Annotated in this window: 51 protein-coding genes and 2 pseudogenes; 30 read left to right on the top strand and 23 right to left on the bottom strand. The window is 66.7% G+C overall.

Annotated elements, in window-relative coordinates; all coding sequences use genetic code 11:
* The first annotated feature begins 408 nt into the window (after positions 1–408).
* The gene (locus BST44_RS30080; RefSeq protein WP_083177142.1) at positions 409–837 is read left to right on the top strand and encodes a hypothetical protein; all 429 of its coding nucleotides are present in this window, start codon (positions 409–411) and stop codon (positions 835–837) included.
* Positions 838–1,058: 221 nt separating this feature from the next.
* Positions 1,059–2,294 (top strand): osmoprotectant NAGGN system M42 family peptidase, encoded by a 1,236-nt coding sequence (locus BST44_RS10985; protein ID WP_142274451.1) that lies wholly within the window; start codon positions 1,059–1,061, stop codon positions 2,292–2,294.
* A 30-nt stretch (positions 2,295–2,324) separates the two neighbouring features.
* On the opposite strand, the gene BST44_RS10980 is transcribed toward BST44_RS10985, so the two are convergent.
* Together BST44_RS10980 and BST44_RS10975 are read right to left on the bottom strand one after the other, a co-directional pair.
* On the bottom strand, positions 2,325–3,089 hold the full coding sequence (locus BST44_RS10980; protein WP_083177141.1) for a class I SAM-dependent methyltransferase: 765 nt from the start codon (positions 3,087–3,089) through the stop codon (positions 2,325–2,327).
* Between the two features lie 52 nt (positions 3,090–3,141).
* On the bottom strand, positions 3,142–3,825 hold the full coding sequence (locus BST44_RS10975) for a GAP family protein (protein WP_083177140.1): 684 nt from the start codon (positions 3,823–3,825) through the stop codon (positions 3,142–3,144).
* Positions 3,826–4,067: 242 nt separating this feature from the next.
* Here BST44_RS10975 and BST44_RS10970 point away from each other — a divergent pair, with 242 nt between their 5' ends.
* Positions 4,068–5,501, top strand: coding sequence for an FAD-dependent oxidoreductase (locus tag BST44_RS10970; protein ID WP_083177139.1), 1,434 nt, complete (start codon positions 4,068–4,070; stop codon positions 5,499–5,501).
* 7 nt (positions 5,502–5,508) lie between these two features.
* Here the strand turns inward: BST44_RS10970 and BST44_RS10965 are convergent, their stop codons facing one another.
* Positions 5,509–6,156 (bottom strand): biliverdin-producing heme oxygenase, encoded by a 648-nt coding sequence (locus BST44_RS10965; RefSeq protein ID WP_083177138.1) that lies wholly within the window; start codon positions 6,154–6,156, stop codon positions 5,509–5,511.
* A gap of 284 nt (positions 6,157–6,440) precedes the next feature.
* On the opposite strand from BST44_RS10965, the gene BST44_RS10960 reads away from it, so the two are divergent.
* A complete protein-coding gene (locus tag BST44_RS10960; RefSeq protein WP_083177137.1) occupies positions 6,441–8,723 on the top strand; it encodes a SpoIIE family protein phosphatase in 2,283 nt (760 codons plus the stop codon).
* Between the two features lie 119 nt (positions 8,724–8,842).
* Here the strand turns inward: BST44_RS10960 and BST44_RS10955 are convergent, their stop codons facing one another.
* Together BST44_RS10955 and BST44_RS10950 are read right to left on the bottom strand one after the other, a co-directional pair.
* Positions 8,843–9,403, bottom strand: coding sequence for an FKBP-type peptidyl-prolyl cis-trans isomerase (locus tag BST44_RS10955; RefSeq protein ID WP_083177136.1), 561 nt, complete (start codon positions 9,401–9,403; stop codon positions 8,843–8,845).
* Positions 9,404–9,475: 72 nt separating this feature from the next.
* On the bottom strand, positions 9,476–9,799 hold the full coding sequence (locus BST44_RS10950; protein WP_244184781.1) for a hypothetical protein: 324 nt from the start codon (positions 9,797–9,799) through the stop codon (positions 9,476–9,478).
* Positions 9,800–9,874: 75 nt separating this feature from the next.
* Between BST44_RS10950 and BST44_RS10945 the strand changes: the two genes are divergently transcribed.
* Entirely contained in the window at positions 9,875–10,228 is a 354-nt protein-coding gene (locus tag BST44_RS10945; protein ID WP_083177218.1) for a DUF732 domain-containing protein, read from the top strand.
* 52 nt (positions 10,229–10,280) lie between these two features.
* Here BST44_RS10945 and BST44_RS10940 read toward each other — a convergent pair whose 3' ends face one another.
* Positions 10,281–10,712 (bottom strand): hypothetical protein, encoded by a 432-nt coding sequence (locus BST44_RS10940; RefSeq protein ID WP_142274450.1) that lies wholly within the window; start codon positions 10,710–10,712, stop codon positions 10,281–10,283.
* A 513-nt stretch (positions 10,713–11,225) separates the two neighbouring features.
* On the opposite strand from BST44_RS10940, the gene BST44_RS10935 reads away from it, so the two are divergent.
* Complete coding sequence (locus BST44_RS10935) at positions 11,226–13,232, top strand: putative bifunctional diguanylate cyclase/phosphodiesterase (RefSeq protein ID WP_158086649.1); 2,007 nt, start codon at positions 11,226–11,228, stop codon at positions 13,230–13,232.
* A gap of 9 nt (positions 13,233–13,241) precedes the next feature.
* Here the strand turns inward: BST44_RS10935 and BST44_RS10930 are convergent, their stop codons facing one another.
* Positions 13,242–13,943, bottom strand: a complete 702-nt coding sequence (locus tag BST44_RS10930; protein ID WP_083177217.1) for a DUF899 domain-containing protein — start codon at positions 13,941–13,943, stop codon at positions 13,242–13,244.
* Positions 13,944–14,112: 169 nt separating this feature from the next.
* Here BST44_RS10930 and BST44_RS10925 point away from each other — a divergent pair, with 169 nt between their 5' ends.
* The 3 genes from BST44_RS10925 to BST44_RS10915 all read left to right on the top strand — a co-directional run bounded on the left by BST44_RS10925 (position 14,113) and on the right by BST44_RS10915 (position 16,694).
* Entirely contained in the window at positions 14,113–14,433 is a 321-nt protein-coding gene (locus tag BST44_RS10925) for a hypothetical protein (RefSeq protein ID WP_083177132.1), read from the top strand.
* Positions 14,434–14,582: 149 nt separating this feature from the next.
* A complete protein-coding gene (locus tag BST44_RS10920) occupies positions 14,583–14,816 on the top strand; it encodes a DUF167 domain-containing protein (RefSeq protein ID WP_083177131.1) in 234 nt (77 codons plus the stop codon).
* A gap of 288 nt (positions 14,817–15,104) precedes the next feature.
* Positions 15,105–16,694, top strand: a complete 1,590-nt coding sequence (locus BST44_RS10915) for a PPE family protein (protein ID WP_083177130.1) — start codon at positions 15,105–15,107, stop codon at positions 16,692–16,694.
* A 19-nt stretch (positions 16,695–16,713) separates the two neighbouring features.
* Here the strand turns inward: BST44_RS10915 and BST44_RS10910 are convergent, their stop codons facing one another.
* Positions 16,714–17,013 carry a hypothetical protein gene (locus tag BST44_RS10910; RefSeq protein WP_065446867.1) on the bottom strand — a complete coding sequence of 100 codons (300 nt, stop codon included), beginning with the start codon at positions 17,011–17,013 and terminating at the stop codon, positions 16,714–16,716.
* A gap of 513 nt (positions 17,014–17,526) precedes the next feature.
* Between BST44_RS10910 and BST44_RS10905 the strand changes: the two genes are divergently transcribed.
* Entirely contained in the window at positions 17,527–18,612 is a 1,086-nt protein-coding gene (locus tag BST44_RS10905) for a methyltransferase (protein ID WP_083177129.1), read from the top strand.
* 140 nt (positions 18,613–18,752) lie between these two features.
* Positions 18,753–19,688 (top strand): SAM-dependent methyltransferase, encoded by a 936-nt coding sequence (locus BST44_RS10900; protein ID WP_083177128.1) that lies wholly within the window; start codon positions 18,753–18,755, stop codon positions 19,686–19,688.
* 22 nt (positions 19,689–19,710) lie between these two features.
* Here BST44_RS10900 and BST44_RS10895 read toward each other — a convergent pair whose 3' ends face one another.
* Together BST44_RS10895 and BST44_RS10890 are read right to left on the bottom strand one after the other, a co-directional pair.
* The gene (locus BST44_RS10895) at positions 19,711–20,163 is read right to left on the bottom strand and encodes a hypothetical protein (RefSeq protein WP_083177216.1); all 453 of its coding nucleotides are present in this window, start codon (positions 20,161–20,163) and stop codon (positions 19,711–19,713) included.
* Between the two features lie 51 nt (positions 20,164–20,214).
* A pseudogene (locus BST44_RS10890) lies at positions 20,215–20,520 on the bottom strand (alpha/beta fold hydrolase); the annotation flags it as partial.
* Positions 20,521–20,621: 101 nt separating this feature from the next.
* Here BST44_RS10890 and BST44_RS10885 point away from each other — a divergent pair.
* Positions 20,622–21,923, top strand: a complete 1,302-nt coding sequence (locus tag BST44_RS10885; protein ID WP_083177127.1) for a sensor domain-containing phosphodiesterase — start codon at positions 20,622–20,624, stop codon at positions 21,921–21,923.
* Positions 21,924–22,085: 162 nt separating this feature from the next.
* Here BST44_RS10885 and BST44_RS10880 read toward each other — a convergent pair whose 3' ends face one another.
* The 3 genes from BST44_RS10880 to BST44_RS10870 all read right to left on the bottom strand — a co-directional run bounded on the left by BST44_RS10880 (position 22,086) and on the right by BST44_RS10870 (position 24,645).
* On the bottom strand, positions 22,086–23,090 hold the full coding sequence (locus tag BST44_RS10880; RefSeq protein ID WP_083177215.1) for a GGDEF domain-containing protein: 1,005 nt from the start codon (positions 23,088–23,090) through the stop codon (positions 22,086–22,088).
* Positions 23,091–23,654: 564 nt separating this feature from the next.
* A complete protein-coding gene (locus BST44_RS10875) occupies positions 23,655–24,233 on the bottom strand; it encodes an ATPase (RefSeq protein WP_083177214.1) in 579 nt (192 codons plus the stop codon).
* A 22-nt stretch (positions 24,234–24,255) separates the two neighbouring features.
* A complete protein-coding gene (locus BST44_RS10870) occupies positions 24,256–24,645 on the bottom strand; it encodes a TA system antitoxin ParD family protein (RefSeq protein WP_083177126.1) in 390 nt (129 codons plus the stop codon).
* 223 nt (positions 24,646–24,868) lie between these two features.
* Here BST44_RS10870 and BST44_RS10865 point away from each other — a divergent pair, with 223 nt between their 5' ends.
* Complete coding sequence (locus tag BST44_RS10865) at positions 24,869–25,480, top strand: LGFP repeat-containing protein (protein ID WP_083177125.1); 612 nt, start codon at positions 24,869–24,871, stop codon at positions 25,478–25,480.
* Between the two features lie 245 nt (positions 25,481–25,725).
* Here the strand turns inward: BST44_RS10865 and BST44_RS10860 are convergent.
* The 4 genes and pseudogenes from BST44_RS10860 to BST44_RS10840 form a co-directional block, all read right to left on the bottom strand.
* Positions 25,726–27,120: pseudogene (locus tag BST44_RS10860) on the bottom strand (GMC family oxidoreductase); the annotation flags it as partial.
* 585 nt (positions 27,121–27,705) lie between these two features.
* On the bottom strand, positions 27,706–27,936 hold the full coding sequence (locus tag BST44_RS10850) for a DUF6400 family protein (RefSeq protein ID WP_244184778.1): 231 nt from the start codon (positions 27,934–27,936) through the stop codon (positions 27,706–27,708).
* Between the two features lie 275 nt (positions 27,937–28,211).
* Positions 28,212–29,048: an acyl-CoA thioesterase gene (locus tag BST44_RS10845; protein ID WP_083177123.1), complete on the bottom strand. Its 837-nt coding sequence runs from the start codon at positions 29,046–29,048 to the stop codon at positions 28,212–28,214.
* A 26-nt stretch (positions 29,049–29,074) separates the two neighbouring features.
* Complete coding sequence (locus BST44_RS10840) at positions 29,075–30,088, bottom strand: CobW family GTP-binding protein (protein ID WP_083177122.1); 1,014 nt, start codon at positions 30,086–30,088, stop codon at positions 29,075–29,077.
* Between the two features lie 264 nt (positions 30,089–30,352).
* Between BST44_RS10840 and BST44_RS10835 the strand changes: the two genes are divergently transcribed.
* A complete protein-coding gene (locus BST44_RS10835) occupies positions 30,353–31,942 on the top strand; it encodes a PPE family protein (protein ID WP_083177212.1) in 1,590 nt (529 codons plus the stop codon).
* A gap of 29 nt (positions 31,943–31,971) precedes the next feature.
* Here the strand turns inward: BST44_RS10835 and BST44_RS10830 are convergent, their stop codons facing one another.
* Positions 31,972–33,339, bottom strand: a complete 1,368-nt coding sequence (locus BST44_RS10830; protein WP_439330709.1) for an aldehyde dehydrogenase family protein — start codon at positions 33,337–33,339, stop codon at positions 31,972–31,974.
* 138 nt (positions 33,340–33,477) lie between these two features.
* Here BST44_RS10830 and BST44_RS10825 point away from each other — a divergent pair, with 138 nt between their 5' ends.
* From BST44_RS10825 to BST44_RS10810, 4 genes are all read left to right on the top strand, one after another.
* The gene (locus tag BST44_RS10825) at positions 33,478–34,407 is read left to right on the top strand and encodes an alpha/beta hydrolase (protein ID WP_083177210.1); all 930 of its coding nucleotides are present in this window, start codon (positions 33,478–33,480) and stop codon (positions 34,405–34,407) included.
* Positions 34,408–34,613: 206 nt separating this feature from the next.
* Positions 34,614–35,222 carry a TetR/AcrR family transcriptional regulator gene (locus BST44_RS10820; protein WP_083177121.1) on the top strand — a complete coding sequence of 203 codons (609 nt, stop codon included), beginning with the start codon at positions 34,614–34,616 and terminating at the stop codon, positions 35,220–35,222.
* 267 nt (positions 35,223–35,489) lie between these two features.
* Positions 35,490–35,924 (top strand): MmpS family transport accessory protein, encoded by a 435-nt coding sequence (locus BST44_RS10815; RefSeq protein ID WP_208619773.1) that lies wholly within the window; start codon positions 35,490–35,492, stop codon positions 35,922–35,924.
* Positions 35,921–38,836, top strand: coding sequence for an MMPL/RND family transporter (locus tag BST44_RS10810; protein ID WP_083177120.1), 2,916 nt, complete (start codon positions 35,921–35,923; stop codon positions 38,834–38,836). The genes BST44_RS10815 and BST44_RS10810 overlap by 4 nt, the downstream gene beginning before the upstream one ends.
* On the opposite strand, the gene BST44_RS10805 is transcribed toward BST44_RS10810, so the two are convergent.
* From BST44_RS10805 to BST44_RS10795, 3 genes are all read right to left on the bottom strand, one after another.
* Entirely contained in the window at positions 38,829–39,611 is a 783-nt protein-coding gene (locus BST44_RS10805) for an SDR family oxidoreductase (RefSeq protein ID WP_083177208.1), read from the bottom strand. The genes BST44_RS10810 and BST44_RS10805 overlap by 8 nt on opposite strands.
* A gap of 62 nt (positions 39,612–39,673) precedes the next feature.
* Entirely contained in the window at positions 39,674–40,540 is an 867-nt protein-coding gene (locus BST44_RS10800) for a hypothetical protein (protein ID WP_083177119.1), read from the bottom strand.
* Between the two features lie 12 nt (positions 40,541–40,552).
* Positions 40,553–41,782, bottom strand: coding sequence for an acyl-CoA dehydrogenase family protein (locus BST44_RS10795; protein ID WP_083177118.1), 1,230 nt, complete (start codon positions 41,780–41,782; stop codon positions 40,553–40,555).
* A gap of 120 nt (positions 41,783–41,902) precedes the next feature.
* Between BST44_RS10795 and BST44_RS10790 the strand changes: the two genes are divergently transcribed.
* The 3 genes from BST44_RS10790 (at position 41,903) to BST44_RS10780 (ending at position 44,402) form a co-directional block, all read left to right on the top strand.
* On the top strand, positions 41,903–42,709 hold the full coding sequence (locus BST44_RS10790; protein ID WP_083177117.1) for an acyl-CoA thioesterase: 807 nt from the start codon (positions 41,903–41,905) through the stop codon (positions 42,707–42,709).
* Positions 42,710–42,771: 62 nt separating this feature from the next.
* Positions 42,772–43,302, top strand: a complete 531-nt coding sequence (locus BST44_RS10785) for a nuclear transport factor 2 family protein (protein ID WP_083177116.1) — start codon at positions 42,772–42,774, stop codon at positions 43,300–43,302.
* Entirely contained in the window at positions 43,299–44,402 is a 1,104-nt protein-coding gene (locus tag BST44_RS10780; RefSeq protein WP_083177115.1) for an NAD-dependent epimerase/dehydratase family protein, read from the top strand. Before BST44_RS10785 ends, BST44_RS10780 begins: the two co-directional genes overlap by 4 nt.
* A 67-nt stretch (positions 44,403–44,469) precedes the next feature.
* Here the strand turns inward: BST44_RS10780 and BST44_RS10775 are convergent, their stop codons facing one another.
* Positions 44,470–45,441 (bottom strand): aldo/keto reductase, encoded by a 972-nt coding sequence (locus BST44_RS10775; protein WP_083177114.1) that lies wholly within the window; start codon positions 45,439–45,441, stop codon positions 44,470–44,472.
* 83 nt (positions 45,442–45,524) lie between these two features.
* Between BST44_RS10775 and BST44_RS10770 the strand changes: the two genes are divergently transcribed.
* Positions 45,525–46,859: an acyltransferase family protein gene (locus tag BST44_RS10770; protein ID WP_083177113.1), complete on the top strand. Its 1,335-nt coding sequence runs from the start codon at positions 45,525–45,527 to the stop codon at positions 46,857–46,859.
* On the opposite strand, the gene BST44_RS10765 is transcribed toward BST44_RS10770, so the two are convergent.
* Positions 46,856–48,517 carry a purine-cytosine permease family protein gene (locus BST44_RS10765; RefSeq protein WP_083177112.1) on the bottom strand — a complete coding sequence of 554 codons (1,662 nt, stop codon included), beginning with the start codon at positions 48,515–48,517 and terminating at the stop codon, positions 46,856–46,858. The two genes, BST44_RS10770 and BST44_RS10765, sit on opposite strands and share 4 nt — an antisense overlap.
* A 277-nt stretch (positions 48,518–48,794) precedes the next feature.
* On the opposite strand from BST44_RS10765, the gene BST44_RS10760 reads away from it, so the two are divergent.
* The 8 genes from BST44_RS10760 to BST44_RS10725 all read left to right on the top strand — a co-directional run.
* Positions 48,795–49,100 (top strand): hypothetical protein, encoded by a 306-nt coding sequence (locus tag BST44_RS10760; RefSeq protein ID WP_083177111.1) that lies wholly within the window; start codon positions 48,795–48,797, stop codon positions 49,098–49,100.
* 233 nt (positions 49,101–49,333) lie between these two features.
* Positions 49,334–50,005, top strand: a complete 672-nt coding sequence (locus BST44_RS10755; RefSeq protein WP_083177110.1) for a TetR/AcrR family transcriptional regulator — start codon at positions 49,334–49,336, stop codon at positions 50,003–50,005.
* A 761-nt stretch (positions 50,006–50,766) separates the two neighbouring features.
* Positions 50,767–51,480: an MlaE family ABC transporter permease gene (locus BST44_RS10750; protein ID WP_369804363.1), complete on the top strand. Its 714-nt coding sequence runs from the start codon at positions 50,767–50,769 to the stop codon at positions 51,478–51,480.
* 1 nt (position 51,481) lies between these two features.
* Complete coding sequence (locus BST44_RS10745) at positions 51,482–52,351, top strand: ABC transporter permease (protein ID WP_007170276.1); 870 nt, start codon at positions 51,482–51,484, stop codon at positions 52,349–52,351.
* A 5-nt stretch (positions 52,352–52,356) separates the two neighbouring features.
* Positions 52,357–53,673, top strand: coding sequence for an MCE family protein (locus tag BST44_RS10740; RefSeq protein ID WP_083177108.1), 1,317 nt, complete (start codon positions 52,357–52,359; stop codon positions 53,671–53,673).
* Positions 53,674–53,686: 13 nt separating this feature from the next.
* Positions 53,687–54,727, top strand: a complete 1,041-nt coding sequence (locus BST44_RS10735; RefSeq protein ID WP_083177107.1) for a virulence factor Mce family protein — start codon at positions 53,687–53,689, stop codon at positions 54,725–54,727.
* Positions 54,724–56,283, top strand: a complete 1,560-nt coding sequence (locus BST44_RS10730) for a virulence factor Mce family protein (protein ID WP_083177106.1) — start codon at positions 54,724–54,726, stop codon at positions 56,281–56,283. The genes BST44_RS10735 and BST44_RS10730 overlap by 4 nt, the downstream gene beginning before the upstream one ends.
* A partial coding sequence (locus BST44_RS10725) for a virulence factor Mce family protein (protein WP_279628972.1) occupies positions 56,280–57,671 on the top strand: 1,392 nt, incomplete at its 3' end. The genes BST44_RS10730 and BST44_RS10725, both read left to right, overlap by 4 nt.

Here is a 57,671-nt window from a genome sequence, read left to right as displayed (position 1 = left end):
GAGCTGCTCACCCTTCGTGGTTCCACCGAGCCGTCGAGCCTCCGCGCGACCGGCGCATCCGCTGCCCGAAGCTCAGCGGTGGACGGAAGCATAACGGCTTCGGCAGCAAATTGCGCCATCCGGTCGGAAAGTGTTCATTGATTCAACCTCGCGACGCGTCATTCCGCGTTGAGCCCGTTCGTACGCGGGGAGGTTTCACACCGGAATCAAGCACCCAGGGCGCGCGTAAAACGAAAGCATTCGCAGATCAAGGGTTTCCTAGGGCAACAAAAGGGCGGTTTATGGCCTGCCCCTTGTCGCACGATGTGTCGATGAGGTGAATAAGGCCCACAAACCTCGTCGATCCGATATGCGCGACCGGTAGGGTGCATACAGCAAACACATCTTCGGGGGACGGAGGAGTGTCCGATGCGGCGAGTCCGAACCACATGCGCAGGACTGGTCGCCATCGCGATCGCCGCAGCCGGATGCTCGAACGACTCGTCGTCCTCGGCCTCCTCGTCCAGTCAATCCCCGACCTCGACCTCGCGGGCGCCCGCCGCGTCGCCGTCGCCGACGACGCCGGCGTCGTCTTCCGCGCAAGCTCAGTCGTTCGACCAATCCACCTGCCTGGATATCTCCTTCGCCAAAGACAATCTGATGGTCGCCAACAACCCGGAGAAAGCGCGCAGGTACGCCGACACGCTGGAAAAGTACGGCCCACCCGACACCGTGAAGGCCGCAATCGAGCACTTCGTCACCACCGGCGGCGCGCAGCCCGACGATGCCGATCTGAACAGCAACAGGGACCTCATCACCAACTGGGTCAAGCAGGCCTGTCCCAACGTGAACCCTTGACGCCGATCGTGCGGATCTACCGGTTGACCAGCTAAGCCCGGTGTCGTCGCGCGGCCGAATCCATTTGCGCCAGCGGGCGCGCGGATCCGGAGTGCTCTACCTTGAGGGCACCGGGCAACGCGCTGCCCACCAGGGTGCGGGTCACGCAGCCCGGGCCGGTGAGTCAACGGTGACCACGCGGTAGGTTGAACGCGGTTCCGGACGACTCGAGAGGAGACGCCGTGCGTCACACCGCGGCCATGGCCGAGGCCGATCGCAGGTGGATGGTCGACACGCTGCTCGCGCTGCTGCAGACGCCCAGTCCGGCGGGCCGGACTGACGCGGTGATGCAGCTCATCGGCGACATCTTCGATGACTTCGGCGTGCCGTTCTCGTTGACCCGGCGTGGGGCGCTGACCGCCGAACTCCCGGGCGAGTCGGCGACCACCGATCGTGCCCTGGTGGTCCACGCCGACACCATCGGCTGTATGGTCCGTCGGCTCAAGGACAACGGTCGTCTCGAGATCATCCCCGTCGGCACCTTCTCGGCCCGGTTCGCCGCGGGCGCGCGCGTACGGATCTTTTGCGACGACCCCGATGAGTTCATCACCGGCACGGTCCTGCCTCTCAAGGCCAGTGGGCACGCCTTCGGTGACGAGATCGACCTGCAGCCCACGGATTGGGAACACGTCGAGGTCCGCGTCGACCGCAAGGTGTCCTCGCGCGAGGACCTGGTCCGGCTCGGCCTGCAGATCGGCGATTTCGTCGCGCTGATCGCCAGCCCGGAACTGACCGCCGATGGCTACATCGTTTCCCGCCACCTCGACGGCAAGGCGGGCGTCGCGATCGCGCTCGCGCTGGCCAAGAATTTCGCCGAGAACAAGGTTGTGCTGCCGCACCGCACGATGGTCATGATCACCATCACCGAGGAGGTCGGCCACGGGGCGAGCCACGGCTTGCCCGCCGACGTCGCGGAGCTGGTTTCGGTGGACAACGCGGTGTGCGCACCCGGCCAGCACTCCATCGAGGACGGCGTGACGATCCCGATGGCCGATCTGCACGGCCCGTTCGACTATCACCTCACCCGGAGGCTGTGCCGGCTCGCCGAGGAGCAGAACATCGCCTGCGCGCGGGATGTCTTCCGCTTCTACCGCTCCGACGCCGCCGCCGCGATCGAGGCCGGCGCGGGCACCCGCGCGGCGCTCGTCGGCTTCGGGCTCGACGGGAGCCACGGTTGGGAACGCACCCATCTGGATTCGCTGCAGGCGGTGTACTGCCTGCTGCACACCTGGCTGCAGACGCCACTGACGTTCGCCAAGTGGGACGCCAAACCGTCGGGCAAGCTGCGCGACTTCCCGTCGTCCAAGCAGCCCGCCCCGAGCGAGCGGTGGGTACCGCTGGCCCGAGGCGAGCACGATTCCCCCGGCGAGGCGTCGCCGGGATCGCACTGGCCGCCGTCGGAAGGTCCGCAGGCCTGAGGCGCTCGGAGCCGATGGTCAGCCCGGTGGTCAGCCGCGGTGGATCCGGTCGGCCCGCCAGCACCGGGACTGCATGGGGACGTCGATCGCCTCGACCCCGGGGAAACGCTCGTTCAGCGCTCTGCGCGCATTGGTGAGCCGCTCTGCGCGCTCGTCGACGGAGGCGACGATCAGCCTGCTGTAAGTGCCCACCATTGCGACGATTTCGTCGATCGTCATCGTCCGCGCGAATGTGAATGTCTCGCGGGCGATGTTGTGGAAGATCTGTGGTCCCGGCAGCACGACGTTCTCGTGGCGGCGGCGGAAGCGGTCGGGTGATTCCGCCTCGGGGGTGTCCTCACCGGGCAGCAGGTCGAGGTCGCGGACCCAATCCACGTCGCGATCCCGGCTGGTCCAAATCAAGCCGAATCGCCCGCCGTCCCGCAGCACCCGCCCGATCTCCGGAACGGCCCGTTGGGGATCCATCCAGTGCCACGCCGAGGAGACGAACACCGCGGCCGCGGCCGCGTCGGGAAGGGGAATCGACTCACCGGTCCCCTCCACGGCGCGCACGGCGGGAGAACGCTCGGTGAGGACCGCCCGCATCCGCGTATCCGGCTCCACCGCGACTACCTCCGCGGCTCTGCCGACCAGAGCGCGGGTGAACAGCCCCGTGCCCGCCCCCAGGTCGACGGCCACCCCGCACCGGCGCGGCATCAGCCAGTCCACCGCTGCCCGCGGGGGTTGCGGACGCAAGCCGTCGTAGTCCCCGGCGATCGACCCGAAGGACGTCGCTCGTTGGTGGCGATCGGTCATATCCGCCAACGTAATCCGGCTCCCTGTGCGAGACGTGAGAAAGAGATCGTGATCACCACAACGCACTGTGGTTGACGAGCGCGTCGGCCACCAGTCCGATTCCGAAGACGAGGAACAACGCTCGCACCGATATCGGGCCGTAGCGGGTGAGGACACGGACCAGGCGACGCTGAATGCGCTTGGCCCGGACGGTTCGCCTCATCGACAGCGCCAGGATGAGCAGCGGGGGAGAGAGCGCAACCGCCCAGTACGCGATGATGATCAGCGGCCACAGTGGGGGCCGGGGATGCAGGGCGGCGAGCATGGCCAGGCCGGTGAGATACGGGATGGCGGTTGGAGCTTGGCCGCTACCCACCGCCAACCCGAGAAAGCCGAGCAGCCAGGGGCGCTGGCGCATTGCCGCCAACGCCCAGCCGGGGGCCGATGACTGGGCGGTCAACGGGAAGTAGGCCAGGCCGGTCAGCACCAGGCCGAGCAGCAGCTCGCCGCGGAAACGGATGGCCGGTGTCACGTGGAACCCGACGGCATGGGTCAGAAAGCTCAGACCCAGAACGGTGCACAGCCCGAACGTGGTCGTCACGGCGAACACGCCCGCGATGAAGCTGAGGGCACCGGGAATCGGGGACCGGCGACTCAACCGGCTGTCGAAAATGACCGCCGAGACCACCCCCACGTTCAGGACGTTCAGCGAATCGAGCAACGCCAGGCCGCCAAGCGCCAGCACAAGAGCACCCACGCGCCTGAACTCCGCCTACCGGGTGGGCTCGCCGGGGGCGAGCGTCGAAGCGGCGATCATGGTGCAGAGGATACGAGTCACCGGGCGGCGTGTCCGTCCGAGGCGGTCCCGGCCGCGCGCGGTGGCACGTCACCGGGGCGGCTCGTATGGGTTTCGATCCGGTCACACGGCATGGGGCACCGCGGCTTTCGTGGTCGGCCGTTCGACAATGCGGAACATGAGGCAGACGCGGGAGCCCGACGGTGGCGCGTGAAATCTCACGCCAGACGTTTCTGCGGGGAGCCGCCGGAGCGCTGGCCGCGAGCACGGTGTTCGGCTCGGCGCGGGCCACCGCCGCTCCCAACCCCACCGGTTGGGAGGGTCTGTCGACAGCCATCGGTGGGCAGGTGTTGCTGCCGGGCAGCGGCGGCTTCGGGGCGGCCAAGCAGGTGTTCAACACCAATTACAACGGCCTGACGCCAGCCGCGATCGTCACCCCGGCATCGCCGGCGGACGTGCAGAAGGCGATGGCCTTCGCCGCGGCCCACAACCTGAAGGTGGCCCCGCGCAGCGGCGGCCATTCCTACATCGGTGCGTCCACGGCAAACGGGGTCATGGTGCTGGACCTGCGTCAGCTGCCCGGGGGCGTCAACTACGACGCCGGCACCGGGCACGTCACGGTGACGCCGGCGACGAGCTTGTATGCGATGCACCAGACGTTGGCCGGCGCCGGCCGCGGCATCCCGACCGGCACCTGCCCGTCGGTCGGGGCCTCCGGGCACGCGCTGGGTGGGGGGCTGGGCGCCAATTCCCGCCACGCCGGCCTGCTTTGTGACCAGCTGGTGTCGGCGTCGGTGGTCCTGCCCGGCGGCCAGGCGGTGACCGCATCGAACGCGAGCAATCCCGACCTGTTCTGGGCGCTGCGCGGTGGTGGCGGCGGCAACTTCGGCGTCACCACCTCGCTGACTTTCGCGACGTTCCCCACAACGGACCTTGACGTGGTCAACCTCAACTTCCCGCCGGAGGCGTTCGCGCAGGTTCTGGTCGGTTGGCAGAACTGGCTGCGCACCGCCGATCGGAACAGCTGGGCGCTGGCGGATGCCACCGTGGATTCGATGGGGACGCACTGCCGCATCATGGCGACGTGTCCGGTGGGGTCGGGAAGCAGCGTCGGGTCGGCCCTCACCAAAGCCGTTGGGGTCCAACCGACCGGGACCGAGAACCACACCTTCAACTATCTGGACCTGGTGAACTACCTTGCCGTCGGCAACCTCAACCCGTCACCGCTGGGATATGTCGGCGGATCCGATGTGCTGCCGGTGGTCAACGCGGCCACTGCTCAGGGGATCGCCAAGGCGGTCGATGCATTCCCCCGCGGCGCGGGCCGCATGTTGGCGATCATGCACGCACTCGACGGTGCTCTCGCCGACGTTGCGCCCGGCGCGACGGCCTTTCCGTGGCGACGCCAGTACGCGCTGGTGCAGTGGTACGTCGAAACCGGTGACGTGGCGGCCGCAACCAACTGGCTCAACACCGCACACCAAGCGGTGCAACCGTACTCGGTCGGCGGCTACGTCAACTACATCGAAGCCAACCAACCCGCGTCGCGGTACTTCAGCTCGAACCTGTCGAGGCTCACCGCCGTGCGCCAGAAGTACGACCCCAGCCGGATCATGTTCTCGGGACTCAACGTCTAGGAGAGCGTCAACGCCGGCGCGGGATGTGCTCGGCCAGTTCGTCGAGCAAGGCGTGATTCAACCCGAAGGCCAATCTGACTTCGTCGACGATGCGGTCGACGTCGCGCGCACTCGGGCGGAGCGCATCAAGGCGGGCACGATAGGCGTCTTTGTACGGCTTGGGCCGCACGGGAAATTCGTAGAACGCGAGCCCGACGCCGCGAAGATCAAATGTGCGTTCGAGGGCCTTGAAAATGACCCGGCCTCCGGAGAGGTCTCCGAGATAGCGCGTGTAATGGTGGGCCACCAGCGAGCCGCCCCACGTCAGCGTGGCGAGCCGCTCGCCGTATGCCGTCGCGGCGGGGGATTCGACGTCGCGCGTGCCGTCGGTGCGCCAGTGGCGCAGATCGGCGTCGATGGCCGCGAGGCGCTCCAACGCCGGGTCGTACACGGCGGCGACCATCGGCTCCTTGCGGCGCGCCCGCATGGCGTCCTCGAGGGCGGCGTACACCACCCGCAACCGCAGCAGGTATTCGGAATAACCGCGACCTGTGACCCGACCGGCAACCAATTCGGAAACGAACGCGCTCTGTTCAGCGGCGACGTGTTCCGCCCCTGAACCCTCCTTCATCGCGACCGACAAACGGCGGCGTGTTGGAAGGTCGATCTGGCGCATGTCCTGCTCAGATTACATTGGTGATTGCTGCGGACGAGGTGACGGCGGAAGACCGCAACACATAGGCTCGAGTAATTGACATGAACGCAACCAGGGGGTCGCAGGGTCGGTGGGGCGGCCAAACCGGCATGGTGACCGGCGGGAAGCCGCCGCCGGTGCACATGCCCCACCCGTCGCGAGCGGATGCGGCAAGAGGGGAAACAGCTTGGGCGAGTTAGGGATTCGGTTTTGATACGTCACGACCCAAGACTGTTACCCGTCAGCGAACCGACAGAGCCGACTGCGTGACCGACCAGGCACAAGTCCCGCCGCCGCCAACGCAGAGTCAACCGCTCGACGACCTCGTCCCTGTCGGCACGCCCATCGACCTCGACAACTGCGCGCGCGAGCCGATCCACATTCCGGGAAGCATCCAGCCGCGCGGTGTGCTCGCGGTGGTGCGCGAGGACGACTTCGAGGTCCGCCAGGTCAGCGCCAATGTCGCCCAACTGCTCGGCCGGCCCGCCGACGCCGTCGTCGGCCGGCACCTGTCGGCGCTCGTCGGACCGGAACAGGCCACCCGCCTCGAGCGGACGGCGCGGGCCTCCCGCGATCTGCGCCGACGCAACCCGATCGAGTGCGCGATCGACGTTGCGGGCGAGCCGCGGGCCTTCGACGCCATCATGCACCGCGACCCCGGCGGTGTGCTCCTGGTGGAACTCGAAATCGCCTACGGGGAAAGACCGTTCTCGTTCCCGAACACCTACCAGGCGGTGCGAGGCGCGGTGGAGGAGCTGAACCGGGCCTCCACGCTGCCCGAGCTGTACGACACCGCGGCGCGTGCGGTCCGCGAACTGACCGGCTTCGACCGCGTGATGGTGTACCGCTACGACGAGGAGTACAACGGCGAGGTCGTCGCCGAAGCCAAGCGCGACGACCTCAACTCGTTCCTCGGCCTGCACTACCCGTCCACCGACATCCCCGCGCAGGCGCGCGCGCTGTACGAGAAGAACTGGATCCGCCTGATCTCCGACGTCGACTACACGCCGGCACCGGTGGTGCCGGCCGCCGACCCGGCGAGCGGTACGCCGCTGGACCTCACCTTCGCCACACTGCGCAGCGTCTCACCGATCCACATCGAGTACCTGCGGAACATGGGCGTGCACGCCTCGATGTCGATCTCGCTGCTGCGGCGGGGCCGGTTGTGGGGGCTCATCGCCTGCCACCACTACGCCGGTCCGCACCTGCCGCCGTTCGGCACCCGCGCGGCGGCCGAGTTCCTCGGCTCGACCCTGTCGCTACGGCTCGTCGACCGCTTCGAGGATGAGCAGCTGCACAAGCGGTTGGCCGCGCAGGCGGTGCTGGGCAAACTCACCGCCGCCACGCTCAACGACAGCGAGCCCCTGACAGGGGCGCTGCTCGGGGCGCCCGACCTGCTCGATCTCGTGCCCGCCGACGGCGTCGTCGTCGACATCCAAGGGGACCGGCGGGTGCGCGGGTCGGTTCCGCCGCCAGAGGTCGTCGCCGCCGTCATGGACTGGGCGCGCGACGCCGACGACGAAATCGCCATCACCGAATCCTTGTCGCGCGAGCTGCCCGCGCTCGGCCTCGACCCCCAACTGGCCGCCGGCGCGGTCGCGATCAACCTGCCCGACGGGCAGTACGCAGTCTGGTTCCGGCGGGAGGTGCTGCGCTCGGTGGACTGGGGAGGGGATCCGCACAACAAGTCGATCGCGATCAGCGAGGGTGACACGGTCCGGCTCAGCCCACGCAAGTCGTTCGACCGATGGCGCGAGATCGTTCGCCGGCGCAGCGAGCCGTGGACGCTGAGCGACACGGAGTCCGTCGGGGCGTTGCGCCGCCACCTGGTGGAGTCGCTGTACCGGCGCACGCGCGGCGCGCTGCGGGTCGCCGAGACGCTCCAGCGCAGCCTGCTGCCCGACGTGATCCCGGCACTGGACAACTGGCAGCTGTCGGCGCACTACGAGCCGGCCGCGGGCGATAACGTCGGCGGCGACTGGTATGACGCGTTCGAACTGCGCGACGGGCGGCTGATCGTGCTGATCGGCGACGTCGCCGGGCACGGCATCGCCGCCGCGGGCATCATGGCGGCGTTGCGCAACGCCCTGCGCGCTCAGTTGTTCGCCGGGGCCGCGCCCGCCGAGGCGCTGGGCCAGCTCAACGACTTCTGCCTGCACATGCTGCCCGGCGCCTTCGCCACCGTGATCGCCGCGCGGGTCGACCTGGCGTCGGGACACGTGGAGGCCGCCTCCGCCGGCCACCTGATGCCGTTCCTCACCGACACGGTCCGCACAGCCGTCCCCGCACCGATACGGCTTTCACCGCCCGTCGGGATCAAAGGCGTGAGCTACGCGCCCAGCACATTCACCGTCGAGCCCGGCCAGGGGATGGTCCTGTACTCCGACGGCCTGGTCGAGCGGCGCGGCGAGGCGATCGACGATGGCCTCGACCGGTTGGCGGAAACCCTTGGGCGCGCGGGCGAGACGCCGGCGTCTCGAATCTGGACGGCGATGGCGTCGGGCCATATCGAAGACGACGTCACCATCATCACCCTGCGTCGTCCCTGATTTCTCTCGGCCGCCCGGTATCTCGCGCGAAATTCGCACGATGATGCCCGAGGCCGGCTACGATTCCACGACAAGCGCGGTTCGGGAGTAGTTGCGCGACAGGGTGTTTGGCTGCGGGGCTAGCCGGAGGCGCTCAGGATTTTGATCGCAAAGACGAGCGAGTCGCCCGGCCGGATTCCCGCGCTGGGCTGACCGTTGGGGTAGCCGTCCGCGGAGGTCATCGCGACGGCAACCGTGGACCCGACCTTTTGCCCCGCGATCGCCTTCTGGAAGCCGGGCACGACTCCGTTGAGCGGAAAGTCGACCGGGGCGCCCCGTTCGTAGCTGTTGTCGAACACCGACCCGTCGCGTCCGTCGACGCCCATGTAGCAGACGGAAACCCGGGCGTTGGGCGAGACGACCGGTCCGTCTCCGGCGTGCAGCGTGTGCACCTGCGTCTGGGTCACGCTGAACGGCGCCGTCACATCGACGCGCGGGGCCGTCGTATCCGTCGATCCGGTGACCGCGACGCTGCCGGTGGTCCCGGTCAGCGTCCAATCGGGCGTTCCGCCGCTCTGCGGTGGCGTGGTCGGGCACGAGCCGGCCGCGGCTGCGTTGTCCGACGCGGCGATCGCCAGGACGGTCGCCGCGACGCAGGCCGCGACGGAGGAGTACACCAGGGACGACTTCACGGCCGCCACGCTACAGCCGGTTAGTCAGTCGGTTGCTGGTGGCCCCGCCGTGGCTGTGCGGCGGGAACGTCGGGGGCGTCGTCAGCCGGCGAGCGCCGCCAGCCCGAGGCAAGCAAAAAGCGCCGCGCCGCCGCCGCAGGCGACCGCGCCGGCCGGCGACAAGGTGTGGCGCCGGACGCCATGGACGGCCGCGATGACGTCCAAGGTGTCGACGAGAAGGCCCAGTTGCAGCGCGCGAGCGCGCAACCGGGGTGAGGCAGTGTCCGTGATGGCCAGGGCGAGCGTGAGTTCGCGGGAGCCGAACAGTCGGGTGGTGAGCGGCTGCTGACGGTCAGAACCCAATCCGAGCAGAGCCGCAGCCCTTTTGGGAGCAAGCCATGCGCTCACACCGGTGGCAAATCGCAATGCGGCGAATGTTGTTTGGTTATTCTGCTGTGGACCCGCGAGCTGCTGGCGGCCTCGCAGAAAGGGAGCGAATCGATGCCCTCACCCCGCCGGCTGGCCGGACTAACGATTCCCGTGATGGCCGCCGCCTTCATGGGCAGCGTCGCGGTTGCGAGCGCGAACACCCCCCAAGATGACGCTTACCTCGCGCAGCTGCGCGCCGTCGGTCTCAGCTGGCCACCCAGGACGGAAGAGGCACTCATCGGGGAGGCGCACCTCATCTGCTACGACCTCACCTGGGGTTGGACGCCACAACAGATCGCCGACGACGTCCACGCCCACCTGGACGCCAGGGGGGTCACGTTATTGGACGTCGGCACCATGGTCGACGCCGCCCACTCGATCTACTGCCCCGGCAACGTGTGCGACGCCCCCACCCTTTGCACGTGACCCCACCGGAAACCATCCGACGTCAGGCGATCTGCGTGCCGCGTCGCACCAGTCAGTGAATTAGCAGCGTCAAGCTCCAAGCGACGAGCACCGCGAGCACCGCGATCTGCGGCCACGCGCGCCAGGGCGACGACTGAATCGCATACGACATCTCCTTGAGCGGCGAGGTCGGTGGCGGTGCCGCGCGCTCGGCGGGCACCGGCTCGTGAAAGCGGTGAAAATACAACTGGATCAGGGTGGCACCGATCCACAAGCCGCCGAGGAAACTTACGGCTTCGACTCCGCGCCACAGCAGCAGGGCACAGAGCAGGACGGTGAAGACCAGCAGGACCCAGTCCGAGGTCGAGGTTGCGGACGGGCGGTCGCCGTAGCTCGCGTCGAGCGCGCGACGTCGTCTGGTATAGGGCAGGGTGAAGAAGAAGAACTTCGCGATGATGTGCACGCCCAGCAGTGCGACGACGACGGTCGTCACGGTGTTGATCATGAACTCAGTGAATACCGCAGCGACCATATCCATTGCTGACATCTGAACGCGCAACGGCGCGTCGTTCAGATGAGCCCCGGCGGCTACGCGGAGTGATGTGACGTTGCGCCCGCATTCCGGGCCGTGATAACCGAGAAACAGCTAAGTAAATCTGCGACCCTACTTTTGCGGTGTGAATTATCCTTCTTGCGACCCGCACCCGGCAGAGTAAGGGAAAAGTTGTCACTGACACGAAGCCGACTAGCGGTGATCGTGTTGGCAACGGTCGCGCTACTCGTCTTCGCGGCGATGTTGGTCAGCTCGGACGGCGCCCCGGGAAGAGCGGCAGTCGCCCCGGCGGGCTCGGTCATTGCGGGCGTTTTCGCCACCATCTGTTCGGTCGGGGCCGCCCGGCGTTCCCGAGGCCGCCAACGTCTCGCGTGGACCGCCATGTCGGCCGGATTGGTGGGCTGGTCTGCCGGCGAAGCAGTGTGGTGCCACGTCGCACTCGGTGGCGGTCTTCCGGTCGCCAGTATGTCTTCGGCCAACCTGGGCTATCTGATCTTGCCGTTCTGCGCGTTGGCCGGGGCAATCGTGATCCCCAGCCGGGACGACTCCCGCTTCGGAATAGGCCTGCTGCTTGACGGCATCCTCGTCGCCGCGTCGCTCCTGGTCGTTTTCGTCATTCTGCCGCTCGGTCGCTCGGCGCAGCTAGGCCAGGCGCTCAGCGTTTCACGAATACTGTTGGCCACCGCCGCGGGGGTGTACGTGGGCCTGGTCGCCCTGGCCTTCATCGTTGTGATGAAGGCCGAAGCGGGCCGCAAACTTTCACCATCGCTGATGATGCTGGGGTGGGCTGTCATCGCGGCGGCCGGTGTGGCCAACGTCTTCAATGATCATGCCGCCCAAGCGCCCAGCGACCTCGTCATTCTTGGCGGGGCCGTCGGAATGTACTTCTTCGCCCTGTCGGGGCTCACCTCCCGGCCGGGACCGGAACCCGACCTCGGTTTTTCGCAGCCCTCGTCGAGGGCGTCGCTGTGGCTGCCGTACCTGCCGGTTTTACTGGCCATTGTGGTTGGCGCTGTTCACTTTTGGCCCACAAACCGGGGCGAGGCGTTCATTTTCGCCGTTTGCGTGGTGCTGTTCCTTACCACCCTGGCCCGCCACATCTTGCTCCTCGAACGAAAGCAACGCCTACTTGTCGCGGTGTCCGACGCCACGCTGCGGGACCCGCTGACCGGATTGGCAAATCAGCGACTCTTCGACGATCGCCTGGCGCATGCGCTGCGATTGCACGTCCAGCACAGCGTGCCGGTCAGCGTATTGACGGTCGGCGTGGACGATTTCAGGTTGGTGAACGACACGCTCGGTTATGACGTCGGCGACAAGCTGTTGCGCGGCGTCGGCGAGCGGATCCAGGCCAACGTCGACGAGAGCCACACCGTAGCGCGGATGGGAGGGGACGAATTCGCCATCCTGGTCGAAGACCGTCCCGGCGTCGCGGTGCACCTTGCCAACGGGCTGGCCCGATCTTTCGAAGAGCCCGTCGACATCGACGACCACCGCCTGGACGTCCGCGTGAGTATCGGTGTGGCGTCGGCCGATTCGGCACTCGCCACTGCCCCTGCGCCGGGCAATCTCATCAAACAGGCCGATGCCGCACGCTTCTATGCCCACCTCGCGGGATCGACCAATGTGCAGACCTACATACCCGAAATGGGCGCCCAGCTTGGCGAGGCGCCGGCATTTGACAATGCGATGGCTCGGTTGCAACTGCTCGGAGAGCTACGGCGGGCGATCGAGAGCCGCTCGTTGACCCTGCTCTACCAGCCGAAGTTCAGCACGTTGACCGGTTCCATGCGCGGGGCAGAGGCGCTGGTCCGATGGCAGCATCCGCGATTCGGCGTCCTGGAGCCCGCCCAATTCTTGCCCCTGGTCCGCGAGCATGGGTTGATGCGTGCGCTCACCGATCTGGTGCTCTCCCAGGCGATCGCTGACGCGGCCGCGTGGCAGGAAGCGGGTGCCGCGATCCCCGTCGCGGTCAACCTGGCTGCGCCGTCCCTCGACGAGGATGCGCTGCCCGACCGCATCATGTCCGTGCTGATCAGATATGGGATGTCTCCCAGTTCGCTCACGATCGAGATCACCGAGGACCTGGTGGTGGCCGACTTGGCCAAGGCCCGCACCGTGCTCAATCGCCTTCGTGACAACGGCATTCAGGTGGCGATTGACGACTTCGGCAGCGGCTACGCCACTCTGACGTATCTTCGCGAGCTACCGGCCGACGAGATCAAACTCGGCCGAGAATTCATCGCGCCGATCCTGCGCGACGACCGCGCCGCGACCATCGCACGCTCCGTCATCGAATTGGCATCCACGTTCGGCATCGCCACCGTTGCGGAAGGTGTCGAAGACCGCGCGACGGCCCAGCGGCTGAAGGATTATGGGTGCGACGCCGTGCAAGGGAACTTCTTCTGCCGCCCGTTGCCCGCTTCCGAGATCCCGCGGGTCCCTGCGAACTCGGTTCTCGCGACGCAGTAGTCGTCGCTCTCAGTCCTCACTTTCGCGGGGCCCGTAAGCGGTGGCGATCTCGGGGGAGCCGAGCCACCCCGAGTAGGTGGGCCGCGAGGGCCAACCTTCGGGCGAATCGAGCCATTCCTCCTGGCGACCCCACGGCAGAAGGTCGACCAGCGCGAACGTGTGACTGAGTTGCTCGGTGCCTCGCCCGTTGGTGTGCCACGTGCGGTACACGGTATCGCCGTCGCGCAAGAACACGTTGACCCCGAATCCGCCGCCGGGCGGTGCGTCCATGTCCGCGGCGAACGGGCTCTGCGACGACGAGTACCACTCCATGCGGTTGCCCACCTTCCGCCGGTAGGCGAGGGCTTCGCCGATCGCGCCGTTGGTGACGATGACGAACCGGGCGTCGTAGTTGTCCAGGAACTCCAGTCGGGTGAATTGCGACGTGAACCCCGTGCAGCCGCTGCACTGCCACTCCGCGCCGTCGGACCACATGTGGTGATAGACGATCAACTGCGAGCGGCCGCCGAACACATCCGCCAGGCGGACGGGCCCGTCGGCGCCGATAAGGGTGTAGTCGGGCAACCGGACCATCGGCAGGCGGCGGCGCTGGGCGGCGATCGCATCCAGTTCGCGAGTGGCGGCCTTCTCACGTTCGCGTAGCTCGTGGAGCGCGGCGCGCCAGGTTTGCTGATCGACGACGGGCGGCAATGCCGTGTTTGTGGAGGACATGGGCTCAACCTTCGCTTTCGGTTCGTTCGTCTGGAAGGTCTGACCGGTGAAATGTCCGGAATTCATCGCAGGGCGTCGCGGTCGGGAATGCGTCGGCGCTCTCCACTAGCGCCCTTGACCTGCATGTCCGGACTGGGTTCGATGGGGCTAGCAAGAGGGGAGGCCCACCATGAGGACGTTGTTTCGGCATCTAGTGGTCATCGCCATGATGGCGTTCGCGTCGATGGCCGCCGTGACAATCGCGACGCCGGCGGTGAGTTCGGCCGATTGCGGGGACGGGGAGTGGTGGGACCCCACGGGAAAGGTCTGCCGACCGCTCGGGGTGGGCCCACAGCCCCTGGCCTGCGACCCGGGTCAGTGGTGGGACCCGACGGCCAACGTGTGCCGCCCCCTCGGTGTCGGGCCGCAACCGCTCGCGTGCGACAACGGTTGGTGGTGGGATCCGGGCGCCAACGAATGCCGTCCGCCAGTGGTGCCGCCGGCCGGCTAGCGGCGGTGGTTCCCGCAGAACCGCGGACCCAACCCCTCGAGCGACGCAAGCCAAAGCCGCGCACGCTCATTCGTCCGCGATAGGAGTCGCGGCCGGAATCCGGCGGGAGAGCGGCCTCGCGCACCAGTCGGCCGGTACCGTTACGCGCCATGCGCGGCTCCATCGTCGCCGTCAGCGTCAAGCCCGGCAGTCGCAAGGGCCCTCTGGTCGAGGAGGGCCCTAACGGTGAGCTGACCATTTACGTTCGAGAGCCGGCGGTTGACGGCAAGGCCAACGACGCCGTTACCCGGCTACTGGCAGCCCACCTCGGATTGCCAAGCAGCCGGGTCGAATTGATGTCCGGCAGGACGTCACGGCTGAAGCGTTTCCGCGTGAGCCGTTGAGTGCGCCGCCCGACGCATGCGTGGGCAAGCACGCCGGGAGGTCACCCCAGAAGGCGGCATGCCTGCTGAGGCACAGCATATCTGCACCCGCATGGCCGACTGGGGCATAGCGCACCGAGGCTCGCTTATGTCTTTCGTATGAGCCGGCGAGCCGATATTGATAACGAAAACCATTTCCACTTACCTTCGGTAGCGCTGTTAGCCCGCCCCTGCCCCAGGAGTTGCCGTGATGACGTCCCCTGCCCCGACCACCCCGTTGATCATGAGCTTCAGCGGCGGCGCCCGGCGATGACCGCGCCGATCTGGATGGCGTCCCCGCCTGAGGTGCACTCGGCGTTGCTGAGCAGCGGTGCGGGGCCGGGGTCGCTTTTCGCCGCGTCAGCCGCGTGGAGCTCGGTCAGTGCCGCATATGCGTCCGCGGCAGAAGAACTCAGCGCTGTCCTGGCGTCAACGCAGGCCGGTGCTTGGCAGGGGCCGAGCGTCGAAGCCTACGTTGCGGCACACGTCCCGTACGTGGCGTGGCTGACGCAGGCCTGCGCGGACAGCGCCGCGACGGCAGCGCAGCACGAGGTGGCAGGCACGGCCTACACCGCAGCGTTGGCGGCAATGCCGACTCTGCCGGAGCTGGCCACCAACCACGTCGTCCACGGCGCCTTGGTGGCGACGAATTTCTTTGGAATCAATACGATTCCGATCACGGTCAACGAGGGCGATTACGCGCGGATGTGGGTCCAGGCCGCCAGCGCGATGACCACCTATCAAGCCGTCTCCACGGCGGCGGTCGCGGCCGCACCGCAGACCGAGCCGGCGCCGCAGATCTTGAAGTCGGCCACCACGGCGCAACACGACCACGAGGAAGAGGACGACCACCACGACCATGACCATGGGTTCGATAGCCCGCTCAATCAGTTCATCGCCCAGATCTTGCGACTGTTCGGAATCGAATGGGATCCCGTCGAGGGGACACTGAACGGACTGCCCTATGAGGCCTATACCAACCCGGGCGACTTGCTCTGGTGGGTCGTTCGAGCCCTCGAGCTGTTTTCGGATTTTCAACAGTTCGGGGCTTTGTTGCAAGAGAATCCGGCGGCGGCTTTCCAGTTCATCACCGACCTCGTTCTGCTCGACTGGCCGACACATCTAGCCCAGCTCGCCAGTTGGCTCCCGACGCAACCACAGTTGTTCTTGGTGCCCATGCTCGTCGCGGCGGCCCCATTCGCGGCCCTGGGCGGTTTTGCAGGCCTGGCCGGGCTTGCACCCGCGCCCGCCCCCGTGGCGCCAGCCGCCCCAACCGCTGGGACAGCGCCCAGCACGCCGGCGGCACTCGGCCCAGCCCCGATCGCCGCACCTGCCGCGGCGGCCGCGCCGGCATCTGCGGCCGCGCCCGCCCCCACAGCCACCACGGTGTCCAGCCCGGCGCCGTCCGCGCCGCCGGCCGCAAGCGGGTTTCAGTTTGCGCCCCCGTATGCCATTGCGCCTCCCGGTCTCGGTTTTGGATCGGGAATGAGCGCTAACGCTGCCGCCGGCGCGAAAAGGAAGGCGCCAGAGCCGGATTCGGCCGGCACGACCTGCCCGGCGGCGGTAGGGGAAGCGGCGCGGGTCCGGCGGCGCCGGCGGGCGCGGCAGCGCGGCCACAGCGACGAGTTCGTGGACATGAACGTCGACGTCGATCCGGACTGGGACGCACCGGCAACCACCGCGTCAGAACGCGGCGCCCGGAATCTGGGATTCGCCGGCACGCCACGCAAGGGGACCACTGCCGCGGCGGGTCTGACCACACTGGCCCGTGGGGAATTCGGCCGCGCGCCCAGCATGCCGATGATTCCCGGCACCTGGGCCCCGGAAGGCGGCGAAAGGGCGCGCGGCAGCCAGGACTGAGTCTCTTAAAGCTCGGGTGTCAGTGCTCGTCGTAATGTTCGTCGTGGGCGGCGTGCCGACAGCCGTCATGGACGTAGTCGACGTGATCCCCGTGCGGGATCGCGACGTGGCCACACCCTTCGCCGTGCCGATGGTCGTGCGGCTCGTGCACCTCGTGGCCGGCGGGCTCACATTCGTCGTAGTGGTTCTCGTGCTGCCGATGAACATGACCGTCGTGCACGTAGTCGACGTGATCCCCGTGCGGGATCGCGACGTGACCGCAACCCGCGCCATGGACGTGCTCGTGCTGGAGATGCTCGTTGTGCAGTGTGCCGGTCATTGTCTCTCACCGCCCATACCGAAAATGGATTCGCGCGCCTGGTGCGACCAACGGACCTACTGTAGCTCCGTGCTCGCACCCGACGCCAGACGCCGGCCACAGTTCATCTCTACGTTGACCGGGCACAACCGACCCAGGCATCGGGCGCGACGCACCCCTAGCCCGCTGCGACCCCGTCGGGTGGCGTGACCACGCTCGTGGCCGTGGGAACGCATCCGGTCGCGCTTACTGCGGCAAGCGCGAGGATCGCCGCAACGATGACCTTTGTGATTAGACGTGACATGGCGACTCCGCTCATCCGGCCCCCTTAGTCAGCACTTTAAGCGGATCGCGCGTTTATTTCAACAGTTATTGAAATCGTGTCGATTTGCGGGCATAGTTCCTTTGCGGACGGATCGATCGGCCGGGCAGGATACCCGGGTGCGGGCATAGCGCCTGCACTCTAGGCTCGGTGGTCGTTGCCCGCCCGACGCGCGGCCATCGTGACGAATGTGAAACGAGTAGGGGAGTGACGTGACGTCTAAGGTTCCGCCGACCAAGGTGGCACGAGCCGTTGAGCGTGCCCGCCACCAGTTGTCGCGGCTGCGCCAACGATCCGCTCCGCCCGCGGCGGTGATGATGGAATTGATCCTGAATGCGTGGGTGGCCCAGGCGATCACGACCGCGGCCGACCTCGGCGTGGCCGACGCCCTGTCGGACGGCCCTCTGTCCGGCGAGCAGCTGGCGGAACGGATCGGCGCGGACGCCGACGCCCTGAGGCGACTCATGCGCGCGTTGATCGGCATCGGGGTCTTCCGCCATGGCAGCGACGGGCGTTACTCGTTGACCCCGGTCGCGGCAACACTGCGCACCGACGCGCCCGTGTCGATGGCCGGGATGGCGCGGTGGGTCGGGTCGGCTCAACATCGCGAGCACTGGAGCCACCTCACCGACGCGATTCGCACCGGGAATCCGGTCGTCCCAAACCTTCGCGGCAAGCCCATCTTCGAATACCTGGCCGAAGAGGGGGAGCTGGGTAAGGTCTTCAACTCTGCCATGACCAGCGTGTCCGAGTTCGCGATCGCGCCCTTGACCGCGGCCTACGACTTCAGCGCGTTCGGCACGATCGTCGACGTCGGCGGCGGCCAGGGTCGGCTGTTGGCGGCGATCCTGGAAACGGCCCCGAATTCGCGCGGCGTGCTGTTCGATCTTCCCGAGGTCGTGGGGTGCGCGCCGGAGCTGTTTCGCAAGTACGGTGTCGAGGACCGTGTCCGCGTCGAAGAGGGTTCGTTCTTCGAGTCCGCGCCCGAGGGTGGCGACGCGTATGTGCTCAAGAACGTCATCCACGACTGGCAGGAGGAGGACGCGGTCCGCATCCTGAAGAACGTCCGCGCCGCGGCTCGGACCGGCGCGCGATTGCTGCTCTGCGAGTTCGTCATTCCCGAGCACGACCGCGACTTCCACGGCAAGTGGGTGGACATCGAGATGCTGGTGGTCGCCGGCGCCCGCGAACGCACTGCCGAGGAGTACCGCTCGTTGTTCGAACAAGCCGGTTTCCGGCTGAGCCGGGTTGTCGACACGGTCTCGCCGCTCAGCATCATCGAGGGGATCGCGGGGTAGGCGGGGCCGTTGGCGCCTGCGCCGCGGGCCACTCTGCATCGAGTCAGATTATGCCGCAACGTAACTCAGTTGCACGCCGCTGCAGGCGGAGCGCCCGGTAACCAGTTGTAGCGTATCCAGGCAACTTTCGGAGTTTTGCGATGACACAACCCAACGACGGCGCCTGGGATCCGGCCACCGGCGTCGGAACCACGGCCACACTGGCGGCGGCGGCAAGGGCCGTCGCCACGAGGGACGGAATCATCAACGATGTATTCGCCGAGCCGTTGGTCCGCGCGGTTGGTGTGACGTTTCTGACTCGCTGGGCCAACGGTGAACTGGTCGCCTCGGACCTGGACGCCGAGGGCAGCCCATGGGGTCTGGCGCAGATGCCTACATCGATTGCGGCCCGCACGCGGTACTTCGACGAATTCTGTGCCGACGCCACCGCGGCGGGCATCCGCCAAGTCGTCATCCTCGCTTCGGGCCTGGACACTCGTGCCTATCGACTCCACTGGCCGAAGGGGATGACGGTGTTCGAGATCGACCAGCCGGCCGTCATCGAGTTCAAATCCACGACGCTGGCCGCACTGGGCGCCGAGCCGGGTGCCGATGTGCGCACGGTGGCAACCGATCTGCGCGAGGACTGGTCGACAGCACTGAAACAGGCGGGCTTGGAGACCGGCAAGGCCACGGCGTGGATCGCCGAGGGTCTGTTCGGCTATTTGGCGCCCAAGGCTCAGGATCGGCTGCTCGATGCCGTCACTGCGCTCAGCGCTCCGGGGAGCCGGCTGGCAAGCGAGGCCGTGCCGAATACGGCCGACATGGACCCCGACGCAGCGCGCGAACTCATGCGTGAGGCGACGGCGAAGTGGCGCGAGTACGGCTTCGAACTCGACTTCGACGTGATCGAGTTCGAAGGCGAGCGGCACGGCGTCGGCTCGTACCTCGAGGCGCACGGCTGGACGTCGATCGCAACGCCAATGGCCGAGCTGCTCGCCGGTCACGGGTTGGAGGCGATCGCGCGGGCCGACGATGATCGACAAACGATGAACGGCGTCACCTACTACACGTCGACGCTGGTTAGAAGCCGTTAGGGGCGGCTTGTGGGAAGCGCGTTCACCGCCCACTGGGGCATGCGCGTGCCAGAGTTGCCATTTCGTCGCCGAACTCGCGGTTAACCCGGCCCGCGGCTTTCGCCGATGGCGGCAGTTCCACCTTCAGCGGGTCTTGCTTGCCCAGGTCGTCGTTCACCTGCTTGGCGTCTTTCATGAACTCTCGCGCCAGCGCCGCGGCTCGTTGCGCGTGGGCGGCCAGGCCAGGCGCGGTCACCTGGTTCGCGCGCTGCTGAAGGCCGTCCAGCCATGCCTGGTAATCGGCGTCAGCGGGTATCACGTCTTGTTCATAGGAGCCCGCCGGCGCGAACCGCGTCTTGGCCTTCAACGAAGCCTGCGTGTCGCGGTCGAAGTCGATGAATTGCCGCACACTCCAACAAGGTTGTGCGCGCTGGTCGATGCGCCACGCGACGACCACACCGGCGGCTGCCGCGGCCACGCACACGATCGTCAGCAACCGGCGGGCGGTCCTGCGCGTACCGAGGCTGTTCGGGGCCACGCGACCAACCTAACCGTTGATCGCGCCGCGTGGCTCGACGTCGACGGCGATGAACGCGAGCAGGTCCGGATTGAGGACGTCCGCGTGCGTCGTCAGCATGCCGTGCGGGTAGCCGGCATAGGTCTTCAACGCGCCGTTCTGGAGCAGTTCGACCGCTCGGGGCACCGCGCTGGCGAACGGGACGATCTGATCGTCGTCGCCGTGCATCACCAGTACCGGAACGGTGATCGCGCGCAGATCCTCTGTGTAGTCCTGCAGCCAGGAAAACACGGTCTCATAGTGCGCGTGGGCGCTGCCGGACATGCCCTGTCGCCACCCGCTCCCGCGAGGATTGCGTTCAATTTTGAATCTCGTCCCCGTCGGGAGGGCGGTCGTTATCGTCAATCTCGCAAGCCCTATACGCCGGTGGAAACGGGGTGAATGTGGAGAGCCTGGTTCAGGCGCTGGCCGCGTCAATGGATCCAGCGTCTTTGATGGGGCGTGTTGCTGAGCAGGCTTGTGCGTTTATGCAGAAAGCTGATGGGGCGGCCGTCACGCTACTTCGTGCCTCCGATAACGCCTACGTGACCGTCTCCGGGCACGGCGTGCTAGCGACTACGCCCGGCTTCGTGGTGCCCAAACAGAGCAGTATTCAGGGCCACGCGGCGCGGGAGAAGCATCCGAAGCTGATCGACGATTCCTGGGTAGACCGGCGACTGCCGCCGCGCGTTCGTGCGATGAACAAACAGTGGGGCACTCGGTCATGGGCGGCCATTCCCCTGATGTACAACGACGATGCCATCGGTTCACTCCTGCTGGCAGCGACCGCACCCGGCACGTTCACTGACGCAGACGTCGACGCGATGCTCGATATCAGTGAGTTCGTTTCCGCCGTGATCGGCGCCCAGTCGCAACTCACGTCGCTGCTGACCCATGTGATGACGGACAGCGAGGATCGCGGGCAACGCGCCCTCACAGCGCGATTCATCGCCTCAGTGATGTTGCCCGAAGCAGTAGAGACCGAGGGGCTGCAAGATCGACTGGACGCACTGTTGGCGCAGCCGAACGCGCTCAGTGCCGTCTTCCAACCCATCGTCCATCTAGCAAGCGGCACGACGATTGCCTACGAGGGGTTGATTCGCTTTCCCTCGTCGTCGGAGTTAACCCCCACGCAATGGTTCAGCGCTGCCCGGCGCCTGGGCCGAGGTCTCGAACTAGAACACGCCGCTTTGCGCACCATCCTGAGCGCTGCTCACCGCATCCCCAGCGATAGCCCGGTCGCCGTCAACCTGAGCCCGAACGCCACGCTGGAGCCGGCCAATCAAGACCTGCTTGAGGCCCAGGACAGGGCCTTGATCGTCGAAATCACCGAGCACGAACCGTTTCCCGATGACCTGGGCGCGGGCCTGAAGCATTTGCGTAATCGCGGCACATCCATCGCAGTCGACGATGCCGGTGCCGGATACGCCAGCTTCACCCAACTGCTGCGGCTACGCCCCGACATCATCAAGATCGACGGCGAGTTGATCGCCGGCATCGACGACGATCCGGTCAAACGTGCATTGGCGACCGCACTGAACGCACTGGCATCCGAGCTGCACGCGAAATTGGTGGCCGAAGCCGTGGAGACACCCAGTCAGCTTCAGACGTTGATTCGTCTCGGCATCGAATACGGCCAAGGTCTTTATCTCGGGCGGCCTCAACCAGGCGCTGTGCCGTGCCCAGGCACGCCCTGTTGAACTCGCCCAGCTCGCCATTACGGTCGGAGCACACCCGCGGATTGCGAGGAATAACAGCGGTATTGCGAGTGGGTAAGTAAATCCATTGCAGCGGCAGGCCAATATGTCCCGCGAGACAGCCAGTCGTTGTGCCCGTTGCTGCCGGCCGTGCGCCGACGGCGCTTACGAGCCTGGAAGCGCGCAGTCGTCCAAACGTGTCTCGGGAAATCGTTTGCGCTTGGCGGCATAGAGGTTGGCGTCGGCGGACGCAAGCAGCGCGACGATGTCGGCGCTCTCGCCAGGCTGCGATGCGGTGCCGACGCTCGTGTTCGGGGTGTGCAGCCGGACGCCGGCGAGGAACTGCTTCACCGCGGTGGCCGGCACGGAATCCGCGCGCTCGACGATGCAAAAGGCAAACTCATCGCCACCGAGCCTGGCCAGAACGGCATTGCGTGGCGACAGCTCTCGCCAGCAGGTCGCGCAGCGGATCAGGTGCTCATCGCCGGCGAGATGCCCGTCGGTGTCGTTGATCTGTTTGAAGTTGTCGATGTCCACCGCGATCACGGTGACGGTGACCGCACTCGACCGGGATCGTGCGAGCAGATCGGCGGTGGCGATTTCCCAGCCGGCTCGGTTGAGCAGTCCCGTCAGTGTGTCGGTGCACGCCGCGGCCACCAGGGTCCGCGTCAGCAGCCCGAAGGACTCGGCGGCCCCGACGATGGCGATCACGAAGATGACGTAGTCGAGATACAACTTTGCCGCGTGCGCAAATGCAAGGGCGAGAACACACGCGACGGTGAGCACGCCGACCAGCAACGCACCGCGGCGCGGGGTGTAGAACGCACGCAGGTACATCGCCAGGAACATCGGCGCGATGAGGCAGGCAAATTCGGCAGTCATCTCATGGTGGAAGGCCATCACCAGGGGTGTGGCCACGATGGCGGCCGCCGTTGCCGGTGCCGGTTTGTCGGGCCGGATGGCCAACCAGGCCAGGGCCGCCAATCCGAGGACGATCGCCGCGATTCCTCCGGTGGGATTTCCCGGGACCAAGCCCTGATGGACCGGAATCAGATTGCCGAAAACCACGCCGTAGGTGTAAAGAAATGTGGTCGTGCCCAAGTAGATCCGCAGCAACCGAATCTGGTGTTCGCCGTAAAAGCCGTTCCCGGCGTCGGCGCGCAACCGCAATCGATTCCGGCGCGCCCTCCGGCGCCCGAGCCGGCTCAGCACTTCCAGGCCCATATCGTCAATCTCCCGATCACCCGCAGTGATACGCGGTGATACCGATGTTCCGCCAATTGTTCACCGGATGCGTTGGAATGCGCACAGCAACTACCTTGTCGGTATCGAACATCATGGCTGTGGAAAAGGCGCTCTAACGGCCGACGCCAGCGCATTGGTGCCGGCTAAGTGGTGACGCGATTCGACAGTTGGGTCTAGAGCCCGCCGGCCAGCGCGGCGTACACGTCGTTGAATCCGCGGACAGACGCGGCGGACAGACGCGGGCCCGGCCAGATTCTCGTGACGCAAACCATTGCCCCCAATACGCGTAGACGGATCAGCCGAGATGCAAGAAGGCAGGAAGGGGAGTGGCCAACGCGATCGCCGTGGGGCAGCGGGCTGATCAGCTGGCGTCGTTTCTCGGTGGGTCCGATTGCTGACGGACGCAACGAGATGGTGTCTGGAAGCGATATCCCGCAGCGATCATGAACCTTCTCCGGAGCCGATCGTGGACAGCTCGAGCAGGCGCACCTAGCCCGGCCAGCGTCGGAATAGCTCCTCGGACGCCCACGCCGGCCACGCTGGTGCGCCGATGACCGTGCCCGCGGTCAGTTGCGCCACAATTCGGGGCCCACTCAAGCGTGAATTGTCGTAAATCGTTGCGGTGTCGACGATCCCGATCGCATCGGCAACCAATTGCCATAATCGACGGTATCGTTCCCGGATCTTGCCCTCGGGGACGTCGTGACCGCCGTGGCGGACGCGCCGCCGCACGCGTTCGACGGCGAGCCCCTCGGGGATCAGCATCACATGCAGGACGGTGACGTAGCCCGCATCGTGGGCGGAGCGGATCAGCTCCAGCTTCGACGGATGGGAGAAGACGGTCTCGGCGATGAACCAGACGCCGGCATCGATCAGCTTGGCGCGGGTATCGGCGGCGATCCGCGCCGCATCGTAGGCGTGCGCGGCCGGGTCGTCGGGCCAACGCTGCTTGGCGATCTCGTCGGCGTTGACGAGCACGCTGCGTGGCAACAACGGCGCCAACGTGAACGCGATGAACGTCGACTTACCAGCGCCGTTCGGGCCGACGACGAGGTCGAGTCGCTTCACCGGCACCTCGCGAAGTCATGGCTCATCCGTCGACGTTGACCACCGAGGTAGTGCCGTCGGGCCGGTACTCGACGATTTCGCCGTCGTCGTTGAGCGCCACGGTGGTGATGCCACGCGCTGACAGCAGGTCACCGTAGTGGGCGGTCGCCAGCGACTCCTCGATAGCGGCCGAGATCTCCGCGTTGAAGACCAGCCCCTCGTCGTCGGACAGGTGGTTGGTGTCCAGATCACCGGCCAGCGCGGCCTCAATACGGCGGCGCGAGGCGGTCTGATGGCTCGACACCGCCCGGCCCACCCGAGCCCAGTGATCGAGTTGCTGCTTGGCCGAACGGCTTTGGCGAGCGCCCTCGGCGGCCGCGCTGTCCACCAGGTCGGCGGCGACCCGCGTGACGCGGTCGGCGGCGTTCGTCATATCGCACCTCCTGTAGCAGGATGCTACGCCTTGTAGCGGAATGCTACAAGGCGTAGGTGACTCGTTGCGGCCCCCGGCTTGCCGTCGGTCACCGCGGCGTAAGTTCGTTGGGAGCCACCGCGGCCGCCCGCGCCACTCAAGTGGTTCGGTCATGGTCTGGGCCGGGCGCGTAGGTCGGTGGCAACTTGACCCACACCACAGGACGACGCGGGGGAGAGAGCCCATGAGAACGATCGCGTATCGCCACCCGGCGGTCGTCGGCCTGGCCGCCGTAGCGCTCATCGCTGTGGGCTGCAGCAATGGCAAGAGCATCGACCGGTCGGCACCACCGCAGGTCGGCGCCAATGCCATCTCCACGTCTAGAACTCCGGCGCGGCCCACCGAGGTCAAGCTCATCGGGGTGGGCGGCATCGAGGTGACCCTTACCGGCCCGATCGCCACCAAATACTCGTCGGCAACCGAGGATCAGAAGAACGCTCTCGGCAAGCCGCTCACGGGTGACCGCAATGCGGGAAAACGGGCAAGTGGCTTGGTATTCCAACAGTTCCAGGGCGGCGTCATCACCGCGAAGAACGACGAGCCGGGCACGCCCGCGTTTATCACCACTGGCAAGGTCCGCGAGGCATGGAATGTCCCGCGGGACCCGAACGGCGTGCCCGCGATCACCACCGGCACCAACGGTTCTGCAGGTCCGCTGGGCTTTCCGACCAGCGACGTGAACGCCGTCGACGATCAGCTCGCGGCCAACTTCGAGCACGGCAGGATCGAGTACAACCCCAAGACCGGCCAGGTCGAGGTGACGGTCAACGGCCAGGCCGTGCCGTCCGGGCTGTAGGCCGAATCACGGCCAGCTGGAAAGCCCTGGGCGCCAAGCGAGGGCTTCATCCATACCCGGGCACGGCCACAGAAACACGTATATCGTCAGCGACCCATTCCGACTGGGTGCGGAATTGAACGCCGGGCCGGTTACTCACGTAGCGACATTACGGTTGCGCACGCGCGGTCGCGCGGCGCAGGGGAGCGGCTTAACCTTCCCCGCTGCCGGGGGACAACACATTGATATCCCAGTGTTAGCCCGACTTATCCCACAATCGCCCGCGCTGCGCGCTCTGCGATGAGCATGACGGGCGCGTTGGTGTTGCCGGAAATGATGGTGGGCATAGCCGACGCGTCGACCACTCGAAGGCCGGCGACGCGATACACGCGGCAGTCAGTGTCGAGCACCGTGGCGGCCGACCGCGGCCGCCCCTGGGCGTCAAAGGCTCCCATCGCGCAGGTGCCCACCGGATGGAAAATAGTCGTACCGAGTTCACCGGCCGCCTTCTGCAATTCATCATCGCTCACCAGTTGCGGACCGGGTAACAACTCCTGTGGGCGGTAGCGGGCCAGAGCCGGCGCCGCCATGATCTGCCGGGTCATCCGGAGGCCCCGCACGGCGGTTTGACGATCGGCGTCAGTCGACAGGTAATTGCAGAAGATCTTCGGGTAGGTCAGGGGATCTGCGCTGGCCATGCGCACATGGCCTCGCGAGCTGGGTCGGAGATTGCAGACCGAAGGAGTAATCGCTCCGAAGGGGTGCAGGGGTTCGCCGAACTTCGGCAACGACAAGGGCTGCACGTGCCACTCGAGATCGGCGCTTTCCAGCGCTGGGTCGCTTTTGGCGAAAGCCCCCAAGGTGGAAGGCGGCATCGTCATAGGCCCTGATCGCAACAGCAGGTACTGAAGTCCCATGCCCGCACGGCTGATCCAGTTCCGGTACAGCGTATTGACGGTCGGGGCGCCCTGCACCCGGTAGACCGTTCGAAGCTGCAGGTGATCCTGAAGGTTTTCGCCCACGCCTGGCAGATCGACGGCCACCGGCACTTGATGCTGGGCAAGCAGGCCGGCTGGGCCGAGACCCGAGACCTGCATCAGATGGGGCGAACCAATAGCTCCGGTGCTCAAGATCACCTCGTGGCGGGCTCGGACGTCGACAATGTGGCCGCCTTTGAGCAACCGCACGCCGATGACGCGGCGCTGCGCCGTCGTCCACGCACCGCGACGCTGATCCTCGTGGACCTGGTCGTCCATCAGAAGCCGCAAGGCCTGGGTCTGCGTGTAGACGGTGAGGTTCGGCCGGTGGGCGATGGGATGCAGGAAGGCATCGGCCATCGACCATCGACGGCCACGCCGCTGGTTGACGTGAAAGTACGCAGAACCGGCGTTGACGCCCCGATTGAATTCATCGATCGGAAAGATGCCGACCTCGGCAGCCGCGGTCTGCCAGGCGTCCAATATTTTCCAGCGCACACGCGGCCGCTCGACGCGGATCTCACCTCCGGCGCCGTGGCAGTCGTCGGCCCCGCCGAAGTAGTCCTCTAGCTTCTTGTAGATCGCCAGTGTCTCGCCCGGGCTGTCCGGGCCACCCCAAAGCCATCGCTCGTCACCGGTAGCCCGTGCCCACAGGCCGTAATCGCTGGCCTGGCCGCGCATGAGGAGCGAGGGTGATACGCAGTGCTTTACTTGACATAATGTCGCTTATCGGCATATAACGCGGACCGCCGCGTCCGCACGACGCGCCCCGGCCGGCCATGCGCCTGGACCTCACCGCGCCCGTCTGGCCATGCCCTTGGAACTCGCGGGCCTTCCTGACCGCGCGATGATCCGCAACGTCGCGATGGTTGGCGTCAGCATTGAGGCCATGACGGCGTCCGGGCATTTACCTGTCCGCGGCCGGCCACCGGCCGATACCGATCGCGACCCTCTCCACCCCCGCCCATCGCCGTCAATACGTCACTGTGACGAATTGAACTGCGGCGGAGCACCATTGGGATGCAGGCGCTGACCGCGCCGTTAGTTCAGGTGTGGCCCCACCGCTTGGGTCGCGTGCGGCGATGCGTGTCGGTCGACCAGAGGTGGCCGCAATCCGAGCACTGCAGGTGCACCACAGTGCCCCTGTTGCTCAGGAGGTATTGCCAGTGCGTAGCGCAGTTACGACTACTTCGGCAATCACCACATCTGGCGCCGTGATCGCAGCACGGGCACGGCAGCCACGCGCGCCGGCCACGGTCGGCGGTCGGATCAATCGGTAACACGAGCAGTCGCCCGTTCGGGTAGCACGCCCGCACGGACCAAGTCGTCGTAGACCCGTTGCTGCTCCTCGTCCAGGTTCGAGTACAGCATTTCGTAGGCCTGCTGCTCCGCGTCAAGCACAGCGATCGGGTCCCAGGCGTCACCCATCGCCGCGAACATCGCGCCGCGCCTGCGCGCCTCATCGAGCGTCAGGTCATAGGCGAAGTCGAGGTCGGCCATCGCGCTCCCAGCCATTAGATAGAAAAGCAAACGAAACAGCAGGATGCCCCGCTGGGCGCTTTTCAAGCTATGACCCGCGTCACTGCTGTCGGTTGACGTGCGTCACACTCGGCCCCGACCGACGGCGCGACGACGTGGGCCCACACCCACGGTGGAGGCACGGGTGGCCCCCTTGCCCCCTCCCGCCTTCCCCAACCCCACCGCAGGCCAATACGTCACTGTGACGAATAACTTTGCGGTGCAGGACTGTTGACGGCGAGCGATCGGTTGTCCGCCTAGCCCGATGCGGCCACCGGCGGCGGAAAGTACATCTCTTGTTCTACCGTGCACACCAGCGCGCCGGTGCGGTTGAACATCGTCCCACTGGCCAGCGCCAGCGAACCAGCGCTGCTCGGCGACGACCGGTCGTAGAGAAGCCAATCCGATAGCACCGCCGAACCGTGAAACCACACCGAATGATCGCGCTGAGCTGACGCCCCGACACCACCGCGTGCGGCATAGGCCGGCTCCGTCAACGTCACCGCCGACAGATAGGCCACCAGGCTGGCTGTCAGCACGGGATCATCGGGAACCTGCCCGTCGGGTCGCCACCACATTCGCGACCGTGCGGGTGGAGCGACCTCGGTGCCGATGATCCGGCGCTCGAACCAGCGCAGGCTCGCCCAACGCCCTTGGGCCCCCTCGTCGGACTCAGCCAGATGTGGCGCCACCCACGGCAGGGACTCCGGGCTGGGGACCTCTGGCATGCGTGGTTGGTAGACGACCTGAGCAGGTGCTGAGTCGGCGGCTTTGAACGAGGACATCGCTTCCATCAGAACCTTGCCGTCTTGGCGCGCTGTGACCCGTCGGGCCGAGAACGTCCGGCCTTCTTGGAGATCAACAACTTCGAAATCCACCGGTCGACGTGAATCGCCCGGGCGGAGAAAGTACGTGTGGACGCTGTGCGGGAGGCGACCCGGCGCGGTGTGGCTGGCCGCCAACAAAGCCTGAGCCGAAATATGCCCGCCGAGAATATGGTTGGCGGGTGCGGGCAGCTGCTGCCCGACGAAGAGCCACTGGCCGCCCCTGTCGAGCTCCAATGTGGCGAGCACGTCGCCGAGCGAAGATGACATCGATTCGTATCTTGCCGGATCGATTCTCACGCGCTGAGGCGCCGGTACCGCGTGAGCCGCCGGAGCGCCTGCGCGGACGCCCGTCCCGGCGCAGTCTGCAGTGCGGTGTCGAGTCGCGCGCGGACATCGTCGATGTCGAGATCCATCCCGATCGCCACCAGGCAGTTGGCCATGGCCCCTGGCGGCGCCGTCCCGATGTGGATTGCACTACCCACCATGTTGGCGACGTAGTCGCGGACGGTCGTGCGGTGCCGCACCGCCACGACGCCTTTCAGCCTGAACACCTGTGCCGGTGGATCTTCGAGAAGGTCGAACAGAGCATCGGGGTCGACGCAACCAGAGCTAGTGACGGTAACGGCATCGGCATGGACGTGGTCGTGGTCATGGTCATGGTCGTCCACCAGGTCCAGAAACGACAGCTGCCCAACCTGCCCGGACGCCGCGGACGCGTCGAAGAGTAGCTCTCGGTCTATCCGTCCGCCCGTGGTACCCACGACGTGCACGCGCGGATTGCGTTCCGCCACACGCTGTGTGACGCGTTGCATCACCGCCGACCGCTCCCCCTCGGGCATTAGGTCAAGCTTGTTGACGACAATCAGCGACGCCGCGCCGTAGCGGACCGGCGACAGCGTGCCGCAGTCGACGGTGTCGAAATGGTGCACGGCATCGACGACGTCGATAAGCCCGCCCGCTCGGACGCCGCGGATGTCACTGAAGGCGATGAGCCGCGCGAGTGCGACCGGATCGGCAAGTCCGCTGGCCTCGACGATGATGGCGTCCAGGCGCCGAGCTGGGTCGGCGAGCTTGATCAGTGCGTCATCGAGCCCACCACCGTCGGGCAGGCAACAGATGCAGCCCCCGGCGATCGAGGCGGGCTCGTCGACCTGGCCGGCCACCAGGCCGGCGTCGACATTGATGTCGCCGAAGTCGTTGACCACCACGCCGATTCGCGTGCCAGGTTGGCGCAACAGGTGATTGAGCAATGTCGTCTTGCCGGCTCCGAGATGACCGGTGAGCGCGATGACGGGTATCGCAGTCAAACCTCACCCTCCGCATCGACGTCCGGACATTCCGAATGCTAACCGGCGCAGCACGCACGACCTGTCGCCCGGGTTCGCCGCCGTTCAGCTTCTAGGACCGCATATACAGTTAATTATCAGCAATCAGCTCCGCATTTGCGGGCAATGATGGCCGTAAACTCCTATCCGCGGCTGACCGAGTGATCCCGACCGGAAGGAGCTGGCGGTGCTTTGCCTCGACGGCGAGACGCGGGTGCAGCGCCGCCCCGCTTGGACGAGCCGACGATGACCGCGCCGGCTTGGATGGCATTTCCGCCCGAAGTCCATTCGATGCTGTTGTCCAGCGGGCCGGGGCCCGGGCCGCTGCTGGCCGCCGCGGGTGCCTGGAACTCGCTGAGTGCCGAGTATGCCGCGGTCGCCGGCGAACTCACCTCGCTACTCGGTGAGGTTTCGGCAGGGGCGTGGAACGGGCCGAGCGCCGCGGAGTACCTGGCCGCCCACGCGCCGTATCTCGATTGGCTAACGCAGTTCAGCACGGCCAGCGCTCGGATGGCCGCCCAGCAAGAGGCGGCGGCGGCCGCGTACACGACGGCGTTGGCCGCGATGCCGACCCTGGGCGAGCTCGCTGCCAATCACGCCACGCATGCGGCGCTCGTGGCGACGAATTTCTTTGGCATCAACACGATTCAGATAGCGCTGAACGAGGCCGATTACTGGCGCATGTGGGTCCAAGCGGCCACGACGATGAGCACCTATCAGGCCGTCTCGACTTCGGTGGTCGCCGCGGCACCCCCGGCCACCGCGACGCCGCACATCAGGAAAGCCGATATGGGCACGGGAGGCATGGGGTCCGGCTCGGGAATGAGCGGCGGAAACCCCTACATCATGGGCACCTCACTCCCCCAAAACCTCCAAGAGTGGCTTCAGGCGCTTTTCCCCTTCAATCCCTTTTCGCCGCAGGGCTGGTCGATGCACCCGAGTTTGTCGATGTTCCTCTCGCGCGTGGAGACGCTGATTCCCATGTACGCGCACAACCCTGCGCAGCTGTTCGAGACGATCGTGATGCTGGCGCTGCAGTTCGTGATTCACCGAACGCTGATGCTGATCAACCTGCTCCTGTTCAACCCGGCCGGACTGCTGAGTTTCTTTCTGAGCAATCCCGTCTACACCCTCGGTCTGGTCACCCCAGTGCTGGCGATTCCTGCCGGAGCGGCGGGCGGCTTGGCGGGGCTGGCCGGCCTGGCCGCGGCGACGCCCGTCCCCGCCCCGGCGCCGACCCCGTTGCCACCGGCGGCGATACCCTTCGACCAGGTACCGTCGATTCCCGCCGCCGCCGAGGCACCGACCGTCGGCGCCGTTCCGTTGCACGCTTCCGCCCCGGCACCGGCGCCGGCCACCGCGGTTGGTGCCGCGGCGCCGCCGGCCCCGCCACCTACGCTAGTGGGACCCGACAGCGCCATGGCCGCCCAGAATGTCGTGTCGCCGTACCTGGTGGGGACGCTGGGCACCGGGACGGAGTCCAGCGTTGCCGCGAAGGCGCGAAAACCGGCCCTGACCGCCGCCGGCGCCGAGGCGACCGCGCCGGTGGCTGCGGCCCCGCGCCGGCAGCCCCGACGTCGCCGCGGGGCGGTACGCGGCCGCACCCACCGGGGCTATCGTTACGAATTTCTCGACGTGGAGCCGGAATTCGCTGCCGCGAGCGACATGGCTCCCGCTTCCGCGACTACCTCTGACCAAGGGGCGGCACCGCTCGGCTCCGCCGGCATTCCCGCCCCGCGCCGCGCCGCCGGATTGACCCGGCTGACCGACGACGAATTCGGCGGCGAAGCGACCGCCCCGATGCTGCCCGCCAGCTGGCCGGCCGAGCCCGGCTGAGGGTCGTCTTCGCCAAGCGGGAGCCGCGCTCAGCCCCCGGGCGCCGACCAGTGCACCACCTTCATGGCGGTCATCTCGTCGAGCAGTTCGGGCCCGAAGCCAAAGCCCGTGCCGCTGGCCCGCCGGGGCTCGGAGGCTCCGCCGGGCGCGCCGCCGAAGACGGCGTTGATCTTCACGGTGCCCACCGGAAGGCTGCGCCACGCCTCCTGGGCATGGGCCATGTTCGCGGTCAGCACGGTGGCGGCCAGCCCGTAGCGGTCATCGGCTGCTTCGGCCACCGCGGCGGCGAAATCCGGGACCACCCGCACCGGCGCGATCGGACCGAACGTCTCTTCGCGCATGACCAGCATGTCGGGGGTGCAGTCGGTCAACACGGTGGGCGGGTAGAACGAGCCGGGACCGGCTTGCGGCTCGCCGCCGACCAGAAGGTGGGCTCCGGCCCGGATCGCCTCTTCGACATGCGCGTGGACGTGTTCACGGTGACGATCGTCAACCAGCGGTCCGATCCGGCCGGCCCACGAAATCGCCTCGTCGATCAGGGCATTGAGGAATGCGTCGGCGGTGGATTGGACGACATAGACGCGCTCCACCGAGACGCAGATCTGTCCGGCGTTGGCGAAGGCGCCCAGCGCGGTCTGGGCGGCCGCCCAGGCCGGGTCCACATCCCCGTCGACGATCAGCGCGTCGTTTCCGCCGTTCTCCAGCAGCGCCTTGGCGCCGCGTTCGGCACAGGCCCGCGCGATCTCTCGGCCGGTCGCGCTGCTACCCACGTGCGCGACGACGTCGACCAGTTCCGCGGCCGCCAACCGTTCCCCGACGGTCCCGTCCCCGTTGACGATCTCGAGCACGTTCGCGGGCAGCCGGGCGGCCAGCAGCTCGGCGAACCGCCGGCCGGTCTGCGGGCAGCGCTCGCTGGGCTTGTGGACGACGGTGTTGCCGGCGACCAGAGCCGCGCCGAGCAAGCCGGCGGCCACCGCGACGGGATCGTTCCACGGCGTGATCACCGCGACCACCCCACGCGGCTGGGGAACCATCAGATCGGTGGCCGACCATCCGCCCTGCAGGGCCTGACCACGATGCAGCGGACCCAGCTGGGCGTACTGCAACAGCGTGCCGATCCCGGCCTCCACCCCGCCACGCGCGTCGTCGCGCAGCTTGCCGGTTTCTCGCTCGTTCAACTCGGCCAGCTCGTCGATCGCCGCGCGGACGTCCTCCGCAGCGGCCGCGATCGCGGCGGCCCTTTCGGCGGGCGGCGTGCGCGCCCAGGAGTCCGCGGCGGCCGCGGCGCGCGTCACCGCGTCATCGCAGTCGGCCGGCTCGGTGATGGGCACCTGCGTGACGGGGTCGCCGGTGCGCGGATCCAGGACGCTGATGATTTTGGTAAGGGTCGAAGCCACGACAGCGGATACCCTGTGCCCGGCCCGGCCAATCAGCCGCCGGAGCCGTCCGTGGCCGGTGGGGCCAAGAACGCCCGGGACATAATCACATTCCTGTATGGTCAGCGTGTCCGCCGGCGCACCGGATTGAGGAATTCGATGGCAAACAGGTTCCCCGACAACGCCTTTACCTCACGGCAGGCGGTGGACCCCGGGCTGCGGAAGATTGCCCGGTTCCTGCCCCGCGGGTACGCGCTGCACCGCGGTCTCAAGGTGCAGCGGGCGGTCATGAACCTCTTCAGTAGCACCGGACGGCTGAGGGACGTGCCGGAACACGCGGTCGACGACCACGTCACCGTCCGGCTGCATCGTCCGGCCGGTCTTCCCGACCGGGCACCGGCACTGTTGTGGGTGCACGGCGGCGGCACCATCATGGGCCACGCGTCCCAGGACGACAAATACCTGCGCAAGCTTTCCCACCGTACCGGCGTCGCGATCGCCGCCGTGGAACACCGGCTGGCGCCCGAGCACCCGTATCCGATCCCGGTCGACGACTGTTACGCGGCGCTGCTGTGGCTCGCGCGCCAATCGTGGGTGGACCCCGACCGCATCGCCGTCGGCGGCGCCAGTGCCGGTGGGCATTTCGCGGCGGCGCTGGCGCAACGGGCCCGCGACCGCGGCGACGTCGCGCTGGCATTCCAGCTGCTGGTGTATCCGATGCTGGACGACCGCACGGGCGCCGACCACGGCAGCCGGCGGCGGATCATGTGGACCGCAACCGACAACCAGTTGGCGTGGCGGTGGTATCTCAACGGCGCCGACCCCGCACAGGCCGCCCCGGCGCGCCGAGTCGACTTGTCCGGCCTGCCGCCGGCGTGGATCGGCGTCGGGACCCTGGACCTCTTCTACGAGGAATGCCTGCAGTACGCGCGTCGGCTACGCGCGGCGGGCGTGCCCGTGCACGAGGAGGTCGTCCCGGGCGCCTTCCACGCCTTCGACCAGATCGTCGAGAAAGCACCGGTGTCGGTGAATTTTTTCACCAGTCAATGCGATCACCTGCGGGACGCCCTGGCCGCCACCCGCGCCTAGCCACCCGTCCCGATCCCTCCCTCGGGGTCGCTCGAAATCAGCCGTGCGCCAGGAGTATTGGTCGCGTCGCACGACGGTCGCTCCGTCGTACCCGCTCCACCCGGCGGCCGCGGCGGCGCGCGATGCCGCCGGCGGCCGCCGAGCCGCGGCAGTCGAATCGGACGCCTTTTGACTGCAAAGTGTGCAGAACGTGCAACTATGGGTGCATGTCCAACCCGGTGGGTCTGCGTGAGCGCCGTCGCCGCCAAACGAGCGCGGACATCCGCGATGCCGCGGTGCGCCTGACGGTGGAACGCGGATACGACAAGGTCACCATCGACGAGATCTGCGCCGAAGCCGGAATATCGACGCGCACCTTCTTCAACTACTTCCCCAACAAGGAATCCGCGATCGCGTACGGCCCATCCGATATTCCCCCCGAGCTGGTGGCGGAATTCGTCGCCGCAGGTCCAGCGCCCTATTCGGTGGTGCTGGCGGAGCTGATCACACTGGCCGCGCACCACCTTCGCGACGTGCCCCCGCGTCGCGAACACGCGGCCCACATGCTGGAGCTGGCCAAGACCTCGCCCGCGGTGCTGGCCGCGTTCCTCGCCGATCTGGAGCGGTTCCAGAATCACCTGACCGACGTGGTCGCCCGCCGCCAGGGCATGCGGCCGGACGACGAGATCGTCGCGTTGATCGCCGCGCTGGCCTTGACCGCGGTGCGCTCCGGTATCGAGCGCTGGTCGAAGGGCGAGGGAGACGATGACGACGACACGCCGATGCCGCACGTCGAGCGCGCCGCCGCGCTGGTCAACAGCATTTTCACCAAGTGATCTGAAACACCGCGAGCGATTGTTGCATGATGTGCAACATATGCACAGTATGTACTATGCTCTTTTTGCGGTACTCGAGGACGCGTTCGCATCGCAAGGCATGCGCCGGCAGCGGGGGCGGCAACCGGTGTTCTCGGAGGGCCGCTGCTCCTGAGACCGTTCGAACTTGACAGACCATGCTCACCGTCGAAACCGTTGCGGTGCACCGTAAGTCGTTGCGCACAACTGACCACATCATGATCCGATGATGAGGAGGGAATTCCCCTAGTGCAGGTATCGAAGGTGGTGCGCAACGCGTGGTTGCCCCTGCTGATCGTCGCGGTGCTCGTGGTCGGCGGGTTTGCCGTGGCCCGGGTCAAGTCCTTCTTCGGCGCCCACGACACCGGCGTCATGATCAGCCCGCGACTGGACGATTCCAAGCCGTTCAAGCCCAAAGTGGTCAAGTACGAGGTCTTCGGCTCGGCCCCCACCGCGAACGTGAACTACTTGGACCTGTCCGCCGACCCGAAGCGGGTCGACGGCGCGCCGCTGCCGTGGACGCTGGTGCTCAGCACGACCGCGCCCTCCGTCTTCCCGAACCTCTCGGCGCAAAGCGACGGTAATTCCCTCGGTTGTCGCATCACCATCGACGACGAAGTCAAGGCCGAGAACTTCACCGACCGCGTGCACGCCCTGACCTTTTGCATGGTGAAATCCGCATGAGCACACACCTCGACGACGCCCGCACCGATACGATCCCCGTCGCGCACGAACCGGTGCGGGACAAGATCCCCCGCATCATCCGAACGTTCGCCGTACCCATCATCCTGGGCTGGATAGCGCTGATCGCGGTGCTGAACGTCGTCGTCCCCCAGCTGGACGAGGTCGGGAAGATGCGCTCGGTGGAGATGACTCCCGACGACGCGCAGTCGGTCGTCGCGACCAAGCGCATGGGGGCGATCTTTCACGAGTACAAATCCAACAGCTCGGTGATGATCGTGCTGGAGGGCCAGAACCCGCTCGGCGCGGACGCCCACGCGTTCTACGACCAGATGGTCAAAAAGCTCGACGCCGACACCAAACACGTTGAGCACGTTCAAGATATGTGGAGCGACCCGCTGACAGGGGCGGGCGCCCAGAGCAACGACGGCAAGGCCGCCTACGTCCAGGTGTATCTGGCGGGTAACCAGGGCGAAGCCCTGGCCAACGAATCGGTCGAATCCGTCCAGAACATCGTCAAGAGCCTGACCCCGCCCAAAGGGGTGAAGGCCTACGTCACCGGGCCGGCGGCTCTGTCGGCGGATCAGCACACGGCCGGTGACCGCAGTCTGCAGCTCATCACCGCCGCCACGTTCACCGTGATCATCGGGATGCTGCTGTTGGTCTATCGATCGGTCATCACCGTGTTGCTCACGCTGGTGATGGTGGTGTTCGAGCTTTCGGCCGCGCGAGGCATGGTCGCGTTCCTGGGCTACTACAAGATCATCGGTCTCTCGACGTTCGCCACCAACCTGTTGGTCACGTTGGCGATCGCGGCGGCCACCGACTATGCGATCTTCTTGATCGGCCGATATCAGGAGGCCCGCGCCGTCGGCGAGTCGCGGGAAGACGCGTACTACACCATGTACAAGGGCACCGCGCACGTGGTGCTCGGGTCGGGCCTGACCATTGCCGGCGCCACCTTCTGCCTGCACTTCACCAACCTGCCCTACTTCCAGACGCTGGGCATCCCGTTGGCCATCGGCATGGTGGTGGTCGTCGCGGCGGCGCTGACGCTGGGCCCCGCGGTCATCTCGGTGGTCACGCGGTTCCGTAAGACACTGGAACCCAAACGCACGCAACGCATCCGCGGGTGGCGCAAGATCGGCGCTTTGGTGGTCCGGTGGCCCGGCCCGATCCTGGTCGTGACGATCGGGATCGCGCTCGTCGGCTTGCTGACCCTGCCCGGATACCGCACCAACTACAACGACCGCAACTACCTGCCGGCGGACCTCCCCGCGAACGAGGGTTACGCCGCCGCGGATCGGCACTTCTCCCAGGCGCGGATGAATCCCGAAGTGCTGATGATCGAGAGCGACCACGACCTGCGCAACTCCGCGGACTTCCTGGTCATCGACAAGATCGCCAAGGCGGTCTTCCGGGTGCCCGGAATCGCCCGCGTGCAAGCCATCACGCGGCCGCAGGGCACGCCGATCGAGCACACCTCGATCCCTTTCCAGATCAGCATGCAGGGCGTCACCCAACAGATGAACCAGAAATACCAAGAAGACCAGATGGCCGACATGCTGCACCAGGCCGACATGATGCAAACGACCATCGACAGCATGGAAAAGATGTCGAGCATCACCGCGCAGATGGCCAACGACATGCATCAGATGGTCAAGAAGATGCACGACATGACCATCGACATCAACGAATTGCGCCAGCACATGGCCGATTTCGAGGACTTCTTCCGGCCTATCCGCAGCTACCTGTACTGGGAACGGCACTGTTACGACATCCCGGTGTGCTGGTCGCTGCGTTCGGTCTTCGACGGGCTGGACGGCATCGACATCATGACCGACGACATCGAGAGCCTGCTGCCGATCATGGATCATCTCGACACGCTGATGCCGCAGATGGTGGCCTTGATGCCGTCGATGATCGAGAACATGAAGGCCATGAAGACGACGATGCTGACCATGTATGCGACGCAGAAGGGCCTGCAGGATCAGCAGAACGAGGCGCAGAAGAACTCCAACGCCATGGGCAAGGCGTTCGACGCGTCCAAGAACGACGACTCGTTCTATCTGCCGCCGGAGACGTTCAACAACGCCGAGTTCAAGAAGGGGATGAAGAATTTCATCTCGCCCGACGGGCACGCCGTGCGCTTCATCATCAGCCATGACGGCGATCCGATGTCGCAGGAAGGCATTTCGCACATCCCTGCCATCAAGAAGGCAGCCTACGAAGCGCTCAAGGGCACGCCGCTGGAGGGCTCCAAGATCTATCTGGCGGGCACGGCGTCGATCTACAAGGATCTCAGCGACGGCAACACCTATGACTTGTTGATCGCCGGGATCTCCTCGCTGTGCTTGATTTTCATCATCATGCTGCTCATCACGCGGGGCGTGGTGGCCTCGGCCGTCATCGTGGGCACCGTCTTGCTCTCGCTGGGCGCGTCGTTCGGCCTGTCGGTGCTGATCTGGCAGCACCTCATCGGGATCGAGCTGCACTGGATGGTGCTTGCGATGTCGGTGATCATCCTGCTGGCCGTGGGCGCCGACTACAACCTGCTGTTGGTGGCGCGGTTCAAGGAGGAGATCCACGCCGGGCTGAACACCGGGATCATCCGGTCGATGGGCGGTACCGGCTCGGTGGTCACCTCGGCGGGGCTGGTGTTCGCGTTCACGATGATGACGATGGCGGTCAGCGAGCTGACGGTCATCGGCCAGGTGGGCACGACCATCGGGCTGGGTCTGCTGTTCGACACGCTGGTCGTGCGGTCGCTGATGACGCCGTCCATCGCCGCGCTGCTGGGCAAGTGGTTCTGGTGGCCCCAACGCGTGCGGCAGCGCCCGGTTCCGTCGCCATGGCCCAAGCCGGCGGAGAAGGCAACCCAGGAGGAGACCGAATCCCTCAGTCCCGCTAGGTAACCCAGTCCGGCTGCCCGGCGGTGTCGACCGCGGAGAAGTCCTTGTGGCCCAGGCCGGCGGTGGTGCCCCCATCGACGACGAACTCCGAGCCGGTCGAGTAGCTGGACTCGTCGCTGGCCAGGTAGAGCACCAGGTTGGAGACTTCCTTGGGCTGGGCGATCCGGCCCAGGGCGGTCTGGAAGATGTCCTCGGGGACCCACTCGGTCATCGGCGTTTTGATGAGCCCGGGATGGATGGAGTTCACCCGGATCCCGCTGGGCCCGAGTTCCAGCGCCGCCGACTTGGTCAGCCCCCGGACGGCGAATTTTGTCGCGGTGTACCCGTGGCAGGCGATGGTGCCGGCGATGCCCTCGATGGAGGAGATGTTGATGATCGAGCCGCGGCCGGCTTCCTTCATCGGCTTCACCACGGCGCGGATGCCCAGAAACACACCGGTCAAGTTGATGTCGAGAATCCGCTGCCACTCCGAGAGGGCGTAGTCCTCGAGGGTGCCGACGTTGATGATGCCGGCGTTGTTGACCAGGATGTCGATCCGGCCGAACTCGCTGACGGCGGTGGCCACCGCGGCGTCCCAGTCCTCGGGTTTGGTCACGTCGAGGTGCAGATAGCGGGCCGCGTCCCCGACCTCGGCCGCCACCGCCTTGCCCTCGTCGTCGAGGATGTCACCGAACACCACCTTGGCGCCCTCGCCGACCAGCGTCCGCACGTGCGAGGCGCCCATCCCCCGCGCGCCCCCGCTGATGAGCGCGACCTTCCCGGCCAACCGTTCTGCCACTGCCATCTCCTGTCGTATGAGTCTTTAGCACCATACGTACCACGGGCGGTGTATGGCCAGGGTCAGCTCACGACCTCGAAGACCGCCGCGGCGGAGGTGACGGCCTTGTCCGCGTTCCCCTCGTCGTGCAGCAACATCCGCACGCCGACGCGTCCGGGGGCGCCCGGATGCGCAGTCCCCTCGACGCGGAAGGGTCCCACCTTGCCGCGCGACATGAACATGACGTGCCAGCTGACCACCTGCAGCTTCCGCGTGCCGGCGACCTCGGCGGCAAGGTCGATCGCCGCGGTCTCGAGGACGACGTGCTGGGGTCCGATGTGCAACGCGGCGTCCGGCGACGCGAGTTCGGTGCTCAACTCGGGCAGCACCCAATGACCGTCGGCGCGCCTGCCGGCGCCGAAGGCCCGCCACAGCGGCGGCAGGTCCGGTGCGTCCTCGATCGCCAATTCCGTGCCCGCAACGTCCATGCGGCCCAGGCCTTCCGGCGGGATGCCGATGATCGCTCCCTGCCCCTCGTTGAAGGCGATCACCCTCTCGGGGTTGTCGGCGTCGACGATCGTGCACCGCCCGTAGCCCATCGTGCGCCCCTGGTGCACGATGCCGGAGCCGACGATCTCGACCCGCTTGACGTCGTAGCCGGGGTCGATGATCTGCACCGACGCGATGACCGGGTTGGGCACGGCGACCATGTCGGTCTGGCAGCCCTCGGGTGAGGAAATGGCCAACGGCGCCACCATGATTCCCCCGGCCTCGTTGCGCATGTCTCGGCGGATGACGACGGTGTCGTCGACTTCTCCGAGATCCATCGACGAGTGTTTGCGGCCGATGTAGCGGTAGCTGAGCAGGCCGGTCCAGCGCCGGTACAGTTCGTCCCGGTAGGCATCAGAATCTCCCGACAAATCGCGGATGTCACGAAGCTGGTCGCTCAATTCCGGCCCCCTTCAGGCCTTTCCGTGTCGCACCTGGTTGAACGGCACGCCGCGGTCGGCGGCGTACTCACGCGGAAAGTTCAGGACCCGCTCCCCGATGACGTTGCGCGCCATCTCGGTGGTGCCGCCACCGATGCTGGCGATCTGCCGCCCGAGGTAACGGGTACCGATGTCGAGCAGCCCCGCCTCGTCCTCGATCACGGCCGAGGGGCCCGCCACGGCCAACGCGGTGTCGTTTTCGACGTCGTGCACCTCGGCCATGGACAGCCGGATGATCGATCCCGCGGCGGGTGGCAGGGATCCGTGGGTCACGGCGTGGAAGACGTGCTCGCTGAGTTGCCCGTGCACGGCACGATGAACCAGCGCACGGCCCACCATCTCGCGGACCGGTTCGCTGCCGGCCTGGTTCGTCTTCTCGACCAGGGACAGCAGGTCGACCGAAATGTCTTCAGCCTCGGCAATTCCCGGGCCGCTGGTGTATTCGGATCCGTCCCCCATGCTGCGGCGCTCGTGGTAGAGCTGCCGCGACGCGACCTCCCACCCCTTGCCCGGCTCCCCCACCACGGCGTCGTCACCGACGTCGACGTCGTCGAAGAATTCCTCGCAGAACTCGACGGAGCCGTTGACCTGTTTGATGCGGTTGATCGTGACGCCGGGATGCCGCAGCGGCACCAGGAACATCGTCAGCCCTTCGTGTTTGGGCACGCCCCAGTCGGTGCGGGCCAGGCACAGGCCGTAGTCGGCGGCGAACGCCCACGTGCTCCACGTCTTGGCGCCGTTGATGATCCATCGCCCGTCCCGGCGCTCGGCGCGGGTGAGGACACCAGCGAGATCGGACCCCCCGCTCGGCTCCGACAGCAGCTGCACCAGCACCTCGTCGCCCCGTAGCGCGGCCGCGATGTGGGCGCGCTTCTGCTCCTCGCTGCCCATGTCGAGGATCGTGGCGCAGCAGATGGCAAACGACGGGACGTTGAGCATCAGGGGGGTCTCGTAGGCCAGGGCCTCGGCGTCGAACGCCTTCTTGTATTCGTAGCTCAAGCCGAGCCCGCCATACTCGCGCGGGAAGCAGATGCCGGCGAATCCGCCGTCGTACAACTTCTTCTGCAATTCGCGGGCCCGCCGCCAGGAGCTCAGTTCGTCGCGCTGCAGCACCATCGCGTCGCCGGAATCCAGCCGCGGCAGACTGTCGGCCAGCCAGGCCCTGGCCCGGCTCCGGAATTCTTCGACCGACTCGGAAGTCACCGGATGGCCTCTCGTTCGCGCGTCGACCTCGTGCTGGGCGACTGTACAGCACCGCTTCGTGGCACGTCGAGACCCCGGTCCGGCGCCGGGGTCACCGGCAAGTAATGTGCGGTCCTCACCATGATCGAGACACATCCCTTCGACGACGCCATTCGCCTCGACACCGTCGGCACCGACACCATGCGCGGCCGCACCCATCCGGAATGGGCCAACATGGTCGGCCCCTTCGGCGGCATCACCGCCGCGACGATGCTGCGCGCCATCGAGTCCCACCCGGACCGCATCGGCGAGCCGCTGGCGTTGACGGTCAACTACGCCGCGCCCATCGTCGACGGCGACTTCGACATTTTCCTGCGGGCAGCGCGCACCAACCGCACCAACCAGCACTGGATCGCCGAACTCGGCCAGGACGGGGACACCAAGACCACGGCGACCGCGTTGTTCGCTCTGCGCCGCGACGGCTGGGCCGACACCGAAAGCCGCCCGCCGGGCGCGCCGGACCCCGAGCGGATCCCTGCCACCGATCCCGGCCTGGTTCGGTGGACGAGCCTCTACGACATGCGGTTCGTCGAAGGCTCCATGCCGGGCAAAGACGGGCGCCCGAGCCCCTCGTCGACCACCACGATGTGGGTGCGCGACGCGGGGCAACGACGGCTCGACTACCCGGCGCTTGCCGCGCTGTGCGACATCTTCTACCCGCGCGTTTTCCTGCGGCGCGGGGGCTTCGTTCCGTCCGGGACGATCTCGCTGACGACGTACTTCCACGCCGACCAGCAGCAACTCGACGCGCTGGGCAGCGACTTCGTGTTGTGCACCGCCCACGCCAACCGGTTCACTCGCGGCTACTTCGACCAGAGCGCGCAGCTGTGGTCACGGGGCGGTGTGCTGCTGGCCACCACACATCAGGTCGTCTACTTCAAAGGCTGACGGGTTTACACTTCGCCAGGGAAACGTCACGCTGGGATGCTTACGGGCAGAATCGAGCCGCCATGACAGAGGCCGCGGAGGGCATGGTCGCCGACGCGGACGCCGCGACGCTGCTGGCGATCGAATCCATCAAGCAGCTCAAGGCCCGCTATTGCCGGCACCTCGACGCCAAGGACTGGGCCGCGTGGCGCACCGTCTTCACCGATGACTTCGTCAGCGACACCGCCGAGGCCGGCGGCAAGGTGATCGACGGAGCGGACGAGTTCGTGGCGTTCACGCGCAAGGCGCTCGGGCGCCCCGGTCAGGCCACCGCCCACCAGGTCCACGCCCCCGAGATCGCGCTTACTTCGGCGACGACCGCGCACGGAGTGTGGGCGCTGCAAGACGTGGTCCGGTTCGGGCCGGGGCTGACCTTGGTGGGCTACGGCCACTACCACGAGACCTACGAAAACATCTCCGGGCAGTGGTTCATCAAGAGCTCCAAGCTCACTCGATTGCGAGAGGATATCGTCACCCCCGTGTTTTCCCTCTACGTCTCGGACCGGCTCCGCCGGGCGATCGGCAGACTCGCCAACGTGGTGATGAAACCATGACCGCGTCCACCGTTCTGGTCACCGGCGCGTTCGGACAAGTCGGCAAGCGGTGCACACAGATCCTGCTCGAGCGGGGACGCACGGTCGTCGCGATGGACCTGCGCAACGACAACACCGTCGGTGTCGAACGAGAACTGGCCGCCAGCCGCCACCCCGGGACACTGATCCCGGCGTATACCGACCTGCTGGACGCCGAGGCGGTGCGCGAGCTCGTCGCCACCCACCGGCCCGAAGCGGTCGTCCACCTCGCCGCGATCGTGTCGCCGCTGTCGTATCGCAAACCCGCGTTGGCCCGCGAGGTGAACGTGGGTGGCACCGAGAACCTCCTGGCGGCCTGCGCCGCACTCCCCCGCCCGCCGTTGTTCCTGATGGCGTCCAGCGCCGCGGTGTACGGATCGCGCAACCCCTACCGCCAGCCCGAACGGATCACCCCGGACACCCCCGTCAAGCCGATCGATCAATACGGCCAGGACAAAGTGCTCGCCGAGGCCGCGATCCGGTCCAGCGGGCTGCCGTATGCGCTCTTCCGCCTGGGTGGGGTCATCTCGCCGGACACGCACACCACGGTGAACGGCGATTCCCTGCTGCTGATGCGGTCGATGCCGGGCGACAACCGCATGCACGCGGTGGATGCGCGCGACGTCGCGCTGGCTTTCGCCAACGGCGTCGACCGCGCGGCGACCATCGCGGGCAAGGTGATCCTGATCGGCGGCAACGAGTCGTATGTGCTCACCCAACGCGACCTCGAAGACGGGTTGATGGAGGCGGTCGGCCTGGGCGGTCTCGGCCCGTCCGCCAGCCTGCCCGGCGATCCCGGCGACGACCGCGGCTGGAGCTTCACCGGGTGGTACGACACCACCGAAGCCCAGGCCCTGCTTGATTTCCAGGAGCACGACTGGTCGCAGACGCTGGCCTGGATCGCCGAAACGCAGGGCCGCATGCGGACGGTGGTGCGGCTGCTGAGCCCCCTATTGCGGCCGGTCCTGCGTGCCGTCCTGATGGTGCAGCGCCGGCTCGAGGGGCGCGGCCCGTACGCCGACCCGTGGGCGTTGATCGAGAAGAAGTACGGCGCCGCGGCGCTCGCCGGATCTGGCAGTTGACCGGCGCACGGACGGCCGGCACCGGCGCCGGCTCGTCTTGCGCCGCAACATACTTCGGATCGCCCAATCAGCGGTCGATCCACTCCATCTGGGCTTCGGCGTGATGGCCGCCCACCGGCGGGGTGAGCCGGTCGAGCCGGGCCAGTTGGTCCGGTGTCAGTTCGACGGCGTCGGCGCCGACGTTCTCCTCGAGCCGCGCCACGCGTTTCGTTCCCGGGATCGGAACGATGTCTGGTCCCTTCGCCAGCAGCCAGGCCAACGCGACCTGTGCGGCGGTGGCGCCGACTTCCGCGCTGATGCTGCGTAATTCGTCGGCGCTCTCGAGGTTGTGCGCGAAATTCTCGTCGAAGAACCGTGGGTTGGTCTTGCGGTAGTCGCCGTCGGGCAGCCCTTCGGTGGAGCGGATGGCGCCCGTGAGGAAGCCGCGGCCCAGCGGTGAGTAGGCGACGAACCCGATCCCCAGTTCGCGCAGCAGCGGCAATATCGCGTCTTCCTGGTCGCGGGTCCATAGCGAATATTCCGACTGAACGGCGGTGATCGGATGCACCGCGTGCGCGCGTCGGATGGTGTTCACTCCGACCTCCGAGAGGCCGACGTGCCGGATCTTCCCGGCGGCGACCAGCTCGGCCAGCCCGCCGACGGTGTCCTCGATCGGGGTCGCGCGGTCGAGGCGGTGCTGATAGTAGAGATCGATGCGATCGGTGCCCAGCCTCTGCAGCGAACCGTCCACCGCGATACGGATGTTGGCCGGGCTACTGTCCGGGCCGTTGCGGCCGGTGTGGGAGATGAGACCGAACTTGGTGGCCAACACCACCCGGTCGCGCCGGCCGCGGAGCGCGCGGGCGAGGAGTTCTTCGTTGACGTAGGGGCCGTACACCTCGGCGGTGTCGATCAGCGTCACACCCAGGTCGATGGCGCGATGGACGGTACGGATCGACTCGGCGTCGTCGCTACCCGCGCCCGCATAGGCCACCGACATGCCCATCGCGCCCAGGCCCAGGCGGCCGACCTCCAGGTCGGCGAGGTGAGCTTGTTTCATGCGGTCATTGTGCGCCCGGCGACTTCACGCCGCGGGACGGGTACCGTTGCGCGAGTGCAGCGCATCGATCTTGCCGCGATCCGATGGACGACGTAGAAACGACGCGACCGGCCCGCAATCTGGCGGTGGACTTCTACCGCGCGTCCGGCGTGGTCCTCATCGTGCTGGGTCACTGGCTGGCCGGTTCGGTCACCTACCGCGACGGCCAATTCGGCCGCGAGAACCCGCTGCTCGACATGCCCTGGACCCAGTGGCTGACCTGGATTTTCCAGGCTGTTCCGGTGTTCTTCTTCGTGGCCGGCTACGCCGGCGCGGTGTCGTGGTCGCACCGCCGCGACGCCGGTAGTTTCTCGCGCCAGGCCTGGATCAGGCACCGACTGGCGCGGGTGCTGGGACCGACCACGGTCTACGTCGCCGTTGTTTCGGTGATCGTGGTCGTCCTGGAGTTGCGGCGCGTACCGGGCACCGTGCTGGAATACGCGGGCTGGGCGGTGGCGATGCACCTGTGGTTCCTCGCCGTGTACGTGCTGGTGGTCTCACTGACGCCCATTGCCGTTGCGGCGCACAGGCGTTGGGGCCTGCTGGTGCCGGCGGTGCTGGCGGCCGGGGTCGTGCTGGTGGACGTCGTCTCGCTGGCGGGCCATGTCCCCTACGTCGGCTCGCTCAACTACCTGCTGTGCTGGGGCCTGCTCTATCAGCTCGGGATCGCCTGGCGCGGTGGGCTGTTGGCCGGGCGCAGACCGGTGCTGCTGGCCGCCGGTTCGGCCGTCGCTCTGGCGTTGCTGATCCGGGTGGGGCCGTACCCGGTGAGCATGATCGGCGTTCCGGGCGAAGCGATCGAGAACACCACACCCCCGACGGTGGCGATGATGGCGTTCGGGTGCGCGCAGGCCGCGCTGGCGATGGCGTTCGCGGCGGTCCTCGACCGGGTATTGCATCACCGCCCGGTGCACCGGGTGTTGGCCACCGCCAACGCCAACGTGATGGCCCTTTACCTGTGGCACATGATCCCGGTGGTTATCGTCGCGATCGTCGCGTATCCGGCCGGCCTGATTCCGCAACCACCCGAGGGTTCGGCGGCGTGGTGGCTGGTCCGGCTGGAGTGGATCGCGATCCTCAGCGTGGTGACGGCGGGCGAAATGCTGTTGTTGTGGTGGCAGCGGCGGTTCTTCGCGGCTCCGCTACCCACATTTGGCTTGCCCCTTGGTGATCGGTGGGCCGAGGCCATCATGCTGGCCGGTGCCGTCCTGGCGGCCGTCGGTCTGCATCTGTTGGCACAGGGCGGCTTCGCACCGGACGGGCGATTCTCGTGGACGGCCGCGGGCGTGTTCGTCACCGGGGTCGTGTTGGTGGCCGCGCGCCCCAAATCCTTGACACGCGTCACCGAACACCGGCCGCAGCGGCGCCCGAGCGCCTAACGGTGGGCCGGCGGCACGTGGTCGGCCAGCTTGTCGGTGGACAGGCACAGCGAGCAGATATGCGCGCCGTGCGTCTCGCACGCCACCACATCCGGCCGCTCGTAGTCGTGGTGGCAGACATGGCATTTCAGCTGCGCGGCTGAGGGGTTGCCGTGTTCGTCATACATCGGCAAGTCGATGCCGTCGTGGGTACGGCGCAGGTAGTACTTGCCCTTGGTCGCGATCGCCAGGATCGGCGGCATCACGAATGCCACGACGATCGCCACCAGCGGCGAGTAGGGCCGCAGCGCCGGACCGAGGCCGCCGAAGAAGGCGACGATCGACAGCCCGGCGGCCAACAGCATGGACCCGAAACCCACCGGGTTGACGGCATACAGCATGCCGCGGCGAAACTCCGGCGTCTTCGGCGACAACTTGAGCAGGTACTTGTTGACCACGATGTCCGATGCCACGGCCACCACCCAGGCCATCCCGCAGTTGGCGTAGAACCCGAGAATCGTGTTCAGCACGTCGAACATGTCGGCTTCCATCATGACCAACGCGATGACGAGGTTGACGGCGAGGAACACGACGCGGCCGGGGTAATGCTTGGTGACGCGGGTGAACGAATTGGTCCAGGCCAACGAACCCGAATATGCATTCGTCACGTTGATCTTGATCTGACTGAGCACCACCAGGATCACCGCCAGCGTCAGCGCCAGCCAACCCGGCATGAAGTTGCGGTAGATCAGGAGGAACTGGTGCACGGGCTGATTGGCCACCGGCGTGGAGCCCGCGACTCGAGAGATCAAGTAGACCGCCAGGAACAGGCCGATGATCTGTTTGATCGCGCCGAACACCACCCAGCCCGGTCCCGCCAGCAGCACCCACGTCCGCCAGCTGCGCCGGTTCGCCGGCGTCCGCGGGGGCATGAAACGCAGGTAATCGATCTGTTCGGCGATCTGGGCGATGAGCGAGAGGCACACCCCCGCCGCCAACAGACTCGAACCGATGTTGACCGCGCCGTCGCCGCCGCGGCCGCGGTATCCGAAGAACTGATGGACCGAATCCGGATGCCGCACCACCAGGTAGACGAATGGCACGACCATCAGGACCAGCCACAGCGGCGTGGTCCAAAGCTGCAGTTGTGAAAGCACTTTCATGCCGTAGATCACCAGCGGGAAGATGATCAATGTCGAGCAGGCATAGCCGGCCCAAAGCGGCACGTGCAGACCCAGCTGGAGCCCCTGCGCCATGATCGAGCCCTCGAGCGCGAAGAAGATGAAGGTAAAGGTTGCGAAGATGACGTTGGTGACCACCGAGCCGTAGTAGCCGAAGCCGCTGCCCCTGGTGATCAGGTCCAGGTCGAGGTTGTAGCGTGCCGCGTAATACGCCAGCGGCAACCCGCTCGCGAAGATCACCAGCGCGAAAATTCCGATACCGCAGAGCGCGTTGGCTGTGCCGTACGCGATGCCGATATTGGCGCCGATCGCGAAGTCCGCCAGATACGCGATGCCACCGAGAGCGGAGATGCCAACCACGGCCGTGGACCACCGTCGATAGCTGCGCGGCGCGAACCGCAGCGTGTAGTCCTCGAGCGTCTCCCTGGTGGCCGTCATGGTGTCCAGGTCCACAACGGCCGCGGACGGATCGACGTCCGACCCCGCTCTCTGCGTCATACCCACCCCTCGCTCGCGAAAAAGTCCCGCCGAAGATAGCCGACGCGGGTTGCGGGAAGGTGACGCCCGGCTTCTTCTAAGCCTCCCCGCCGCGGGCACCCGGGGCGTTCCTCCCCGATCACCGCATTTTCGGGTAAGCGACCAACGGCCCTGAGAGAGGGGTCGTAGTGCCCTGGTCGGGCCGATTTTCGGGGAGAAACGTTTCCGCCAAGGCTCGGATTCCTTGAGCGGTTGAGCCTAGGCTAGACGGAGACACCCTCGCTAAGGGAGTAGACAGATGTCACACGCTACGCTCCACACCAACAACGTCCCTCAGCAGCGTAAGCAGGATGCCGAGCTACTCAGGGAGTCCGGCGTGCACAAGCTCGTCGTCGCCGACCGCGACGGCAACTGCTTAGCTTTCCTCTTGGCGTGGGACAGCTTCGACTACGACCCCGAGACGGATACTTATGTGTGTGTCGCCGACGGCGACGGCAGAGAGCTCATGACCGTGTACACCGCCGGCGAGATCAAGCCGGCAGCAAAAGCGAACACGTATGTCGTCACCGCGCCGGCGAGGGTCGCCGGCCCCAGGGCCCTGTAGACGCAGCCCACCGACGGACCGGCCCGCACCAGCTTCCGGCACGTCATTTTCCCTGGCTCGCTAAACGATTCAGCGTGCGACCTGGTCGTCGGGGGCCGCGTGGGCCGACGGATCGGCGACGCCGGCGGCGAAACGGCATCCGTCACCTCGGCGGCGCGGCCTGGCCGAATCTTGACATCGCGGAGCTTATGATAGACCGTTCGTACGGTTAGTCTGAGCCATAAGGGTGGAAGATGCCCCGATCGCCTGGTAGACGTGGCGAGATTTTCGACGCGTTCGTCCGCTATGTCGCCGAACGTGGCTACGACAGAACGAATATGGGCGACATCGCCGACGAGCTGGGCATGTCGAAGGGCACCATCGTTCACCACTTCGGGACCAAAGCCCAGATGCTGCGGGAACTCGAAGAATTGCACCTGTCCCGCCAACTCGATGCGCTCGAGATGGCATGGGCCCGCCTGGCCGCGCCCCACGAACGCATCGCCGCCATCATCTACGCCTCCGCACTGCTACAAGTGGTCGCCCGGCATGCCACGGTGGCAAGCCAGCGCGAAGTGGTTCAGTTGTTCGACGACCCGGCGATGCAGCACGTGCGCAAGATGCGTCATCGGTTGCAAATGCTGGCGATTGACGAGATCCGCAGCGGAATAGAGAGCGGCGTGTTCCGAAGCGTCGACGCCGAACTGGCGGCCCTACAGCTGTGGGGATCCCTGCAGTGGATGTGGGTGTGGTTCGATCCCGCCGATTCCCGGACGCCCGAAGACGTCGGGGCCGCCTTTGTCGACGTATTTCTCGGTGGACTGCTGCTCGACCGCTTGAGTCTGAGCAAGTGGGCGGACCCCTCGGCGCAGGTCGTCGCGGTGGTACGCGAATGCCTTACCGCGGTCACGAGCCCCGCGGAATGATCGACTGGCCTCGAATGCCCTGCGCCGGAAGGTGATTGGCCCCGATCGGTCGCCTTGATCCACTCAGCCCTGACCCGGTCCAACCTCGATCGAGCTAATCGAACAAGCCTGGTCTTACTGTACGCGCGGTCAGTTTATTCCCGCGCCTTCACTTGGAGCGCCCATGCGCACAATAACCGGCAACCGCCCACCAGCGGCCCAAACTCGCTGTTAATGGTGTAGATCCCGCGATTTCACTCGCCACCGGCACCCGCCTGATCGCTGCGGCCCGGCGACGCGACGCCCCAGGTTATTGACTGACCGTACGGTCGAATGCCATAGTTGCTGCGTGGCGCAAACGAGGGCGGTATGGAGTTGAGGGCACGGCCCCGGAGTGCCGGTCGGGGGGATCACCTGGTCGACTGGCGGCGGGAACGATGCGGTGGGGCGCACCACGGCGAGCACAGAGCATTGCTGCACCGAAACTGCGGGCAAGGGCGCCCGCAGCTGTCGTCGCTTCCCCGCTCGTCGAGCAGCCCTGTAGCACAACTTTTTTCGCGATGCGATTTCTCGGCGAGCCGGGCCGCCGATCCACATCGCGTTCGCCATCGCGGTTCCGATCCGGGGACGGTCCGCGGCGCTCGCGGGCGGTCAGCCGACACGACGGTAGTCGGTGCGCAGTTGGCTGAGGGGCGGTGCGGATGACGACCTCGCACCCGGTTGCCAGCAAATTAGGGACCAGGCTTCGTCCCGGGACCGAAGTCGCCGGCGGGTTCTTCCGCATGTGCGTGCTGACCGGCAAAGCGCTGAGGCAGCCATTCGAGTGGCGCGAGTTCATCTGGAATGGCTGGTTTCTCATGCGGGTGTCGCTGCTGCCCACCATCGCGGTATCCATTCCGGAAACCGTCTTGCTCATCTTCACGCTGAACCTGCTGCTGGCCGAGATCGGCGCCGCCGACGTCTCCGGCGCCGGTGCCGCGATCGGCGCGGTCACCCAGCTCGGCCCGATCGTGACCGTGCTGGTGGTCGCCGGAGCGGGCGGCACGGCCATCTGCGCCGACCTCGGCGCGCGCACCATCCGCGAGGAAATCGATGCGCTCGAGGTGCTCGGCATCGACCCGATCCACCGGCTGGTGGTGCCGCGCGTCGTCGCCTCGACCCTGGTCGCGGTGCTGCTCAACGGCCTCGTGGTCGCCGTCGGCCTGGGGGGCGGCTACCTGTTCAGCGTGTACCTGCAGAACGTGTCGAGCGGTGCCTACCTCTCCACCTTGACGGCGCTCACCGGCCTGCCCGAGGTGGTGATCGCGTTCATCAAGGCCGCAACGTTCGGGCTGATCGCCGGCCTGGTCGGCTGTTACCGCGGGCTGATCGTCCGCGGCGGGTCCAAAGGTTTGGGGACCGCCGTCAACGAGACGGTGGTGCTGTGCTTCATCGCGCTGTTCGCGGTCAATGCCGCGCTGACCACCATCGGCGTCCGGTTCGGGACGGGGCGCTGACATGTCCACGGCCGCAGCACTGCGCGTCCGCTTCCCGCGGACCAGCGCGCTCGTCATCCGATACGGCGACGTTCCGTCCCGACCACTGGTCGAGATCGGGCAGATGGTCTGGTTCGCACTGAGCGCGATCGGCCAGATCCCGTTCGCCGTGCACCGCTACCGCAAGGAGCTGCTCCGCATGGTCGCCCAGATGGGAATGGGCACCGGTGCGATGGCGGTGGTCGGCGGCACCGCCGCCATCGTCGGCTTCATCACCCTGTCCGCGGGCTCACTGGTCGCCATCCAGGGCTACGCGACCCTGGGCAATATCGGTGTCGAGGCATTCACCGGGTTCTTGGCCGCACTGGTCAACGTGCGGTTTGTGGCACCGGTGGCCGCCGGTCAGGCGCTGGCCGCCACGGTCGGCGCCGGCGCCACAGCCGAATTGGGCGCCATGCGCATCAGCGAGGAGATCGACGCGCTCGAGGTGATGAGCATCCGGTCGGTCCCCTTTCTGGCGTCCACCCGCGTGGTGGCGGGCCTTATCGTCATCATCCCGCTCTACGGGTTGGCGATGACCATGGCGTTCCTGTCCCAGCAGGTCACCACCGTCCTGTTGTACGGGCAGTCCATCGGCACCTATAACCACTACTTCCACACGTTCCTGCGCCTCAACGACGTGGGATGGTCGTTCGCGGAGGTCATCCTGGTGGCGGTGGTCGTGATGACCACCCACTGCTATTACGGCTACACCGCCACCGGCGGGCCGGTCGGCGTCGGCGAAGCGGTCGGCCGGTCGATGCGGCTGTCGTTGATCACGATCGTCGTGGTGGTCGTCCTGACCGCGATGGCGGTCTACGGCAAAACCCCGAACTTCAACCTCACCGTGTAGCCGCCATGACAACCCCGGCCCCGAAACTCAAGGAGAACCCGCAACGCATTCCGCCGTACCGGACGACGGCGCTGGTGTTCTTGATCGTCTCGGCGGTGGTGTTGGGGTTCGTGTGGTTGCAGTTTCGCGGCCGGCTCACGCCGACGACCCAGTTGACGATGCTGGCCCCCCGGTCCGGTTTGGTGATGGACCCGGGCTCGAAGGTCACCTACAACGGCGTGGAAATCGGCCGGGTGGCCAGCATTTCGGAGATCGAGCGGGACGGCACACCGGCCGCCAAGTTCGTCTTGAACGTGAATCCGAAGTGGATCGAGCTGATTCCGGCCAACGTGGACGCCAATATCAGGGCGACCACGGTGTTCGGTAACAAGTATGTGTCATTGACCTCGCCGAAGCAGCCTACGCCGCAACGTATCACGTCGCAGCACTTGATCGACGCGAGGTCGGTGACGACCGAGTTCAACACGCTGTTCGAGACGCTCACCTCGATCACGGAGAAGCTGGATCCGGTCAAGGTCAACCTGACGCTCGCAGCGGCCGCGCAGGCGCTGACCGGGCTGGGCGACAAGTTCGGGCAATCGATCGTCAACGCCAACGCCATCCTCGACGACATCAACCCGCAAATGCCGCAGATCCGGCACGACATCGCGCAGCTGGCGGCCCTGGGCGACATCTACACCGCCGCCGCTCCGGCCCTGCTCGACTCCCTCAACAACGCGGTGATCACGGCGCGCACGCTGCACCGACAGGAAGCCGACCTGGATTCGGCGTTGTTGGCCGCGGCCGGGCTGGGCAACACCGGCGAGGACATCTTCGCGCGCGGCGGGCCCTACTTGCAGCGCGGCGCCGCCGACCTGGTGCCGACCGCCCAGCTGCTCGACACCTACAGCCCCGAGTTCTTCTGCACCATCCGCAACTACTACGACGAAGAACCGGCCGCCTATGCGACGACGGGCGGTGGCAACGGCTACGCGCTGAGGACCATGACCGAGCTCACCTCCGGGCTGGGCGGCATACTCACGCTGCCGGGGCTGGCCGGCACCGCGGCCACCATGGGCCTCCTGGGACTGGCCGGGCTGGTCGGCGGCGCGCCGAATCCCTTTGTGTATCCGGACAATCTGCCGCGGGTCAACGCCCGCGGCGGCCCGGGAGGCGCGCCCGGCTGCTGGCAGGCCATCACCCATGACCTGTGGCCGGCCCCGAGTCTGGTGGTGGACACGGGCGCCAGCCTCGCGCCCTACAACCATCTGGAAACCGGTTCCCCGTACGCCATCGAGTACGTCTGGGGCCGCCAAGTCGGGGACAACACGATCAACCCATGACAGCGATGAATTCATGAAGATTACCGGCTCCGCCATCAAGCTCGGCATCGTCTCGCTGGTGCTGCTGCTGATCACCGTGTCGATCGTCGTGGTGTTCGCCCAGATGCGCTTCAACAGCACCAACAGCTATTCCGCGGAGTTCAAGAACGCCACCGGCCTGAAGAACGGCCAGTTCGTCCGCGCCGCCGGGGTAGAGATCGGCAAGGTCAAGGCGGTGCGGCTGATCGACGGCGGCCAGCGCGTGATGGTGGACTTCGACGTCGACCGCTCGATACCGCTCTACCAGTCGACCACCGCGCAGATCCGGTATCTCAACCTGTTCGCCGACCGCTACCTCGAGCTCAAGCGCGGCGAGGGCGTCGGCGCCGACCGGGTGCTGCCGCCGGGCGGGTTCATCCCACTGTCTCGCACCGCACCGGCGCTGGATCTCGACGCCCTGATCGGTGGTTTCAAGCCGCTGTTCCGCGCGCTCGATCCGGAGAAGGTCAACACCATCGCGTCGGCCATCATCACCGTGTTCCAGGGACAGGGCGGCACCATCAACGACATCCTCGACCAAACCGCGCAGGTGACCGCGCACATCGCGGAACGCGACCAGGCGATCGGCGAGGTGATCAAAAACCTGAACACCGTGCTCGACACCACGGTTCGGCATCGCCAGGAGTTCGACCAGACCGTCGACAACTTCGAAAGGCTCATCACCGGGCTGCAAAACCACGCCGACCCGCTGGCCGCCGGCACCGCCAACATCAGCAACGCCACCGGAACGGTGGCCGACCTGCTCGCGGACAACCGCGCTCTGTTGCACAAGGCGATCAACTACCTGCAGGCCCTTCAGCAGCCACTCGTCGACCAACGCGACCAGCTCGGGGATCTGATCCACAAGACGCCGACCGCGCTCAACCTGATCGGACGCAGCATCGGCCTCTACGGCGACTGGGTCAACTTCTACCTCTGCGACCTCAGCATCAGGTGGAACGGGTTGCAGGCCGGCGGTCCGGTCCGCACGGTCCGGATCTGGCAGCAGCCCACCGGCAGGTGCACGCCGCAATGAGAACGCTGACGGAATTCAACCGTAACCGGGTCGGGCTCATGGGCATCACCGTGCTGGTGCTCGTCGTCGCCGTCGGGCAAAGCTTCACCAGCATCCCGATGATGTTCGCCAGTCCGAGCTACTACGGGCAATTCACCGACACCGGCCAACTCAACAAGGGCGACAAGGTGCGCATCTCCGGTGTGAACGTCGGCAAGGTGGAGGCGTTCGACATCGACGGCGACCACGTCCTCATCAAGTTCAACATCGGCGCCAACACCATCGGCAGCGAGAGCCGGCTCGCGATCAAGACCGACACCATCCTGGGCAAGAAGGTGCTCGAGATCGAGCCGCGGGGAACCCAGAAGCTCCGTTCCGGAGCCGTGTTGCCGTTGGGTCAGAGCACCACCCCCTATCAGCTCTACGACGCGAACTTCGACATCACCAAGGCCGCCACCGGCTGGGACATCGACACCGTCAAGCAGTCGCTGAATGTCCTGTCGCAGAACGTGAATCAGACCTATCCGCACCTGAGTGCCGCGCTCGACGGTTTGACCAGATTCTCCGACACCATCGGTAAACGCGACGAACAGGTCAAGCACCTGCTCGCCCAGGCGCATCAGGTGGCCAGCGTCCTCGGTGACCGCAGCGAACAGATCAATCGACTGCTGGTCAACACCAAGACGCTGCTCGCCGCGTTCAACGAACGAAGCCGCGCCATCGGCGCTCTGCTGCAAAACATTTCCGCCTTCTCGGCCGAGGTGCAGGGATTCATCAACGACAACCCGAACCTCAATCCCGTGCTTGAACAGCTACGCGCGATCAGCGACGTGCTGGTGGCACGAAAGGACGACCTGGCTCAAACCCTCACCTACGTCAGCCAATTCGCCGCATCGCTGGGAGAATCCGTCGCGTCCGGGCCGTACTTCAAGATCGTCCTGTCCAACCTGCTGCCGTACTGGATCCTGCAGCCGTTCGTCGACGCCGCATTCAAGAAGCGCGGCATCGACCCCGAGGACTTCTGGCGCAGCGCCGGGCTTCCCGCGTTCCGCTGGCCCGACCCGAACGGCACCCGCTTCCCCAACGGGGCGCCGCCACCCGCGCCGCCGGTGCGGGAAGGCACCCCGGATCACCCGGGACCGGCCGTCCCGCCCGGAACGGCGTGCTCGTACACGCCGCCGGCCAACGCGCTGCCGCGGCCGTGGAACCCGTTGCCGTGCGCCGGTGTTGACGCCGGTGCCTTCGGCGGCAGTTTCCCGGCACCGATCGACGTCGCTGCGTCGCCGCCGAATCCGAACGGCCTGCCACCGACACCCGGGATTCCGATCGCCGGGCGGCCGGGCGAAGCGCCACCGGACGTCCCGGGCACACCGGTGCCGCTGCCCGCCCAGGCACCACCGGGCGCGCGCACGGAGAACCTGCAACCCGCCGGCCCCACCCCCCCGCCGTCGGCGTTCGCGCCCGGGCCGCCGCCGGGGCCGGCCGCGCCGCCGGGACCCGGCCAGCAGCTGCCGGCACCGTTCATCAACCCCGGCGGCACGGGAGGCAGCGGCGTCACGGGAGGTAGCCAGAATTGAGCAGCGTCTTCCCCATCCGCAAACTGCGGCCCCGCACGGTCGTCGGGGCCATGATCGTGCTGCTGGCGCTGGTCGCCGGGCTCGTCGGCTGGCGGCTCTACCAGAAGCTGACCACCAACACCGTGATCGCTTACCTGCCCACGGCGAACGCGCTCTATTCCGGCGACAAGGTTCAGATCATGGGGGTTCGCGTGGGCTCGGTCGACAAGATCGAGCCGGCCGGCGACAAGATGAAGGTGACGTTTCACTACGACAACAAATACAAGGTGCCGGCCAACGCGTCCGCGGTGGTCGTGAACCCAACACTGGTGGCATCGCGCAGCATTCAGCTGGAGCCGCCCTACAAGGGCGGCCCGGTGATGGGCAACAACGCGGTGATCCCGATCGAGCGCACCCAGGTGCCGACCGAGTGGGACGAACTGCGCGAGAGCGTCGCCAACATCATCTCCAAACTCGGCCCGACGCCCGAGCAACCCAAGGGCCCGTTCGGTGAGGCGATCGAGTCGTTCGCGGATGGGCTGGCCGGCAAGGGCAAGCAGATCAACACCACGCTGGACAGCCTGTCGCGGTCGCTGACCGCGCTGAACGAGGGCCGGGGCGACTTCTTCGCGGTGGTGCGCAGCCTGGCCCAGTTCGTCAACGCCCTGCACAAGGACGACCGGCAGTTCGTCGCGCTGAACAAGAACCTGGCCCTGTTCACCGACAAGTTGACCGGGTCAGACCGCGACCTCGCCAATGCGCTCCGGCAGTTCGACGGCCTGCTCTCCACGCTGCGCCCGTTCCTGTCCAAGAACCGCGAGGTGCTCGCCCACGACGTCGACAACCTCGCCAACCTGACCACCACGCTGGTCCAGCCCGACCCGCTGAACGGACTGGAGACCGCCCTGCACGTCCTGCCGACGCTGGAGACGAACCTCAGCCAGATCTATCACCCGTCCCACGGTGCCGTCATGTCCATCCCGGCGATTCCGAACTTCGCGAACCCAATGCAGTTCATGTGCAGCATGATTCAGGCCGGCAGCCGGCTCGGCTACCAGGAATCCGCCGAGCTGTGCGCGCAATACCTGGCGCCCATCCTCGATGCGATCAAGTTCAACTATCTGCCTTTCGGCCTGAACCTGTTCAGCACCGCCGAGGCGCTGCCCAAGGAAATCGCCTACTCCGAACCCCGCCTGCAGCCGCCCAACGGGTACAAGGACACGACGGTGCCGGGGATCTGGGTTCCCGACACCCCGTTCTCGCACCGCAACACCCAGCCCGGCTGGGTGGTCGCGCCGGGGATGCAGGGCACGCAGGTGGGGCCGGCCACCGGGGGCCTGTTGACCCCCGAGTCGCTGACCGAACTGATGGGTGGCCCGGACTCCCCGCCCCCTCCCCCGGGATTGCAG

Origin of the sequence: Mycobacterium scrofulaceum, assembly GCF_002086735.1 — a bacterium.
Lineage (GTDB): Bacteria > Actinomycetota > Actinomycetes > Mycobacteriales > Mycobacteriaceae > Mycobacterium > Mycobacterium scrofulaceum.
Note: the sequence above shows the minus strand (reverse complement) of the source record. Positions and strands in the feature narration are given on the sequence as shown.

Bases quoted from the DNA above. Each gene is read 5' to 3' on its own strand.
- BST44_RS30080 (WP_083177142.1), top strand. From the start codon at position 409: ATGCGGCGAGTCCGAACCACATGCGCAGGACTGGTCGCCATCGCGATC.
- BST44_RS10980 (WP_083177141.1), bottom strand. From the start codon at position 3,089: ATGACCGATCGCCACCAACGAGCGACGTCCTTCGGGTCGATCGCCGGG.
- BST44_RS10965 (WP_083177138.1), bottom strand. From the start codon at position 6,156: ATGCGCCAGATCGACCTTCCAACACGCCGCCGTTTGTCGGTCGCGATG.
- BST44_RS10945 (WP_083177218.1), top strand. From the start codon at position 9,875: ATGCCCTCACCCCGCCGGCTGGCCGGACTAACGATTCCCGTGATGGCC.
- BST44_RS10940 (WP_142274450.1), bottom strand. From the start codon at position 10,712: ATGATCAACACCGTGACGACCGTCGTCGTCGCACTGCTGGGCGTGCAC.
- BST44_RS10935 (WP_158086649.1), top strand. From the start codon at position 11,226: ATGTCTTCGGCCAACCTGGGCTATCTGATCTTGCCGTTCTGCGCGTTG.
- BST44_RS10930 (WP_083177217.1), bottom strand. From the start codon at position 13,943: ATGTCCTCCACAAACACGGCATTGCCGCCCGTCGTCGATCAGCAAACC.
- BST44_RS10925 (WP_083177132.1), top strand. From the start codon at position 14,113: ATGAGGACGTTGTTTCGGCATCTAGTGGTCATCGCCATGATGGCGTTC.
- BST44_RS10920 (WP_083177131.1), top strand. From the start codon at position 14,583: ATGCGCGGCTCCATCGTCGCCGTCAGCGTCAAGCCCGGCAGTCGCAAG.
- BST44_RS10915 (WP_083177130.1), top strand. From the start codon at position 15,105: ATGACCGCGCCGATCTGGATGGCGTCCCCGCCTGAGGTGCACTCGGCG.
- BST44_RS10910 (WP_065446867.1), bottom strand. From the start codon at position 17,013: ATGACCGGCACACTGCACAACGAGCATCTCCAGCACGAGCACGTCCAT.
- BST44_RS10900 (WP_083177128.1), top strand. From the start codon at position 18,753: ATGACACAACCCAACGACGGCGCCTGGGATCCGGCCACCGGCGTCGGA.
- BST44_RS10870 (WP_083177126.1), bottom strand. From the start codon at position 24,645: ATGACGAACGCCGCCGACCGCGTCACGCGGGTCGCCGCCGACCTGGTG.
- BST44_RS10865 (WP_083177125.1), top strand. From the start codon at position 24,869: ATGAGAACGATCGCGTATCGCCACCCGGCGGTCGTCGGCCTGGCCGCC.
- BST44_RS10850 (WP_244184778.1), bottom strand. From the start codon at position 27,936: ATGGCCGACCTCGACTTCGCCTATGACCTGACGCTCGATGAGGCGCGC.
- BST44_RS10845 (WP_083177123.1), bottom strand. From the start codon at position 29,048: ATGTCATCTTCGCTCGGCGACGTGCTCGCCACATTGGAGCTCGACAGG.
- BST44_RS10835 (WP_083177212.1), top strand. From the start codon at position 30,353: ATGACCGCGCCGGCTTGGATGGCATTTCCGCCCGAAGTCCATTCGATG.
- BST44_RS10825 (WP_083177210.1), top strand. From the start codon at position 33,478: ATGGCAAACAGGTTCCCCGACAACGCCTTTACCTCACGGCAGGCGGTG.
- BST44_RS10820 (WP_083177121.1), top strand. From the start codon at position 34,614: ATGTCCAACCCGGTGGGTCTGCGTGAGCGCCGTCGCCGCCAAACGAGC.
- BST44_RS10810 (WP_083177120.1), top strand. From the start codon at position 35,921: ATGAGCACACACCTCGACGACGCCCGCACCGATACGATCCCCGTCGCG.
- BST44_RS10790 (WP_083177117.1), top strand. From the start codon at position 41,903: ATGATCGAGACACATCCCTTCGACGACGCCATTCGCCTCGACACCGTC.
- BST44_RS10785 (WP_083177116.1), top strand. From the start codon at position 42,772: ATGACAGAGGCCGCGGAGGGCATGGTCGCCGACGCGGACGCCGCGACG.
- BST44_RS10780 (WP_083177115.1), top strand. From the start codon at position 43,299: ATGACCGCGTCCACCGTTCTGGTCACCGGCGCGTTCGGACAAGTCGGC.
- BST44_RS10775 (WP_083177114.1), bottom strand. From the start codon at position 45,441: ATGAAACAAGCTCACCTCGCCGACCTGGAGGTCGGCCGCCTGGGCCTG.
- BST44_RS10770 (WP_083177113.1), top strand. From the start codon at position 45,525: ATGGACGACGTAGAAACGACGCGACCGGCCCGCAATCTGGCGGTGGAC.
- BST44_RS10765 (WP_083177112.1), bottom strand. From the start codon at position 48,517: ATGACGCAGAGAGCGGGGTCGGACGTCGATCCGTCCGCGGCCGTTGTG.
- BST44_RS10760 (WP_083177111.1), top strand. From the start codon at position 48,795: ATGTCACACGCTACGCTCCACACCAACAACGTCCCTCAGCAGCGTAAG.
- BST44_RS10755 (WP_083177110.1), top strand. From the start codon at position 49,334: ATGCCCCGATCGCCTGGTAGACGTGGCGAGATTTTCGACGCGTTCGTC.
- BST44_RS10750 (WP_369804363.1), top strand. From the start codon at position 50,767: ATGTGCGTGCTGACCGGCAAAGCGCTGAGGCAGCCATTCGAGTGGCGC.
- BST44_RS10745 (WP_007170276.1), top strand. From the start codon at position 51,482: ATGTCCACGGCCGCAGCACTGCGCGTCCGCTTCCCGCGGACCAGCGCG.
- BST44_RS10740 (WP_083177108.1), top strand. From the start codon at position 52,357: ATGACAACCCCGGCCCCGAAACTCAAGGAGAACCCGCAACGCATTCCG.
- BST44_RS10735 (WP_083177107.1), top strand. From the start codon at position 53,687: ATGAAGATTACCGGCTCCGCCATCAAGCTCGGCATCGTCTCGCTGGTG.
- BST44_RS10730 (WP_083177106.1), top strand. From the start codon at position 54,724: ATGAGAACGCTGACGGAATTCAACCGTAACCGGGTCGGGCTCATGGGC.